The 55,650-nt window shown below is 42.0% G+C and carries 66 protein-coding genes and 4 tRNA genes (2 of these 70 running past the window's edge); 8 read left to right on the top strand and 62 right to left on the bottom strand.

What is annotated here, in order from left to right:
• Positions 1-72: the end of an Ldh family oxidoreductase gene (locus FPL27_RS04980; RefSeq protein WP_143960037.1), read on the top strand. It extends 999 nt beyond the left edge of the window; 72 of the gene's 1,071 nt are visible here — the last part of the coding sequence; its start codon lies beyond the left edge, outside the window; the stop codon is at positions 70-72.
• A gap of 40 nt (positions 73-112) precedes the next feature.
• On the opposite strand, the gene cysM is transcribed toward FPL27_RS04980, so the two are convergent.
• The 54 genes from cysM to FPL27_RS04710 all read right to left on the bottom strand — a co-directional run bounded on the left by cysM (position 113) and on the right by FPL27_RS04710 (position 39,513).
• Positions 113-991 (bottom strand): cysteine synthase CysM, encoded by an 879-nt coding sequence (cysM, locus tag FPL27_RS04975; protein WP_143960036.1) that lies wholly within the window; start codon positions 989-991, stop codon positions 113-115.
• 11 nt (positions 992-1,002) lie between these two features.
• Positions 1,003-1,836 (bottom strand): serine O-acetyltransferase EpsC, encoded by an 834-nt coding sequence (epsC, locus tag FPL27_RS04970; protein WP_143960035.1) that lies wholly within the window; start codon positions 1,834-1,836, stop codon positions 1,003-1,005.
• Positions 1,837-1,848: 12 nt separating this feature from the next.
• On the bottom strand, positions 1,849-2,397 hold the full coding sequence (locus tag FPL27_RS04965; RefSeq protein WP_143960034.1) for a hypothetical protein: 549 nt from the start codon (positions 2,395-2,397) through the stop codon (positions 1,849-1,851).
• Positions 2,378-2,665 carry an FtsB family cell division protein gene (locus FPL27_RS04960; protein WP_143960033.1) on the bottom strand — a complete coding sequence of 96 codons (288 nt, stop codon included), beginning with the start codon at positions 2,663-2,665 and terminating at the stop codon, positions 2,378-2,380. Before FPL27_RS04960 ends, FPL27_RS04965 begins: the two co-directional genes overlap by 20 nt.
• Positions 2,666-2,782: 117 nt before the next feature.
• Positions 2,783-4,060, bottom strand: coding sequence for a phosphopyruvate hydratase (eno, locus tag FPL27_RS04955; RefSeq protein ID WP_143960032.1), 1,278 nt, complete (start codon positions 4,058-4,060; stop codon positions 2,783-2,785).
• Between the two features lie 24 nt (positions 4,061-4,084).
• The gene (gene carA / locus FPL27_RS04950; protein ID WP_143960031.1) at positions 4,085-5,176 is read right to left on the bottom strand and encodes a glutamine-hydrolyzing carbamoyl-phosphate synthase small subunit; all 1,092 of its coding nucleotides are present in this window, start codon (positions 5,174-5,176) and stop codon (positions 4,085-4,087) included.
• A gap of 134 nt (positions 5,177-5,310) precedes the next feature.
• On the bottom strand, positions 5,311-5,820 hold the full coding sequence (rplQ, locus tag FPL27_RS04945; protein ID WP_143960030.1) for a 50S ribosomal protein L17: 510 nt from the start codon (positions 5,818-5,820) through the stop codon (positions 5,311-5,313).
• A 6-nt stretch (positions 5,821-5,826) separates the two neighbouring features.
• Positions 5,827-6,816 carry a DNA-directed RNA polymerase subunit alpha gene (locus tag FPL27_RS04940; RefSeq protein WP_143960029.1) on the bottom strand — a complete coding sequence of 330 codons (990 nt, stop codon included), beginning with the start codon at positions 6,814-6,816 and terminating at the stop codon, positions 5,827-5,829.
• A gap of 33 nt (positions 6,817-6,849) precedes the next feature.
• A complete protein-coding gene (gene rpsD / locus FPL27_RS04935; RefSeq protein ID WP_143960028.1) occupies positions 6,850-7,455 on the bottom strand; it encodes a 30S ribosomal protein S4 in 606 nt (201 codons plus the stop codon).
• Between the two features lie 18 nt (positions 7,456-7,473).
• Positions 7,474-7,872, bottom strand: a complete 399-nt coding sequence (gene rpsK, locus FPL27_RS04930) for a 30S ribosomal protein S11 (protein WP_143960027.1) — start codon at positions 7,870-7,872, stop codon at positions 7,474-7,476.
• Between the two features lie 15 nt (positions 7,873-7,887).
• Positions 7,888-8,265, bottom strand: a complete 378-nt coding sequence (gene rpsM, locus FPL27_RS04925) for a 30S ribosomal protein S13 (RefSeq protein WP_143960026.1) — start codon at positions 8,263-8,265, stop codon at positions 7,888-7,890.
• Between the two features lie 4 nt (positions 8,266-8,269).
• Complete coding sequence (gene rpmJ, locus FPL27_RS04920) at positions 8,270-8,386, bottom strand: 50S ribosomal protein L36 (RefSeq protein ID WP_009034194.1); 117 nt, start codon at positions 8,384-8,386, stop codon at positions 8,270-8,272.
• 59 nt (positions 8,387-8,445) lie between these two features.
• A complete protein-coding gene (infA, locus tag FPL27_RS04915; RefSeq protein WP_143960025.1) occupies positions 8,446-8,664 on the bottom strand; it encodes a translation initiation factor IF-1 in 219 nt (72 codons plus the stop codon).
• A 2-nt stretch (positions 8,665-8,666) separates the two neighbouring features.
• Complete coding sequence (map, locus tag FPL27_RS04910) at positions 8,667-9,440, bottom strand: type I methionyl aminopeptidase (protein WP_143960024.1); 774 nt, start codon at positions 9,438-9,440, stop codon at positions 8,667-8,669.
• Between the two features lie 3 nt (positions 9,441-9,443).
• Positions 9,444-10,760: a preprotein translocase subunit SecY gene (gene secY, locus FPL27_RS04905; RefSeq protein WP_143960023.1), complete on the bottom strand. Its 1,317-nt coding sequence runs from the start codon at positions 10,758-10,760 to the stop codon at positions 9,444-9,446.
• Positions 10,761-10,762: 2 nt separating this feature from the next.
• A complete protein-coding gene (gene rplO, locus FPL27_RS04900; protein WP_143960022.1) occupies positions 10,763-11,209 on the bottom strand; it encodes a 50S ribosomal protein L15 in 447 nt (148 codons plus the stop codon).
• A 2-nt stretch (positions 11,210-11,211) separates the two neighbouring features.
• Complete coding sequence (rpmD, locus tag FPL27_RS04895; protein WP_221936581.1) at positions 11,212-11,391, bottom strand: 50S ribosomal protein L30; 180 nt, start codon at positions 11,389-11,391, stop codon at positions 11,212-11,214.
• Between the two features lie 4 nt (positions 11,392-11,395).
• A complete protein-coding gene (gene rpsE, locus FPL27_RS04890) occupies positions 11,396-11,914 on the bottom strand; it encodes a 30S ribosomal protein S5 (RefSeq protein ID WP_143960020.1) in 519 nt (172 codons plus the stop codon).
• Between the two features lie 8 nt (positions 11,915-11,922).
• The gene (gene rplR / locus FPL27_RS04885; protein ID WP_143960019.1) at positions 11,923-12,276 is read right to left on the bottom strand and encodes a 50S ribosomal protein L18; all 354 of its coding nucleotides are present in this window, start codon (positions 12,274-12,276) and stop codon (positions 11,923-11,925) included.
• A 7-nt stretch (positions 12,277-12,283) separates the two neighbouring features.
• Positions 12,284-12,841, bottom strand: coding sequence for a 50S ribosomal protein L6 (gene rplF, locus FPL27_RS04880; protein ID WP_143960018.1), 558 nt, complete (start codon positions 12,839-12,841; stop codon positions 12,284-12,286).
• A 9-nt stretch (positions 12,842-12,850) separates the two neighbouring features.
• Positions 12,851-13,246: a 30S ribosomal protein S8 gene (gene rpsH, locus FPL27_RS04875; RefSeq protein WP_143960017.1), complete on the bottom strand. Its 396-nt coding sequence runs from the start codon at positions 13,244-13,246 to the stop codon at positions 12,851-12,853.
• An 82-nt stretch (positions 13,247-13,328) separates the two neighbouring features.
• Complete coding sequence (rpsN, locus tag FPL27_RS04870; RefSeq protein ID WP_143960016.1) at positions 13,329-13,598, bottom strand: 30S ribosomal protein S14; 270 nt, start codon at positions 13,596-13,598, stop codon at positions 13,329-13,331.
• A gap of 2 nt (positions 13,599-13,600) precedes the next feature.
• Complete coding sequence (gene rplE / locus FPL27_RS04865; RefSeq protein WP_143960015.1) at positions 13,601-14,161, bottom strand: 50S ribosomal protein L5; 561 nt, start codon at positions 14,159-14,161, stop codon at positions 13,601-13,603.
• On the bottom strand, positions 14,154-14,498 hold the full coding sequence (gene rplX / locus FPL27_RS04860; RefSeq protein ID WP_143960014.1) for a 50S ribosomal protein L24: 345 nt from the start codon (positions 14,496-14,498) through the stop codon (positions 14,154-14,156). Before rplX ends, rplE begins: the two co-directional genes overlap by 8 nt.
• A 2-nt stretch (positions 14,499-14,500) precedes the next feature.
• Entirely contained in the window at positions 14,501-14,869 is a 369-nt protein-coding gene (gene rplN / locus FPL27_RS04855) for a 50S ribosomal protein L14 (protein ID WP_009183371.1), read from the bottom strand.
• Between the two features lie 2 nt (positions 14,870-14,871).
• Positions 14,872-15,135 carry a 30S ribosomal protein S17 gene (rpsQ, locus tag FPL27_RS04850; protein WP_143960013.1) on the bottom strand — a complete coding sequence of 88 codons (264 nt, stop codon included), beginning with the start codon at positions 15,133-15,135 and terminating at the stop codon, positions 14,872-14,874.
• A 7-nt stretch (positions 15,136-15,142) separates the two neighbouring features.
• On the bottom strand, positions 15,143-15,337 hold the full coding sequence (gene rpmC / locus FPL27_RS04845; protein ID WP_143960012.1) for a 50S ribosomal protein L29: 195 nt from the start codon (positions 15,335-15,337) through the stop codon (positions 15,143-15,145).
• 9 nt (positions 15,338-15,346) lie between these two features.
• Positions 15,347-15,766, bottom strand: a complete 420-nt coding sequence (gene rplP, locus FPL27_RS04840; RefSeq protein ID WP_143960011.1) for a 50S ribosomal protein L16 — start codon at positions 15,764-15,766, stop codon at positions 15,347-15,349.
• Positions 15,767-15,789: 23 nt separating this feature from the next.
• Positions 15,790-16,524 carry a 30S ribosomal protein S3 gene (gene rpsC / locus FPL27_RS04835; RefSeq protein WP_143960010.1) on the bottom strand — a complete coding sequence of 245 codons (735 nt, stop codon included), beginning with the start codon at positions 16,522-16,524 and terminating at the stop codon, positions 15,790-15,792.
• 9 nt (positions 16,525-16,533) lie between these two features.
• Positions 16,534-16,923, bottom strand: a complete 390-nt coding sequence (gene rplV / locus FPL27_RS04830) for a 50S ribosomal protein L22 (protein ID WP_143960009.1) — start codon at positions 16,921-16,923, stop codon at positions 16,534-16,536.
• A 2-nt stretch (positions 16,924-16,925) separates the two neighbouring features.
• Positions 16,926-17,204 (bottom strand): 30S ribosomal protein S19, encoded by a 279-nt coding sequence (rpsS, locus tag FPL27_RS04825; protein ID WP_008203028.1) that lies wholly within the window; start codon positions 17,202-17,204, stop codon positions 16,926-16,928.
• A 2-nt stretch (positions 17,205-17,206) separates the two neighbouring features.
• Positions 17,207-18,031, bottom strand: a complete 825-nt coding sequence (gene rplB / locus FPL27_RS04820) for a 50S ribosomal protein L2 (protein ID WP_143960008.1) — start codon at positions 18,029-18,031, stop codon at positions 17,207-17,209.
• Positions 18,032-18,043: 12 nt separating this feature from the next.
• Entirely contained in the window at positions 18,044-18,331 is a 288-nt protein-coding gene (gene rplW / locus FPL27_RS04815; protein ID WP_143960007.1) for a 50S ribosomal protein L23, read from the bottom strand.
• 4 nt (positions 18,332-18,335) lie between these two features.
• A complete protein-coding gene (gene rplD, locus FPL27_RS04810) occupies positions 18,336-18,965 on the bottom strand; it encodes a 50S ribosomal protein L4 (RefSeq protein ID WP_143960006.1) in 630 nt (209 codons plus the stop codon).
• A 4-nt stretch (positions 18,966-18,969) separates the two neighbouring features.
• Positions 18,970-19,602: a 50S ribosomal protein L3 gene (gene rplC, locus FPL27_RS04805; protein ID WP_143960005.1), complete on the bottom strand. Its 633-nt coding sequence runs from the start codon at positions 19,600-19,602 to the stop codon at positions 18,970-18,972.
• A 254-nt stretch (positions 19,603-19,856) separates the two neighbouring features.
• Entirely contained in the window at positions 19,857-20,162 is a 306-nt protein-coding gene (gene rpsJ / locus FPL27_RS04800; RefSeq protein ID WP_014020620.1) for a 30S ribosomal protein S10, read from the bottom strand.
• A 12-nt stretch (positions 20,163-20,174) separates the two neighbouring features.
• Complete coding sequence (gene fusA, locus FPL27_RS04795) at positions 20,175-22,292, bottom strand: elongation factor G (protein ID WP_143960004.1); 2,118 nt, start codon at positions 22,290-22,292, stop codon at positions 20,175-20,177.
• Positions 22,293-22,300: 8 nt separating this feature from the next.
• On the bottom strand, positions 22,301-22,768 hold the full coding sequence (gene rpsG, locus FPL27_RS04790; protein ID WP_143960003.1) for a 30S ribosomal protein S7: 468 nt from the start codon (positions 22,766-22,768) through the stop codon (positions 22,301-22,303).
• 24 nt (positions 22,769-22,792) lie between these two features.
• Positions 22,793-23,176: a 30S ribosomal protein S12 gene (gene rpsL, locus FPL27_RS04785; protein ID WP_143960002.1), complete on the bottom strand. Its 384-nt coding sequence runs from the start codon at positions 23,174-23,176 to the stop codon at positions 22,793-22,795.
• Between the two features lie 143 nt (positions 23,177-23,319).
• On the bottom strand, positions 23,320-23,643 hold the full coding sequence (locus FPL27_RS04780) for a DUF3467 domain-containing protein (RefSeq protein ID WP_143960001.1): 324 nt from the start codon (positions 23,641-23,643) through the stop codon (positions 23,320-23,322).
• 58 nt (positions 23,644-23,701) lie between these two features.
• Complete coding sequence (gene rpoC / locus FPL27_RS04775) at positions 23,702-28,012, bottom strand: DNA-directed RNA polymerase subunit beta' (RefSeq protein WP_143960000.1); 4,311 nt, start codon at positions 28,010-28,012, stop codon at positions 23,702-23,704.
• 47 nt (positions 28,013-28,059) lie between these two features.
• Positions 28,060-31,935 carry a DNA-directed RNA polymerase subunit beta gene (gene rpoB, locus FPL27_RS04770; RefSeq protein ID WP_143959999.1) on the bottom strand — a complete coding sequence of 1,292 codons (3,876 nt, stop codon included), beginning with the start codon at positions 31,933-31,935 and terminating at the stop codon, positions 28,060-28,062.
• Positions 31,936-32,091: 156 nt separating this feature from the next.
• Positions 32,092-32,469 (bottom strand): 50S ribosomal protein L7/L12, encoded by a 378-nt coding sequence (rplL, locus tag FPL27_RS04765; protein WP_143959998.1) that lies wholly within the window; start codon positions 32,467-32,469, stop codon positions 32,092-32,094.
• A gap of 51 nt (positions 32,470-32,520) precedes the next feature.
• Entirely contained in the window at positions 32,521-33,060 is a 540-nt protein-coding gene (gene rplJ, locus FPL27_RS04760; RefSeq protein ID WP_143959997.1) for a 50S ribosomal protein L10, read from the bottom strand.
• Positions 33,061-33,062: 2 nt separating this feature from the next.
• Positions 33,063-33,761: a 50S ribosomal protein L1 gene (rplA, locus tag FPL27_RS04755; protein WP_143959996.1), complete on the bottom strand. Its 699-nt coding sequence runs from the start codon at positions 33,759-33,761 to the stop codon at positions 33,063-33,065.
• A gap of 10 nt (positions 33,762-33,771) precedes the next feature.
• Positions 33,772-34,215 (bottom strand): 50S ribosomal protein L11, encoded by a 444-nt coding sequence (rplK, locus tag FPL27_RS04750; protein ID WP_143959995.1) that lies wholly within the window; start codon positions 34,213-34,215, stop codon positions 33,772-33,774.
• Between the two features lie 3 nt (positions 34,216-34,218).
• On the bottom strand, positions 34,219-34,776 hold the full coding sequence (gene nusG / locus FPL27_RS04745; protein ID WP_143959994.1) for a transcription termination/antitermination protein NusG: 558 nt from the start codon (positions 34,774-34,776) through the stop codon (positions 34,219-34,221).
• A gap of 19 nt (positions 34,777-34,795) precedes the next feature.
• Positions 34,796-34,984 (bottom strand): preprotein translocase subunit SecE, encoded by a 189-nt coding sequence (gene secE, locus FPL27_RS04740; RefSeq protein WP_143959993.1) that lies wholly within the window; start codon positions 34,982-34,984, stop codon positions 34,796-34,798.
• 15 nt (positions 34,985-34,999) lie between these two features.
• Positions 35,000-35,073 (bottom strand) — tRNA-Trp (locus tag FPL27_RS04735).
• 116 nt (positions 35,074-35,189) lie between these two features.
• Positions 35,190-36,377, bottom strand: coding sequence for an elongation factor Tu (tuf, locus tag FPL27_RS04730; protein WP_143959992.1), 1,188 nt, complete (start codon positions 36,375-36,377; stop codon positions 35,190-35,192).
• 60 nt (positions 36,378-36,437) lie between these two features.
• Positions 36,438-36,509 (bottom strand) — tRNA-Thr (locus FPL27_RS04725).
• Positions 36,510-36,543: 34 nt separating this feature from the next.
• Positions 36,544-36,616, bottom strand: a tRNA-Gly gene (locus FPL27_RS04720).
• A 49-nt stretch (positions 36,617-36,665) separates the two neighbouring features.
• A tRNA-Tyr gene (locus FPL27_RS04715) sits at positions 36,666-36,748 on the bottom strand.
• A 185-nt stretch (positions 36,749-36,933) separates the two neighbouring features.
• Positions 36,934-39,513 carry a M1 family metallopeptidase gene (locus FPL27_RS04710; protein ID WP_143959991.1) on the bottom strand — a complete coding sequence of 860 codons (2,580 nt, stop codon included), beginning with the start codon at positions 39,511-39,513 and terminating at the stop codon, positions 36,934-36,936.
• A gap of 169 nt (positions 39,514-39,682) precedes the next feature.
• Here FPL27_RS04710 and FPL27_RS04705 point away from each other — a divergent pair, with 169 nt between their 5' ends.
• From FPL27_RS04705 to frr, 4 genes are all read left to right on the top strand, one after another.
• Positions 39,683-39,892 (top strand): hypothetical protein, encoded by a 210-nt coding sequence (locus tag FPL27_RS04705; RefSeq protein ID WP_143959990.1) that lies wholly within the window; start codon positions 39,683-39,685, stop codon positions 39,890-39,892.
• A gap of 395 nt (positions 39,893-40,287) precedes the next feature.
• Positions 40,288-40,782, top strand: coding sequence for an acetyl-CoA carboxylase biotin carboxyl carrier protein subunit (locus FPL27_RS04700; protein WP_143959989.1), 495 nt, complete (start codon positions 40,288-40,290; stop codon positions 40,780-40,782).
• A gap of 107 nt (positions 40,783-40,889) precedes the next feature.
• Positions 40,890-41,600 carry a UMP kinase gene (pyrH, locus tag FPL27_RS04695; protein WP_143959988.1) on the top strand — a complete coding sequence of 237 codons (711 nt, stop codon included), beginning with the start codon at positions 40,890-40,892 and terminating at the stop codon, positions 41,598-41,600.
• A gap of 15 nt (positions 41,601-41,615) precedes the next feature.
• The gene (gene frr / locus FPL27_RS04690) at positions 41,616-42,176 is read left to right on the top strand and encodes a ribosome recycling factor (protein WP_143959987.1); all 561 of its coding nucleotides are present in this window, start codon (positions 41,616-41,618) and stop codon (positions 42,174-42,176) included.
• Positions 42,177-42,204: 28 nt separating this feature from the next.
• Here the strand turns inward: frr and FPL27_RS04685 are convergent, their stop codons facing one another.
• From FPL27_RS04685 to FPL27_RS04675, 3 genes are all read right to left on the bottom strand, one after another.
• Positions 42,205-42,843: an NAD(P)-dependent oxidoreductase gene (locus FPL27_RS04685; RefSeq protein ID WP_185974300.1), complete on the bottom strand. Its 639-nt coding sequence runs from the start codon at positions 42,841-42,843 to the stop codon at positions 42,205-42,207.
• A gap of 146 nt (positions 42,844-42,989) precedes the next feature.
• Positions 42,990-43,496, bottom strand: coding sequence for a YcxB family protein (locus FPL27_RS04680; RefSeq protein ID WP_143959985.1), 507 nt, complete (start codon positions 43,494-43,496; stop codon positions 42,990-42,992).
• 136 nt (positions 43,497-43,632) lie between these two features.
• The gene (locus FPL27_RS04675) at positions 43,633-45,477 is read right to left on the bottom strand and encodes a PLP-dependent aminotransferase family protein (protein ID WP_143959984.1); all 1,845 of its coding nucleotides are present in this window, start codon (positions 45,475-45,477) and stop codon (positions 43,633-43,635) included.
• Positions 45,478-45,720: 243 nt separating this feature from the next.
• On the opposite strand from FPL27_RS04675, the gene FPL27_RS04670 reads away from it, so the two are divergent.
• A complete protein-coding gene (locus FPL27_RS04670) occupies positions 45,721-46,746 on the top strand; it encodes a glycoside hydrolase family 43 protein (RefSeq protein WP_143959983.1) in 1,026 nt (341 codons plus the stop codon).
• Here the strand turns inward: FPL27_RS04670 and FPL27_RS04665 are convergent.
• Together FPL27_RS04665 and FPL27_RS20105 are read right to left on the bottom strand one after the other, a co-directional pair.
• Positions 46,691-47,482 (bottom strand): metal-dependent hydrolase family protein, encoded by a 792-nt coding sequence (locus tag FPL27_RS04665; protein WP_262712068.1) that lies wholly within the window; start codon positions 47,480-47,482, stop codon positions 46,691-46,693. The genes FPL27_RS04670 and FPL27_RS04665 overlap by 56 nt on opposite strands.
• A complete protein-coding gene (locus tag FPL27_RS20105; RefSeq protein ID WP_262712067.1) occupies positions 47,470-48,054 on the bottom strand; it encodes an amidohydrolase family protein in 585 nt (194 codons plus the stop codon). The genes FPL27_RS04665 and FPL27_RS20105 overlap by 13 nt, the downstream gene beginning before the upstream one ends.
• A gap of 428 nt (positions 48,055-48,482) precedes the next feature.
• On the opposite strand from FPL27_RS20105, the gene FPL27_RS04660 reads away from it, so the two are divergent.
• Both FPL27_RS04660 and FPL27_RS04655 read left to right on the top strand, forming a co-directional pair.
• Positions 48,483-49,136 (top strand): DUF6266 family protein, encoded by a 654-nt coding sequence (locus FPL27_RS04660; RefSeq protein WP_143959982.1) that lies wholly within the window; start codon positions 48,483-48,485, stop codon positions 49,134-49,136.
• A 139-nt stretch (positions 49,137-49,275) separates the two neighbouring features.
• Positions 49,276-50,031 (top strand): hypothetical protein, encoded by a 756-nt coding sequence (locus FPL27_RS04655; RefSeq protein ID WP_143959981.1) that lies wholly within the window; start codon positions 49,276-49,278, stop codon positions 50,029-50,031.
• Positions 50,032-50,085: 54 nt separating this feature from the next.
• Here FPL27_RS04655 and FPL27_RS04650 read toward each other — a convergent pair whose 3' ends face one another.
• The 3 genes from FPL27_RS04650 to FPL27_RS04640 form a co-directional block, all read right to left on the bottom strand.
• Complete coding sequence (locus tag FPL27_RS04650; RefSeq protein ID WP_143959980.1) at positions 50,086-51,447, bottom strand: fibrobacter succinogenes major paralogous domain-containing protein; 1,362 nt, start codon at positions 51,445-51,447, stop codon at positions 50,086-50,088.
• 3 nt (positions 51,448-51,450) lie between these two features.
• Entirely contained in the window at positions 51,451-52,863 is a 1,413-nt protein-coding gene (locus FPL27_RS04645; protein ID WP_143959979.1) for a fibrobacter succinogenes major paralogous domain-containing protein, read from the bottom strand.
• Positions 52,864-53,332: 469 nt separating this feature from the next.
• Positions 53,333-55,650 carry the 3' portion of a DUF5686 and carboxypeptidase regulatory-like domain-containing protein gene (locus FPL27_RS04640; protein ID WP_143959978.1) on the bottom strand. The gene runs 313 nt beyond the window's last position, so the window shows 2,318 of its 2,631 coding nt (coding positions 314-2,631); its start codon lies off the right edge, out of view; its stop codon occupies positions 53,333-53,335.

Raw genomic sequence — 55,650 nt, 5'->3', positions numbered from 1 at the left:
GGAATTCCATTGCTGCCTTCGGTCGTGGACGATCTAAAAGCACTAGGAGAAAAATTTGAAGTAGAATTTTAAAAATTAGGCTTGACAATTACATGTGTCAAGCCTAATTTTTTTATTTAAAAAGATCAGAACTCAGATATCGATCTCCTCTGTCGCAGGTAATACAGACAATAACTCCTATATCAATTTCAGATGCAACTTTAAGGGCTGCGTGCAATGCTCCACCACTACTCATTCCTGCCAAAATCCCCTCTTCTTTAGCCATTCTTCTAGTCATAACTGTAGCCTCTTGCTGACTGACATCAATGACCCTGTCTACTCTTTCTGGCTCGAATATTTTAGGTAAAAACTCTTTTGACCATCTTCTTATCCCTGGAATACTGGACCCATCCGTTGGTTGGGTCCCCACAATTTGAATGTTAGGGTTTCTTTCTTTCAGATATCTGGATACTCCCATAATTGTCCCTGTGGTGCCCATGGCGGATACAAAATGGGTAACTTCCCCATTGGTATCTTTCCAAATTTCAGGCCCTGTACCAGTATAGTGAGCTTTGTAATTGTCTGGATTGCCAAATTGATTCAAAATAAAATACCCTTCCTTTTCTGTCATCTCTTCAGCAAGCGTCCTTGAGTACTCGATAGTCTTGGCTGCTGGCGTCAATATAACTTTGGCACCATAGGCCTCCATGGAGAGGATTCTCTCCTTAGTGGAGTTATCAGGCATCACCAATGTCATGTGTACCCCGAGAAGATTAGCAACCATAGCTAATGCTATTCCGGTATTACCGGAGGTGGCCTCAACCAACTTGTCGCCTGCTTTGATGTCGCCTCGCTCTAAAGCCGACTTAATCATATTATAAGCCGCTCGGTCTTTTACACTGCCGCCTGGGTTTTGTCCTTCCAGTTTTGCGAAAATCTTAACATTTGGATTTTGGGGTATTACAGAAAGCTCCACCATGGGAGTATTTCCAATTAATTCAAATAAACGCATGGGCTAAAAATTTAAGAACCGCTTTTTACTATAAAGACGTCCGTATTGTCAGTGTTTTCTTGGTACATTTTTGCTTGGTAATAAATCTTGGAGTCTGGCGGTAAACTTTTGGTAAGCCAGACATTTCCACCAATAATGCTATTGGCCCCTATCACCGTTTCACCTCCCAGAATAGTAGCACCAGCATAAATCACCACAGCATCTTCAATGGTTGGATGACGTTTTTTATCAGCCATTACTTTCTCTACGCTCAAAGCACCTAAGGTTACCCCTTGATAAACCTTCACATTATCACCTATCACGGTGGTCTCCCCTATCACCACACCCGTGCCATGATCAATACAAAAGCGTCTGCCGATCTTTGCACCTGGGTGAATGTCTATACCTGTTTTCCCGTGCGCATACTCAGTCATCATCCGCGGAATGAGCATCACCTCCTGCTGATATAAGATATGTGCAATGCGGTAGGCAGCAATCGCTAAAAACCCTGGGTAACTTCTGATGATTTCAGTTTTGCTCTTCGCGGCAGGATCGCCTTCAAACATGGCTTCAACATCATCCAAAATCAAATCATAAACCCCATCCAGCTTTTGAAAAAACAAAGTGGTGAGATAACCGACATCCTGTTTATGCAACTGTGGATTCATTCGAAGAAGTGAATCCAGATCAATTTTCAATTTGTTATAATGGAATTCTACTTCCTCTCTGGAAAGCAAAGACTTTGGTGCATATTCGGGAAAAAGAAAGCCCAGAATTTCCTCCAAGAAATCATGTATAGTCTTTCTTGAAGGGCATTTTGGGCAGGCAACATGGGCGCTATGTATTTTGCTGATAAAGTTTTTCATATCCGTGGTTTACTAAAAAAGAAAACCTGCCCGTATTACATAAGGTTCAGCATAAGGCGATCTTAAATTATCATACATCAAATTGTATAAAATGGAAATATTGATACCCCCACGAGGACCAAATGGAGAAAAATAACCGCCCCCTACGAAAAGTCCCGGAACCCAATCCCTTTGAAGCCTATCTTGATAATCCACATATTGAGCATTTAAAGTTTCAAATTCTCCATGGACAAAAAAGTTGGGAAGGACATTGAACCTATTGAAAACCCTTCCTCCAAAAACACTGGAACCTGGAGTGTTCAGCCACCGGAAATTCATATACTGATAAGTGGCCCCCACACCTGCTGAGTATCTTTCCGTAATCATCACCCCAGCCAATGGAGACACATCGATAAAGGTCACCGAGCCAAACTGCAGACTGAAATTACCCCCATAGTACATTCTGTCTTTCAAAGGAGGCTTATCATCAAGGTAAATTTCCCGTTGAGCAAAAGATTCAAAGGATAGTGCAAAGCATAGGAAAAGGAATAAAAAGACAAGTTTACTCTTCAACAATGACATAAAGATCTTCGGATTTGCGTTTCATTAAATATCTTTCACGGGCAAACTTCTCCAAAAGTTCGAAATTACTCATCAATTCTTCCCTTTCAGCATGGATTTTAGCCTTTCTCTCTTGGTAAAACTCCTTTTGTTTTTCTAAATCCCTAAGCTTAGCCCTTAATTTGAATTGGCTCCTTATATCATTGGTATCAATGAAAATCATCCAACCAATAAATAGAACTGTAAAAATAAAATAGAAGTTTTTGGTGTACTTAAGGTATTTGGCCATTGCTGCAGATCTTTAACTCAAGCAAATATAAAAATAAATCAATACAAACTGCCCAAACTATACCAGAGGGGGATTAAAACAGAAAAGGTAACCTACTGGTTACCTTTTCTTTAGAAATTAAAATTTCTTTCCAGGGAAATAAGCGGACTCCCCAAGTTGCTCTTCGATTCTCAATAGCTGGTTGTATTTGGCCATTCTATCGGATCTTGAAGCAGAACCTGTTTTAATTTGTCCTGTATTTAAGGCAACTGCCAGGTCGGCAATTGTAGAATCTTCAGTTTCACCAGAACGGTGAGACATCACAGACTTGTACCTGTTTCTATGACAAAGGTCAACTGCTTTAATTGTTTCAGTCAAAGAGCCGATTTGGTTTACCTTAACCAAAAGAGAGTTGGCAATCTTCTCGTCAATTCCTCTTTGTAGCCTTTCTACATTTGTTACAAACAAATCATCACCAACAATTTGGATTTTATCTCCAACTGCATCGGTCATCATTTTCCATCCACTCCAGTCATCTTCATGCATACCGTCTTCAATGGAAATAATTGGGTACTTATTAACCCAGTCAGCCCAGTAGTCAACCATTTGCTGTGAAGTCAATTCGTCACCAGTTGACTTCTTGAAAATATAAAGACCTTTCTCTTCATCATAAAACTCAGAAGAAGCAGAATCCATAGCAATAAATACATCTTCACCCGGTCTGAAGCCAGCTTTCTCGATAGCCTGCAACACAACTTCAATGGCTTCAACATTTGAACGAAGGTTTGGTGCAAAACCACCTTCGTCACCTACGTTGGTTGAAAGCCCTTTCGACTTCAATACTGATTTTAAGTGATGGAAAATCTGAGTTCCCATTTGCAAGGCTTCAGAGAAAGTCTCTGCTCCTGTGGGCATCACCATGAACTCTTGGAAGTCAATAGCATTATCAGCATGTGAACCGCCATTAAGGATGTTCATCATAGGAACTGGAAGCGTGTTGGCACTTACACCACCGATGTATCTGTACAATGGCTGTCCGGACTCCATAGCAGCGGCTTTAGCAACTGCAAGGGAAACACCCAAAATAGCATTCGCCCCAAGGTTAGATTTGTTCTTAGACCCATCCAAGTCAATCATGATTTGATCAATCATGTTTTGCTCGAAGATGTCAAAACCAGCTAATTCAGGACCTATTTTATCATTCACATTGGAAACAGCTTTCAACACGCCTTTGCCCATGTAAACATCTTTATCATCATCTCTCAGCTCTACAGCCTCATGAACACCTGTGGATGCTCCACTTGGAACAGCAGCTCTACCGAAAGCTCCACTATCGGTCACCACATCTACTTCTACAGTTGGATTTCCTCTAGAGTCAAGAATTTGTCTTGCGTGAATTTGTTGTATTAAACTCATATTTATAAAAGGTTATAGGTTGATTTAATTATTGATTAAAGCCAAAAAGTCATCAAAAAGGTATCTTGAATCATGTGGACCCGGAGAAGATTCTGGGTGATACTGTACCGAGAAAGCCGGCTTGGAAGTATGCTTGATACCTGCAATGGTACCGTCATTTAAGTGTACGTGAGTAATCTCCACATTAGGATTGTTAGAGATATCTTCCTTGGTTATGTTAAAGCCATGGTTTTGGGACGTGATTTCACTTTTCCCCGTATTCACATTTTTAATTGGGTGATTCAACCCCCTATGGCCATGGTGCATCTTATAAGTACCCACCCCACAAGCTCTGGCTAGCAATTGATGACCTAAGCAAATTCCGAATAAAGGCTTATTCAATTCCAGCAATTCTTTCGTGGTTTCGACCGCATAATCCATTACCGCCGGATCACCTGGACCGTTGGAAAGGAAATAAGCATTGGGTGCCCATTCCTCCATTTCAGCAACACTGGTTTTAGCAGGGAACACTTTGCAATACACTCCTCGGTCGGCCAGATTACGCAAGATATTTAGCTTGATTCCATAGTCAATACAGGCAACTTTAATTTCTGCATTTTCATCCCCAAAGAAAAACGCTTCTTTGGTGGAAACCTTTGAAGAAAGTTCCAAACCTTTCATACTTGGAACTTTATCCAATTCAGCTTGGAGATCTTCCAAGTTGTCATATTCAGAACTAATAATAGCATTCATGGCTCCTTGAGACCGTAGATGTCTTACAAGTTTCCTTGTATCCACGTCTGCTATACCTGTCACTCCATGCTCTTCCAAATAGGCTTGCAAGCTTTTCGTTGCATCCACCCTGCTGTGTACGTCAGAAAAGTGACTAACCACTATCCCTGCAATAAGAGGGTGGGATGATTCGACTTCAGTGTCAATGGTGCCATAATTACCGATATGGGGAGTAGTATTGACGATTATTTGACCCGTATAAGAAGGGTCTGTATATATTTCTTGATAGCCGGTCATACCAGTATTGAAACATATCTCTCCGCCATTGGTGCCATCTTTGCCTACTAGAGTTCCGTAAAACACGGTTCCGTCCGCTAAGAGTAAAGTTGCTTTTTTTCTGTTCATTCTTAGGAATTAGATTCGTTGGTCAAATTTAATGAAAATATTAAGAACTGAGGAATCTCCATTTCTTAAAGGATATAAAAAAAGGGACTGAACCAAAGCCCAATCCCTTTTTAATATTATGAAGACAACATATCTTATTCAGATTTGTTTTCGTCTTTAGAATCTTCAGCATCAGAAGACTTCGCTTCAGTAGAAGCATTGCTATCTTCAGCCTTGGAAGCACCAGAACCTCTTCTACTTCTTCTAGTAGTTTTCTTGGCTGGCTTAGCTTCTTTCAACATCAATTCGTTGAAATCTACCAATTCAATGATACACATTTCAGCATTATCACCTAGACGAAATCCAGTTTTGATAATTCTAGTGTACCCACCTGGTCTTGATCCTACTTTCTCAGAAATTTCGCCGAAAAGAGCTTTGATAGCTTCTTTGCTTTGAAGGAAAGAGAAAGCGATTCTTCTATTGTGAGTTGTGTCCTCTTTAGCTCTTGTCACTAGAGGCTCAACATGTTTCTTCAATTCTTTAGCCTTGGCAAGCGTGGTTGATATACGCTTGTGAAGAATTAAGGAAGTAGCCATGTTCGAAAGCATTGCTTTCCGATGCGAGGCTGTCCTGCCAAGGTGGTTAAATTTCTTACCGTGTCTCATCGTTTATTATTCTTCATCAAGTTTATACTTAGACAAATCCATCCCGAAGGTCAATCCTTTATCTTGGATCAACTGCTCCAATTCAGCTAGAGATTTCTTACCGAAATTTCTAAACTTCATCATGTCGGAGATTTCAAGTTTGGCAAGGTCACCCAAAGTTTTCACATCCGCAGCTTTCAAGCAATTGAATGCTCTTACAGAAAGGTCCAAATCGCCAAGAGAAGTCTTCAACAATTTTCTCATATGTAGGAATTCCTCATCAATAGGCTCAGCCTGGTTCATGGTAACATCCTCAAGTACCATTGTCTGGTCAGAGAATAGCATAAAGTGCTGAATCAAGATCTTTGCAGACTCCTGAAGTGCTTTCTCTGGGTGAATAGAACCGTCAGTCGACACTTCAAGAATCAATTTCTCAAAGTCAGTTTTCTGCTCTACCCTTGTGTTTTCTACGCTGTATTTCACATTTTTGATAGGCGTGAAGATAGCATCGATAGGAATCACACCAAATACTTGCTCTTTTGGCTTGGACTCTTCAGCTGGAAGGTAACCTCTACCTTTTTCAACTGTTATTTCAATTTCAAAACTTTTCGTATCATCCAAGTGGCAAATAACCAACTCTGGATTTAAGACCTCAAATGAAGAGGTGAACTTAGCGATATCTCCGGCAGTAAATACATCCTGATTTTTGATCTCGATGGTAATTTTACCATCTATAGAGTCATGGATCTTCTTAAGTCTTACTTGTTTAAGATTAAGAATGATATCAGTAACGTCTTCGACCACCCCTTCAATGGTAGAAAACTCATGCACTACTCCAGGAAGTTTCACTGAAGTGATGGCATAACCTTCTAGGGAAGAAAGCAAAATTCTTCTCAACGCATTACCAATTGTTACCCCGTAACCTTTTTCAAGTGGTTTGAAGGTAAATAGGCCGTGAAAATCATCAGCTTTTTCCATTACCACTTTTTCGGGCATCTGAAATGCTAGTATGGACATATCTATAGTTCTTTTAAGTCAGAAGTTATTATATTACTTAGAGTAAAGTTCAACGATAAGCTGCTCCTTGATATTCTCAGGGATATCATCTCTTGTAGGGATGCTGACAAACTTACCAGAATAAGAACTGTTATCCCACTCTAACCAAGGATAACGGTTTTGTGCTTTACCCGCAAGACTTTCAGTAATAGCTTCAAGAGACTTAGAACGCTCTCTAACCGCTACAACATCACCAGGCTTAAGGGTATAAGAAGGGATATTAACGATTTCGCCATTTACTAAGATATGCTTGTGAGACACCAACTGTCTGGCCGCTCTTCTAGTAGGGGCAATACCAAGTCTGAAGACGGTATTGTCTAATCTACCTTCCAATAGCTGAAGTAGGTTTTCACCTGTGATACCTTGCTTTCTAGAAGCGATATCAAACATTTTGGCGAATTGTCTTTCCAACACACCGTAGATGTACTTCGCTTTTTGCTTTTCCATCAACTGAATTGCATATTCAGACTGCTTTTTTCTTCTACCTCTACCGTGCATGCCCGGAGGGTAGTTTTTCTTTTGAAGTGCTTTGCTTTGTCCTTCGATTGGTTCACCGAACTTTCTAGCAATTTTTGCTTTAGGACCTCTATATCTAGCCATTCTCTTTATCCGTTAATATTAAACTCTTCTACGTTTTGGAGGACGACATCCGTTGTGCGGAAGTGGCGTCACATCTGTAATCGTAGTTACATCAAGACCTACATTTTGCAAAGTTCTGATGGCAGACTCTCTACCTGAACCAGGACCTTTAACAAAAACCTCAATTTTTCTTAATCCTAAGTCATAAGCAACCTGTCCACAGTTCTGTGCGGCCATTTGTGCTGCGTAAGGAGTATTCTTCTTGGAACCTCTGAAACCCATTTTACCGGCAGAAGCCCATGAAATCACCTGACCAGAGTTATTGGTAATGGAGATGATGATGTTGTTAAATGAAGCTCTGATGTGGGCTTGCCCTACTGCTTCTACTTTAACAACCCTTTTTTTACCTTTAGCTTTATCGTTTCTTTTCTGAGCCATAATCTAAATCAAGATTTATTTAGTTGCTTTTTTCTTGTTAGCAACAGTCTTTCTCTTACCCTTTCTAGTTCTAGCGTTGTTTTTAGTCTTTTGACCTCTCAAAGGAAGACCTTTTCTATGTCTAAGACCTCTGTAACAACCAATGTCCATCAATCTCTTGATGTTTAGCTGAACTTCAGACTTAAGTACACCTTCAGTTCTGAATTCTTCAGCTATAATATTTCTAATAGCGGTAGACTCCTCATCATCCCACTCACCTGCTTTCTTATCCTCAGATATACCTGCTTTTTTCAAAATAGCTACGGCTGAACTTCTTCCTATACCGAAGATGTATGTTAAGCCGATTACGCCGCGCTTGTTGTCTGGAATGTCAACACCTGCAATTCTTGCCATAATATTAACCTTGTCTTTGTTTAAACTTAGGGTTTTTCTTGTTGATCACGTAAAGCTTCCCTTTTCTTCTGATTACTTTACAGTCGACACTTCTCTTTTTAATAGATGCCTTTACTTTCATGTCTGTGTTATTTAATGGTCTACTAATATGAAGCTATCTTAGAGACCCTTCATGATAGTTTATTTATAACGATATACAATTCTGCCTTTGGAAAGGTCGTATGGAGACATCTCCAATTTCACCCTGTCTCCAGGAAGAATCTTGATATAGTTCATTCTCATTTTACCGGAAATGTGGGCAATCAACTGATGACCATTTTCCAATTCTACTTTGAACATTGCGTTGGACAATGCTTCGATTATAGTACCATCTTGCTCTATAGAGGTCTGTTTCGCCATTTTTAGAATTTAAAATTTTCTTCTATATACTTATGTGTAGTCAATATCTCCGTTCTGTCTTCAAATACCGCAATGGTATGCTCAAAGTGGGCCGAGGGCTTCCGATCAGAAGTTCTGATCGTCCAGCCGTCCCGTTCTTGAACCAAATTCCTCGAACCCAAGTTCACCATGGGCTCGATAGCTATTACCAATCCATCCATCAGTTTCTGTCCACTACCCTTTTTACCATAGTTTGGCACTTCAGGAGACTCGTGAAGACTTTGGCCTAAACCATGTCCAACAAGCTCTCGGACTACTGTGTAGCCCTTAGATTCAACAAACTTCTGGATCGCGTGGCCAATATCACCGATGCGATTTCCGAAAACAGCTTTCTCAATACCGAGATATAAAGATTCTTTGGTCGTTTTTAAAAGTGACACTACAGATGGGGAAACTTCACCGACAGGGTAAGTATAAGCGCAATCGCTATGAAAACCTTGGTGAAAGACTCCACAATCTATTGAGATTATATCGCCATCTTTCAAAACATACTCTCCTGGAAAACCATGTACAACAACTTCGTTGACTGATATACACAAGGAGGATGGAAATCCATTATATCCTTTAAACGAAGGCACACCCTGGTGATCCCGAATGTACTCCTCCGCTATTTTATCTAAGAAGGAAGTCTTTACTCCCTCTTTCACATATTTGGCAACTTCTCCGTGAGCTCTGCCTAGAATTTCAGCACTATCTTTTATTAACTGGACTTCTTCAGAAGTCTTGTAATGTATCATATTTTATGCGACAGCGTAATTAGAAGGATTGTTTTTCATGTTACCACTCTTCATCATTCCTTCATAGTGTCGCATCAAAAGATAGCTTTCTATCTGACGCAAGGTATCCATGATCACCCCTACCATAATCAATAGAGAAGTACCACCATAGAACTGGGCAAACTCACCACCTACACCAGCCATCATGGCAAATGCTGGCATGATCGCTACCAAGGCCAATAGAATGGAACCCGGTAATGTAATTCTTGATATAATATTATCAATGAAATCTGCAGTAGGCGCACCTGGTTTGATACCCGGTACAAAACCGCCATTTCTTTTCATATCTTCAGCTATCTGCTCAGGATTGACCGTGATCGCAGTATAGAAGAATGTAAAGAGGATAATCATTATTGCAAATACTAAGTTGTACTGCCAAGAGGTAAAGTCACTGAATGTACTTCCGATATAGTTAGCTATATCACTGTCTTCAGCCCAAATCTGAGCAACAAGAGCAGGAAGGAACATCAAAGACTGAGCAAAGATAATTGGCATTACACCAGAGGCATTCACCTTGATAGGGATATATTGTCTCTGACCGCCGTACACTTTACCACCAACCACTTGTTTGGCATACTGCACAGGTATTCTTCTGGTAGCTTCTGTCAACGCCACAACACCAACAACTACAAAGAACAGGACAGCAGCTTCAATGATCAATAACAACATACCGCTGGTACCTCTAGAAAGAGTTTCTGCGATAATTGCTCCAGGGAACCTGGATATAATACCGATCATAATCAACATGGAAATACCGTTGCCTATGCCTTTCTCCGTGATTTTCTCACCTAACCACATACAGAACATGGTACCGGCTGATAACAACACAAGAGAAGAGAACATGAATAAAGGCTTACTTACCATAATGGCTTCATTTGGAATGGTAGCGGTAACATAACCAATACCCTGGGCTACTGTGATCAAGATCGTCAATACCCTAGTAATTTGATTAATACGTTTCCTACCCGACTCCCCTTCTTTCTGAAGCTTTTGGAAATATGGTACTCCAACAGTTAACAATTGCAATACAATGGATGCCGAGATGTATGGCATAATACCTAACCCGAAAATGGAGGCATTGCTAAATGCTCCACCTAGAAAGGTATCAATTAGGCCAAATATACCTTCAGACGATCCTGTAAGCTTACTTGGGTCAACACCTGGCAATACGATAAAAGAACCTAATCTGAATACAATCAGAAAACCGACTGTATTCAGAATACGGATTCTTAAATCTTCAATAGAAAAGATGTTCTTAACTGTTGAGATAAACTTTTTCATTCTTAAATCTTGTTAACAGATCCGCCAGCTTTTTCAATAGCTTCAACAGCGGACGCTGAGAAATGGTGAGCACTTACGTTTAATTTCGCCGTAAGTTCGCCTCTTCCAAGGACTTTTACAACATCTTTTTTCGCAGCAAGACCATTTTCTACTAAAGTATCGAATGTAATCTCTTGAGTATTGAGCTTATCAGCTAATTCCTGAAGGGTATTAAGGTTGACAGGCTTACACTCAATTCTGTTAAGGCTTTTAAATCCAAATTTAGGAACCCTTCTTTGAAGAGGCATTTGACCACCTTCAAAACCTAATTTAGATTTATAACCAGACCTTGACTTGGCACCTTTGTGACCTCTTGTTGAGGTCCCACCTCTACCAGAACCCTGGCCACGGCCGATTCTCTTGCGAGACTTTACGGAACCTTCGGCAGGTTGTAATGTATGTAATTTCATAATTAAGCTTCCTCCACTTTTACAAGGTGACTTACTTTTCTTATCATTCCAGCAATCTGAGGAGTGTTTTCCACTTCTACAGTTCTGTTCATCTTGCCTAGACCTAGAGCGGTGATAGTCGCTTTCTGATCTACAGGCTTACCGATTATGCTTCTAACTTGCGTTACTTTTACCTTAACCATGTTCTTAACCGTTAAATACTTTAGATAATTTAACTCCACGCTGCTGGGAAACAGTGATCGCATCTCTAAGTTGAGAAAGAGCATCAATAGTAGCTTTCACCACATTGTGAGGGTTAGAAGAACCTTTGGACTTAGCCAATACATCTTTCACACCAGCACTTTCCAACACAGCACGCATCGCACCACCGGCGATAACACCAGTACCTGGAGCTGCAGGCTTGATCAAAACCAATCCTCCTCCATATTTACCAATCTGCTCATGAGGGATGGTACCTTTCAACACAGGAACCTTTACAAGGCTCTTCTTAGCATCTTCTATACCTTTGGTAATTGCGTCTGTTACCTCATTAGCCTTTCCAAGACCATATCCAACAACACCGTTACCATCACCGACTACTACAATGGCAGAGAAGGAGAACCTTCTACCACCTTTTACTACCTTAGCAACACGGTTGATAGCTACAACTTTTTCTTTAAGATCAGTATCTGTTGCCCTAATGGGTTTCTTTTTAACTTGGGACATAATTTCTATTAAAATTTAAGGCCACCTTCTCTTGCACCTTCGGCAAGAGCTTTAACATTACCATGATATAAATATCCACTTCTGTCGAAAACAACACCAGTGATACCATTTGCTACTGCTCTTTCAGCAAGCTTTTTGCCCACTTCTTTAGATACCTCTACATTAGCATTTTTCTTGCTAGCGTCTAGTTCCTTGGAAGAAGCCTGAGCTAAGGTGTGACCTTTCAGATCATCTACTAATTGCGCGTATATACCAGTATTGCTTTTAAATACTGACAAACGAGGTCTTGAATCAGTACCAGAGATCTTTCTCCTAATACTTTTCTTGATTCTAAGTCTTCTTGAATTCTTATTAAAAGCCATCTTTTAATTATTTTTTAGCAGCAGTTTTACCAGCTTTACGTCTAATCACTTCGCCTACGAAGCGAACACCTTTACCTTTGTAAGGTTCTACTTTACGTAGAGACTTGATTTTAGCGGCTACTTGTCCAATTAATTCTTTATCAATACTCTCTAGTGTAACAATTGGGTTCTTACCTTTTGGCGTTTCGGTTTTCACCGCTACGCTATCTGGAAGAGCGAAGTATATACTGTGCGAGTAACCAAGGGCTAATTCAAGAACCTGGCCTTGGTTGGTGGCTTTGTAACCTACACCTACTAGTTCTAACTCCTTCTTGTAACCATCAGTAACACCAACAACCATGTTGCTGATCAATGAACGGTACAATCCGTGAAGAGACTTGTGTCTCTTAGATTCAGTAGGACGAGTTACTACAACCTGGTTGTCTTCCACCTGCATGGTGATATCGGGATTCACATCCTGAGTCAGCGTACCTTTGGGACCTTTAACAGTGACAACGTTATGCGCTGACACGTCTACAGTAACACCCGCCGGTATATTTATTGGTTTTTTACCTATTCTAGACATAACGGTTTATTAATATACGTAACAAAGTACTTCTCCACCTATCCCCTCTGTACGAGCTTCTTTGTCGGTCATTACACCTTTGCTGGTGGAAACGATGGCAATACCCAAGCCGTTGATTACTCGTGGCATTTCATCATTCTTAACATATTTTCTCAAACCTGGCTTACTTACTCTCGATAGGTTTACAATTGCGTTTTGCTTAGTAGTAGGATTATACTTCAAAGCTATTTTGATAGAACCCTGAGGGCCATTTTCTTCAAATTTATAGTTTTGAATATACCCTTTGTCAAAAAGCACTTTTGTAATTTCCTTCTTGATGTTGGAAGCAGGTATCTCTACGATTCGATGAGAAGCCTTAATGGCATTTCTCAACCTGGTTAGATAATCAGCTATTGGATCAGTCATATTTATATAAGTCTAACTGCATGCCCTTACGGGCGTGCAAAGTTACACAATGATTCTTAGAATAAAAACTTTTGTCTGATTTTTACCAGCTCGCTTTAGTTACACCAGGGATCTTACCCGCAGAAGCCATTTCTCTAAAGGTAACTCTGTTGATACCGAATTTTCTCATGTAACCTTTAGGACGGCCAGTCAATTTACATCTGTTGTGCAATCTGACAGGAGAAGCGTTCTTAGGAAGCTTATCCAAAGCTTCATAATCACCAGCAGCTTTAAGTTCTGCTCTCTTCTTGGCGAACTTGGCTACAAGACGTTCTCTTTTTCTCTCACGAGCTTTTATTGACTCTCTTGCCATAATTATTCTTCTTTATTTTTGTTTACGAAAGGCATTCCGAAAGCTCTCAATAGAGCCAAGCTCTCTTCGTCAGTAGCAGCAGTGGTCACAAAAGTGATGTCCATACCAGTAATGCGGTTAACTTTCTCAATGCTGATTTCAGGGAAAATAATCTGCTCAGTTACACCCAAAGTGTAGTTTCCTCTTCCGTCGAAGCCTTTGTCAGAAATCCCTTTGAAGTCTCTTACCCTTGGAAGGGCTACAGAAATCAAACGGTCCAAGAATTCGTACATTTTATTACCACGCAAAGTAACTTTGGCGCCAATTGGCATGCCTTCTCTCAACTTAAAGTTGGAGATTGAAACTTTAGCGATGGTTGGTACAGCCTTCTGGCCAGTGATCAAAGAAAGTTCTTCAACTCCTTGATCTACCAATTTCTTGTCGGCAACTGCTGCACCGATACCTTTGTTGAGCACAATTTTGGTCAACTTAGGAACCTGCATTGCGGACTTATATTGGAATTTCTCCTTCAAAGCTGGAGCAATTTCCTTTACGTATTTATCTTTTACTCTAGGATTAGCCATTGATCACCTCCCCGGTTTTCTTAGAATACCTTACTAATTTACCATTTTCACCCGCTTTTCTTCCAGTTCTGGTGGCATCACCAGTTTTAGGATCTACAAGCATCAGGTTACTGATGTGAATGCCGGCTTCTTTCTTTTCGATGCCGCCTTGAGGATTGGTCGCTGATGGTTTGATATGTTTGGTTACCATATTCAATCCCTCTACAATCGCTCTTTTCTTCTCGCGGTTAACAGAAAGTACTTTACCAGTTTTACCTTTATCATCTCCGGCCAATACCTTTACGGTATCGCCAGTTCTGATATGCAATTTTGGTTGCTTATTAAATTTTCTTTCCATGATTACAATACTTCTGGTGCCAAGGATACGATCTTCATAAATTGCTTCTCTCTCAATTCTCTAGCTACTGGGCCAAAGATACGAGTGCCTCTTGGCTCGTCGTTGTTATTTAGAAGAACTGCTGCGTTATCCTCAAAACGGATATAAGAACCGTCTTTTCTTCTGATTTCTTTCTTTGTTCTAACAATCACCGCTTTGGATACGGTACCTTTTTTCATGTTGCTGGAAGAAAGAGCAGACTTTACAGTTACCACAACCTTGTCACCAATGCTAGCATATCTTTTCTTGGTGCCTCCAAGTACACGGATTACAAGCACTTCTTTAGCACCTGAATTGTCCGCTACGCCTAATCTGGATTCTTGTTGTATCATGATTATTTAGCCTTTTCTATAATTTCTACTAATCTCCAACGCTTATTTTTACTCAGCGGACGAGTTTCACTTATTTTTACAAGGTCGCCTGAGCCACACTCGTTGTTCTCGTCATGAACCATAAATTTGGTAGTTTTAGCAACAAACTTACCGTAGATAGGGTGCTTCACCTTTCTCTCAACGGCAACTGTTATGGACTTGTCCATTTTGTTGCTTACTACTTTTCCTATTCTTTCTTTACGTAGATTTCTCTCAGTAGTAGCCATCGATTTCTTATTTAGCTAGTTGTTTTGCTCTCAAAGAAGTCTTTAGTCTGGCTATCAACTTCTTGGTTTCTCTTATTTTATTCGGATTCTCTATTGGAGAAATGGCATGAGCGAAGCGCAATTTTGTCAAATTTTCTTGCTCAGCTGCAATACGCTCAGTGATTTCACTCTCGGAGAGTGCTTGGATTTCAGAGTTTTTCATAGTTGTGAATTATCCTACGTAATCTCTACGTACTACAAATTTTGTACTCACTGGAAGTTTCTGTTGTGCTAGACGAAGCGCCTCTTGAGCTACTTCTAAGCTTACACCGGTTGCTTCGAAAAGAATTGTTCCTGGCTTGATAACGGCTACCCAATACTCAGGTGCACCTTTACCTTTACCCATACGAACCTCTGCAGGTTTCTTCGTGATAGGCTTGTCAGGGAAAATTCTGATCCATACTTGACCTTCTCTCTTCATGGCTCTTGTCATAGCGATACGCGCCGCTTCAATCTGACGAGAAGTAATCCATCCTGGCTCTAGGGATTTGATGCCAAAGTTCCCGAAAGAAAGCGTATGCCCTCTTTGCGCGATGCCTTTGACACGGCCCTTTTGCATTTTTCTATATTTAGTTCTTCTTGGCTGTAACATGATTTCTCACTTATCGGTGAAAATTAGTTATTTCTCTTTCTTCTCTTAGGTCCGCCTTCTCTTCTACGGCCGGCATCTCTTCTTCCGCCTTTACCTTCATTGGCTACTCCGGCATTTGGAGAAAGATCTCTCTTTCCGTATACCTCACCTTTAAAGATCCAAACTTTGATTCCGATGATTCCGTAGACAGTTGCAGCTTCTGATAATGCATAATCGATATCTGCTCTCAATGTATGCAAAGGAATTCTTCCTTCTTTGTACATCTCAGATCTCGCCATCTCAGCACCGCCCAAACGTCCAGAAAGTTTGATTTTGATTCCTTCGGCTCCTACTCTCATGGTAGCGGCAATAGATTGCTTCATCGCTCTTCTGAAAGATATACGGGCTTGAAGTTGTTGAGCTATAGATTCCCCTACCAACTTTGCATCAAGTTCAGGACGCTTGATCTCAAAAATATTGATCTGCACATCCTTGTCGGTAAGTTTTTTCAGCTCTTCTTTTAATTTATCGACTTCTGCGCCTCCTTTACCGATCACCACACCTGGACGAGCTGTATGGATAGTCAGGGTGATTCTCTTAAGGGTTCTTTCGATAATTACCTTTGATATGCCGCCTTTAGGGATACGGGCATATACATATTTTCTTATTTTTTGGTCTTCATATAGCTTGTCGGCAAAGTCTCTGCCGCCGTACCAGTTAGAATCCCAACCTTTAACGATACCAAGTCTAAAACCTATCGGGTTTACTTTTTGTCCCATAGTCTGATCTTAATTAGAATTATCTTTAGTTTCTACTTCACCAGCGGTCTCCACAGTGTTGATCGCATCAACTACCAAGGTTACATGGTTTGATCTTTTACGAATCCTGTGGGCCCTTCCCTGAGGAGCAGGTCTTAGTCGCTTCAACATACGACCGCTGTCTACCATGATAGTCTTGATCACTAGATCTGCATCTTCCAATTTGGTATCAGGGTTTTTGGCTTGCCAGTTGGCTATAGCAGAAAGTAGAAGTTTCTCTAATCGAATAGCACCATGGTTAGGTGTAAACTTCAATATGCTTAGTGCCTGTCCCACTCTCTTGCCTCTAACTAGGTCAGCTACTAGACGCATTTTTCTAGGTGAGGTAGGAACATTATTTAATCTTGCTACTGCTTCCATGATTATCTCTTTCCTTTATCTTTTTTGGCAATGTGACCTCTAAAGTTTCTTGTAGGGGCAAATTCACCAAGCTTGTGACCTACCATGTTGTCGGTTACAAATACTGGAATGAATTTATTACCGTTATGCACAGCAAAGGTATGGCCTACAAAATCCGGAGAGATCATCGATCTTCTGGACCAGGTCTTGATTACAGACTTCTTTCCAGACTCGTTCATCACGTCTACCTTCTTGAGGAGGTGATGCTCGATATAAGGACCTTTTTTTAATGAACGTGCCATAGTTATTTAGATCTTTTACTGATAATAAACTTATTTGAATACTTTTTAGGAGACCTGGTCTTTTTACCTTTAGCAAGCAAACCAGTTCTTGAACGTGGGTGTCCACCTGATGAACGACCTTCACCACCACCCATTGGGTGATCCACAGGGTTCATCGCTACACCTCTTGTTCTAGGACGTCTTCCCAACCAGCGGTTTCTACCAGCTTTTCCTAACACTACGTTCATGTGGTCAGAATTTGAAACAGTACCTACTGTTGCCAAGCATACACCTAGTACCAATCTCATTTCGCCAGATGGCAATTTGATAGTCACATATTTACCCTCACGGGCTACAATCTGAGCATAGCTACCAGCTGATCTAGCCATCGCTCCACCTTTACCAGGCTTAAGCTCAATGTTGTGAACTATGGTACCCAATGGAATATTTGTCAGTTGCATGGTGTTTCCTACTTCTGGGGCAACACTCTCTCCGGAAATCACTGTTTGTCCAACTTGCAAACCTTCCGGAGCAATAATGTAAGCCTTAGCACCGTCTACGTAGTATAGCAAAGCCAAACGAGCTGTCCTGTTTGGATCATACTCAATAGCTTTTACTACTGCCGGTATACCGAATTTGGTACGCTTAAAATCTACGACTCTAAGTCTTCTCTTGTGACCACCACCCATATAGCGGGCTGTCATCTTACCTACATTATTTCTACCACCTGATTTTTTCAACGGAGCCAATAGAGATTTCTCTGGCGTCGACTTGGTAATCTCGTCAAACGCTGGAGCTACTCTGAATCTGGTTCCAGGAGTTACAGGTCTTAATTTTTTAACTGCCATGATTTAATTCAATTAAACTTCTCCGTAAAAATCAATTACTTCTCCTTCGGCTACTTGTACAATCGCCTTCTTGAAGGCATTGGTGTAACCGGATACGATCTTCGACTTGGTGTATCTTGTCTTATGCTTCGCAGCATATCGCATAGTCCTTACATCGACTACCTTTACACCAAACATTTTCTCTACGGCTTTTTTGATTTCTGGCTTCTTAGCAGTTTTCTCCACGATGAACCCGTATACACCACGTTCATTCATAGCAGAAATCTTTTCCGTAATCAAAGGCTTCTTTAGTATATCCATTGTATTACTTCGATAAAATGTTTTCTAACTTACTTACAGCGTCTTCACAGAAAACAACAACGTCAGCGTGTAGCAGCTCGTAAGTATTTACGTCATCTACTGTGATCACCTTTGTCTTAGGCAGGTTTCTGCTTGATAAGTATACATTCTTGTTGCCTTCAGGAAGGACTACAAGTGATTTCTTATCTGTCAAAGATAGGCTAGAGAGTAAAGAGATAAAGCTCTTTGTCTTTGGAGCGTCAAATGACAAGTTCTCCAAAACAGAAAGATTGTTCTCCTGAGCTTTGTAAGAAAGCGCAGACTTTCTAGCTAACTGCTTCAATTTTTTATTCAATTTGAAAGAGTAGTTTCTTGGTCTTGGACCGAAGATTCTACCACCTCCTCTAAACACAGGCGATTTGATGGATCCTGCTCTGGCGCCACCTGTACCTTTTTGCTTTTTGATCTTTCTTGTTGATCCGGCTATCTCAGCTCTTTCTTTGGATTTGTGCGTTCCCTGTCTTTGGTTAGCCAAATACTGCTTAACATCCAAGTAGATCGCATGATCGTTTGGCTTGATGCCAAAAATATCATCCGAAAGGCTTACCTTTCTACCTGTGTCTTCACCGTTATGTTTTAATACTACTAATTCCATTTTCTTACTTCTCTAGAATAACGAAAGAATTTTTTGGACCAGGGACAGAGCCGCTTACCAGGATCAAGTTCTTTTCAGGATAGATTTTAAGTACTTTAAGGTTTACTACCTTCACTCTGTCTCCACCTGTTCTACCGGCCATTCTCATACCCTTGAATACTCTCGAAGGCCATGAACATGCACCAATTGAACCAGGGTGTCTTGCTCTGTTGTGCTGACCGTGAGTCTGCCCACCAACACCGGCAAAACCATGACGTTTTACAACACCTTGGAAACCTTTACCTTTTGAAGTACCGATAGCATCCACGAAGTCACCCTCGATGAATACTTGTTCTGTTTTTACAGTTTTTCCAAGATCAACTTGACCTTCAAACTCTACCCTGAAATCTCTGAATTCAACAACTTTCTGCTTTGGCGTAGTGCCGGCCTTTTTAAAGTGCCCCACTAGTGGCTTAGGAGTGTTTTTCTCCTTACGCTCACCGAATGCCAACTGAACAGCGTTGTACCCGTCTGTTTCAACATTTTTTACTTGCGTCACTACGCAAGGACCAGCTTCTATTAGCGTGCATGCGACGTTACGCCCATCGGCACTAAAAATGCTAGTCATTCCTACTTTTTTACCTATTATTCCAGACATCTTCTGTTATATAATATAATATTTCCACAAGTATCCACACACTTGTGCCCTAAGGGACTGCAAAGTTAGTAATTTAAAACCAGCCAGCAAATTACAACTCAAATATTTTCAAACATTTACGCAATATTCCCGTATATATAAACTTGAGCCTATTCGTTTGGGGTAGAAGTAATTATTTCAGGCTGCTCAAAATAAAAGAAAAAACCCACCCGCCGAGGCGGATAGGTTTTAAAGTTCATTTCGTATCAGGAGGATCAAACTTTGATCTCTACATCCACTCCACTTGGCAATTCGATTTTCATCAAGGCATCTACAGTTTTTGAGCTGTTGGAATAGATATCCACCAATCTCTTGTAGGTGCAAAGCTGAAACTGCTCACGCGCTTTCTTGTTAACGTGTGGAGACTTAAGAACAGTGAATTTTTCTTTCTTAGTAGGCAATGGAATTGGACCTACCACTACTGCTCCTGTAGATTTTACAGCTTTCACGATCTTCTCTGATGACTTGTCCACCAGGCTGTGATCGTAAGACTTAAGTTTTATTCTTATTTTCTGATTCATGTTCTAATTAGTTTAGGCTTTCTCTCCTTTTACTTTAGCAATAACTGCTTCTGCAATGTTATTTGGAACCGGCTCATAATGAGAGAAGGTCAAAGAAGCAGTTGCTCTACCTGAAGTAATTGTTCTAAGGTCAGTGATGTAACCGAACAATTCTGACAAAGGCACAGAAGCTTTGATTACAGAGGAAGTACCTTTGGTATCCATACCTTTCATCAAACCTCTTCTTCTGTTCAAGTCACCTGTGATAGGGCCTGTATATTCGTCAGGAGACACTACGTCTACAGCCATGATTGGTTCCAAAAGTTGTGGCTTGGCTTTCTTGGCAGCTTCTTTGAAACCGATTCTTGCAGCTAGTTCAAAAGAAAGAGCATCTGAATCGACATCGTGGAAAGATCCATGGAACAGTCTTACTTTCATACTTTCAACAGGGTAACCTGCCAAAGGACCGTTTTTCATTGATTCAGCAAAACCTTTCTGGATAGCAGGAATGAATTCTTTAGGAATCACACCACCTACGATACCATTCACAAAGTCAAGTCCTGGCTTGATTTCTCCTGTTTCAGGATCTGGATCTTTAGGTCCAAGTTCAAATACGATATCGGCAAATTTACCTTTACCACCTGATTGCTTTTTATAAACCTCTTTGTGTTCAACATTACCATACAAAGCTTCTTTGTATGCCACTTGAGGAGCACCTTGGTTGATCTCAACCTTAAATTCTCTCTTCAAACGGTCAATGATGATATCAAGGTGAAGCTCACCCATACCTCGAAGGATAGTCTGACCAGTTTCGTGATCAGTGTTAACCTGTAGAGTAGGATCTTCTTCTACTAGCTTGGCGATAGCCATACCTAGCTTGTCCACATCAGCCTGAGTTTTAGGCTCGATAGCGTATCCGATTACCGGCTCAGGGAAAATCATGGATTCCATTACCACTTTACGCTTTTCGTCGCAAAGGGTATCACCCGTTTTGATATCTTTGAAACCTACTACAGCACCAATATCACCAGCTTCCAATCTGTCGATTTGATTCTGCTTATTAGCGTGCATTTGGAACACTCTAGAGATACGCTCCTTATTTCCTGACCGTGTATTGTATATATACGAACCGGAATCTAATTTACCTGAATACGCTCTTACAAAGCAAAGACGACCTACGAATGGATCGGTTGCAATCTTGAACGCCAAGCCAGTGAAAGGCTCATTTACATCCGGCTTTATCAATACTTTCTCTTCTGAATCTAGTTCAGTGGCATAAAGATCAGTCTTTTCCATTGGAGATGGTAACAATTCCATCACCAAGTCAAGCATCGTCTGAACACCTTTATTTTTGAAAGAAGATCCACATACCATTGGCACAATTTTCATGTCAATAGTAGCCGCTCTAAGGGCAGCAAGGATTTCTTCTTCTGTAATTGAATTTGGATCTTCGAAGAATTTCTCCATTAAAGACTCATCATAATCGGCTACCGCCTCTAATAGATGCTCTCTCCACTGGGCAACTTCTTCCTTCATATCCTCTGGAATAGGAACTTGCTCGAAAGTCATCCCAAAGTCCTCTTCATTCCAAATGATAGCTCTGTTATTGATCAAATCAACAACACCTCTAAATTTGTCTTCAGAACCGATAGGAAGCTGCAAAGGAACTGCATAGCTACCTAACATTTCTTTTACTTGCTTACAAACTTCAAGGAAGTTTGCACCTGCACGGTCCATTTTGTTAACGAAACCGATACGGGCAACTTTATAGTTATCAGCCAAACGCCAGTTAGTCTCAGACTGTGGCTCTACGCCGTCCACTGCACTGAAAAGAAAAACCAACCCATCAAGAACTCTCAATGATCTATTTACCTCTACGGTAAAATCTACGTGACCTGGAGTATCGATTACGTTGATCTGGTATTTTTTATCTCTATAATCCCAAAAAACAGTAGTCGCAGCTGAAGTAATTGTAATTCCTCTTTCTTGCTCCTGTGCCATCCAGTCCATGGTAGCCGCACCATCGTGCACCTCACCAAGTTTATGACTCACACCTGTGTAGAAAAGGATACGCTCTGTCGTAGTAGTTTTACCGGCATCAATGTGCGCAGCAATACCAATGTTTCTAGTGTATTTTAAGTCTCTAGCCATTTTGTATATTAGAATCTAAAGTGTGAGAATGCTTTGTTGGCTTCTGCCATTCTATGCGTGTCATCTTTCTTCTTCACAGCAGCGCCTTCGCCTTTGGAAGCAGCCATGATCTCACCGGCAAGCCTATCCATCATTGTCTTCTCACCTCTTTTTCTGGAATAAGTGATCATCCACTTGATTCCTAGTGAAGTCTTCCTTTCAGGTCTCACTTCCATGGGCACCTGGAAAGTAGCTCCCCCAACTCTACGACTCTTCACCTCTACAGCTGGAGTTATATTGTTAAGCGCTTTCTTCCAAAGCTCAAGACCGTTCTCACCTGTTTTGTCTTCTACTTTCGCTACTGCGTCGTAGAAGATTTTGTAAGCAATACTCTTCTTCCCGTCTACCATAAGGCAGTTCACAAATTTTGTCACCAAAGTATCATTAAACTTCGGATCAGGAAGAATATATCTCTTTTTTGGTTTCGCTTTTCTCATTATTACGTAATGTTAAAATATGAATTATTTTTTAGCGGCCTTAGGACGCTTAGCACCGTACTTAGAGCGACCTTGCTTACGGTCTTTAACTCCTGAAGTATCCAATGCACCTCGAATGATGTGATAACGCACACCTGGAAGATCCTTCACACGACCACCTCTGATCAACACGATAGAGTGCTCTTGCAAATTGTGACCTTCACCTGGAATATAAGCGTTAACTTCTTTTCCATTCGTCAACCTAACCCTAGCCACCTTTCTCATCGCTGAGTTTGGTTTCTTTGGAGTAGTAGTGTACACTCTTGTACACACACCCCTACGCTGAGGGCACGCATCCAAAGCTCTCGACTTGGATTTGGTCTCAAGGGTATTTCTACCTTTTCTTACTAACTGCTGTATAGTAGGCATTAACTGATTAAATTTAGTTTTTCCTTACTTTTTTAAACTGATTTTTGGACTGCAAAGGTAATCAAATCGTTAAAACTAACAAAATTAAAGAGTTATATTTTATTTGTCTTAACTAACTACTCCCCTCATCCTTACTAATTGTATTAGGCCTCCCCTGCGGTGCCGCCAAAATTCATCGGAAAGGAAGGAGCTTCATTTCCGGAATCTATCTTGCCAAAAGAGGCTTCGTATTTTTCAATATTTTCCCGCAAAGCAGTCAAAAGCCTCTTGGCATGGTCAGGAGTCATGATGATCCTGGATTTGACCTTAGCTTTTGGAACCCCCGGCATCAACCTGATGAAATCAACTACAAACTCCGAATTGGAGTGAGCAATCATGGCCAAATTAGCATATATTCCTTCCGCCACTTCTTCCGGAAGTTCTACGTTGATCTGCTGATCTTGGGGCAATTTTTCGTCTGAATCCATATTTACATAATTAAAAAAGGCCTGTTGTGAGACAGGCCTTTTAAGTTTTAGATTGCTATTACTTTATAGTCTCTTTGGATTTTCTGGTAGACTTCTCCTTTTCAGTAGAAAGTCTTTCGTAATCCTCTTGAGAACCTACAATTACATCTTTGAATCTTCGCTGGCCGGTACCTGCTGGGATCAAGTGACCCACGATCACGTTTTCTTTCAAGCCCAAAAGCTCGTCACGCTTGCCTCGTATGGCCGCTTCACTCAATACCTTGGTAGTTTCCTGGAAGGATGCTGCAGAAATAAAGCTTTCCGTACCCAAAGAAGAGGCAGTGATACCTTGTAGAGTAGGCTTAGAAACTGCTGTTTCAGCATCTCTTACCTGTACAAGTTTCAAGTCTTTTCTCTTCAAGCTTGAATTCTCATCTCTAAGCCTTCTTGTAGTGATAATCATACCAGGCTTCAAGCTACTGCTATCACCAGCTTCCATTACCACCTTCTTATCCAAGATGTTATCATTTTCTTCTCTGAAAGCCCACTTGTCCACAATCTGACCTTGTAGGAAACCAGTATCTCCAGCATCAAGAATTTCAACTTTCTGCATCATCTGGCTAACAATCACCTCAATGTGCTTATCGTTGATTTTCACACCCTGAAGACGGTATACCTCCTGGATTTCATTCACAAGGTACTCCTGTACTGCAGTAGGCCCTTTGATAGAAAGGATATCATTTGGAGTGATGGCACCATCTGACAACGGCTCACCAGCTCTGATAAAGTCATTCTCCTGAACAAGGATGTGCTTGGATAGAGACACCATGTATCTCTTCTTAACGCCATCTTTGGACTCAATGAAGATTTCTCTATTACCACGCTTGATCCCACCATAAGTTACCACACCGTCGATTTCAGAAACTACAGCCGGGTTGGATGGGTTTCTTGCCTCAAACAATTCAGTAACTCTTGGAAGACCACCGGTGATATCTCTTGTTTTACCAACAGACCTAGGAATCTTCACAAGGATTTGACCAGCCTTCACTTTTTCACCTTCTTCTACAGATAAGTGAGCGCCCACTGGAATATTGTAAGACTTCGTCTCATCACCATAGTTTACCACTACAGCTGGGTTCTTCGTCTTATCCTTTGTTTCTATAATTACTTTTTCTCTATAACCAGTCTGCTCATCGGAAACTTCCTTATAAGTTACCCCCTCAATGATGGCGTCAAAGGCAACCTCACCGTCAAACTCAGAAAGTATCACGGCATTGTATGGATCCCAAGTACATAGAGAATCTCCTTTAGAGATCTTCTGCCCCTCTACTACGTTCAAGAGAGCACCATAAGGTACGTGGTTAGTCACCAATGTTTTGCCAGTCTTGACATCATTGATCTTAACCTCACCGGATCTACCCATTACAATATTAACAGATTCACCGTCTTTGTTGGTAGTATTGATCCATCTCAACTCTTCCTCAAATTCGATGATACCATCAAACTTAGCAGGGATGCTTGCCTCAACAGAGATGTTGGAAGCAGTACCACCCACGTGGAAGGTTCTCAAAGTAAGCTGTGTACCTGGTTCACCGATCGACTGGGCAGCAATTACACCAACAGACTCACCTGTTTGTACAATATTGCCAGAAGTCAAGTTTCTACCATAACACTTGGTACATACACCTCTTCTAGTCTCACAAGTCAATACAGACCTGATCTCCACCTCTTCGATAGCTGATTCGTCAACTCTTTTAGCAAGTTCATCAGAGATTTCCTCACCACCAGTCAATACCAACTCATCTGATAGTGGATCATACACATCGTGTACAGATACTCTACCTACAATTCTTTCAGATAATGGTTCAACGATCTCGTCATTGTCTTTCAAGGCTTCAACCACTAGACCTCTCAAGGTACCGCAATCCTCTTCGGATACGATCATGTCCTGAGCCACATCCACAAGACGACGGGTCAAGTAACCCGCATCAGCAGTTTTCAAGGCTGTATCGGCAAGACCCTTACGGGCACCGTGAGTAGAGATAAAGTACTCCAATACATCTAGACCTTCCTTAAAGTTGGAAAGAATCGGGTTTTCGATGATTTCACCTACTGACCCTTGAAGGTTTTTCTGCGGCTTAGCCATCAGCCCCCTCATACCACCCAACTGTCTAATCTGCTCTCTAGAACCTCTGGCTCCAGAGTGCATCATCATGTAAATAGCGTTGAATCCTTGCTTATCCTCTTCCATTTGCTTCATCAAGATGTTAGTCAAATGGGAGTTGGTTCTCGTCCAGATATCAATTACCTGGTTATATCTTTCATTATCGGTAATAAGACCCATCAAGTAGTTGTTCCATACTTGGTCAACTTCCTCTTTGGCTTTCGTAATCAACGGTTCTTTTTCATCTGGGATAATAACATCGTTAAGACCCATTGATAGACCACCTTGATAAGCCATTTGGAAACCTAGGTGCTTGATATCATCAAGGAATTGGGCACTTCGTGCAATACCACAAATCTTCACAACTTCACCGATAATCTGTTGAAGTTTTTTCTTAGTCAATAGTTCATTAACAAAACCTACCTGCTCAGGCACAAATTGGTTGAAAATCAACCTACCCGCAACAGTTTCAATGATCTTATTTTCAAGTTCACCGGCTTCGTTTCTGGTGCTTACCTTACATTTGATGAAAGCATGCTGAGAAATTTTGCCCTCATTCAAGGCAATGATCACATCCTCCTCACCGTAGAAGGTCATCCCTTCACCGGCAACAACTTCCTCTTCCGTAGAGCGCTTACCTTTGGTTACATAATACAGACCCAAAACCATATCTTGAGAAGGTACAGTAATAGGAGCACCGTTAGCCGGGTTAAGGATATTATGGGAAGCCAACATCAAAGTAGATGCTTCCAAAATAGCTTCATGCCCTAGTGGGACGTGAACAGCCATCTGGTCACCGTCAAAATCGGCGTTGAATGCTGTACATACCAATGGGTGAAGCTGGATCGCCTTACCTTCGATAAGTTTAGGCTGGAAGGCCTGGATACCCAATCTGTGAAGTGTAGGAGCACGGTTTAGCAGTACAGGGTGTCCTTTCAATACGTTTTCAAGAATATCCCATACTACAGGATCTTTTCTGTCTACAATCTTCTTAGCGGATTTTACAGTCTTTACAATACCTCTTTCGATCAGTTTTCTGATGATAAACGGCTTGAAAAGCTCTGCTGCCATGTTCTTAGGCAGACCGCACTCATGAAGCTTCAATTCAGGACCTACTACGATAACCGAACGACCGGAGTAGTCGACCCGCTTACCCAACAGGTTTTGACGGAAACGTCCTTGCTTACCTTTCAACATGTCGGAAAGGGACTTCAACGCTCTGTTTCCATCAGATCTCACTGCATTGACTTTTCTTGAGTTATCGAAAAGTGAATCCACAGCTTCCTGAAGCATTCTTTTTTCGTTTCTCAAAATCACCTCAGGAGCTTTGATATCGATTAGTCTTTTAAGACGGTTATTTCTGATGATCACCCTTCTGTAAAGATCATTCAAATCAGATGTGGCAAATCTACCACCGTCCAAAGGAACCAAAGGCCTCAATTCTGGTGGGATTACCGGCACCATTCTCACCACCATCCACTCAGGACGGTTTTCGATTCTGGTTCTGGCATCTCTGAACGCTTCCACTACTTTCAGCCTTTTCAAAGCTTCCGCTTTTCTTTGCTGAGAGGTATCGGTAGCCGCCTGGTGTCTCAAGCTATAGGAAAGATCATCAAGATCAAGTCTTGCCAATAACATTTCGATAGCTTCAGCACCCATTCTGGCGATGAATTTATTTGGATCATGATCATCGAGTTGCTGATTTTCTTTCGGCAACTTGTCCATGATATCCAAGTATTCGTCCTCAGTCAAAAAGTCTAAATACTGCAATCCGTCTTCGGCTTTCACACCTGGCTGGATTACGGCATATCTTTCATAATAAACAATCTGGTCCAATTTCTTGGTTGGAAGACCAAGAAGGTAACCTATTTTGTTAGGCAGGGATTTGAAGTACCAAATATGTGCAACTGGAACCACCAACTCTATGTGGCCCATTCTTTCCCTTCTTACCTTCTTCTCAGTAACTTCCACACCACAACGGTCACAGATGATACCTTTATATCTTATGCGCTTATATTTACCACAATGACATTCCCAGTCTTTCACAGGACCGAAAATACGCTCACAGAACAACCCGCCCATTTCAGGCTTATAGGTTCTATAGTTGATCGTTTCCGGCTGGGTCACTTCACCATGCGAGCTATCCAAAATGGATTCTGGAGAAGCTAAACTAATAGTGACTCTGGAAAAGTCGTTGTTTAGTTTTTTATTTTTTCTGAAAGCCATAATTTATTTGTGAGTATGTTAAGGGCCTCGCGGCCCGTTTTTTCAAATTAATCCAAGGTGATTTCTAGAGCAAGACCTCTAAGCTCGTGAACCAATACGTTGAAGGATTCCGGAATATTTGGTTTCGGAAGGTTTTCCCCTTTAACAATTGCTTCGTAAGCCTTGGCCCTACCGATTACATCATCGGATTTCACGGTCAGAATTTCTTGAAGTACATGAGAAGCACCAAAGGCTTCCAATGCCCACACTTCCATCTCCCCGAATCTCTGGCCACCAAACTGGGCTTTACCACCCAATGGCTGCTGAGTAATCAATGAGTATGGCCCAATAGATCTGGCGTGCATCTTATCATCCACCAAGTGACCTAATTTCAACATATAGGCGACCCCTACAGTTACTGGCTGATCAAACTTCTTACCTGATAAACCATCATATAGGTATGTTCTACCGAAGGATGGCAAACCTGCCGCATCTAGTTCAGTAGCCACTTCCTCCATGGTAGCCCCATCAAAGATTGGAGTCGCATACTTCTTATTAAGCTTCTTACCAGCCCATGCCAATACTGTTTCGAAGATCTGACCTATGTTCATCCTAGATGGAACACCTAGTGGGTTCAATACGATATCCATCGGAGTACCGTCTTCCAAGAATGGCATGTCCTCATCTCTTACGATTTTAGCCACGATACCTTTGTTACCGTGACGGCCGGCCATCTTATCACCTACTTTTAGTTTTCTTTTCTTGGCAACATATACCTTGGCCAATTGAACGATTCCTGCTGGAAGCTCATCCCCTACCTCATGAGTGAACTTGTCACGCTTGAAAATACCGGAGATTTCATTTCTTGTGTTGGTGTAGTTTTTCACCAACTGCTGAATCAACGAATTGGTGTGCGCATCATCAGTCCAATCATCAAGAATGATATCAGAAATCAAGTTAGCTTCCTCAGGAACATTGTAGTTAGACTCATCCCTGTAAGGATTCTTAGCAGGGAATAAGTTTTGATCAATGTTCTTATGGTTGAACTTAACCCCTTTACTGATAATCTCATCACCAAACTTATGCTTAACTCCCTGAGAAGTCTTTCCTTCAAGAAGCGTAACCAATTTATTGATCATCTTGGCTCTTACTCCAAGAAGATCTTTAGAATATTGGTTTTTAAGCTTTTCAACTTCAGCTTTAGATTTGGCTCTTAAGTCTTTATCTTTCTTAGGTCTGCTGAACAATTTGGTATCGATTACCACACCATTCAATGATGGAGAGGCTTTCAATGAAGCATCTTTAACATCACCAGCTTTATCCCCAAAGATCGCTCTAAGAAGCTTCTCTTCAGGAGTCGGATCAGTTTCACCTTTAGGAGTGATCTTACCAATGATGATATCCCCTTCTTTTAGCTCAGCACCGATTCTGATAATCCCGTTTTCATCAAGGTTTTTAACCGCCTCTTCTGATACGTTTGGAATCTCAGAAGTCAATTCCTCTTCACCCCTCTTCGTGTCTCTAACTTCTAACTGGAATTCTTCGACGTGAATGGAAGTAAAGATATCTTCTCTTACAACTCTTTCGGAAATTACAATGGCATCCTCAAAGTTGTAACCTTGCCATGGCATGTAAGCCACTTGTAGGTTTTTACCCAAAGCAAGTTCTCCTTGATTGGTTGAATAACCTTCCACCAACACTTGACCTTTCACTACCTTTTGGCCTTTCAGAACCAAAGGAGTCAAATTGATTGTCGTGTCCTGGTTGGTTCTTCTGAACTTGATCAGGTCGTATGTTTTATATTCGTCACTGAAGTTGACCATAAGCTCATCTTCAGTTAATTCATATTTAATGATGATTTGTCTTGCATCAACATAGTCAACCACACCGTCAGCCTCTGCAATGACCAAAGATCTAGAGTCAACAGCAGCTTTTGCTTCAAGGCCGGTACCTACGATAGGCGATTCAGCTTTCAACAATGGTACTGCTTGACGTTGCATGTTTGATCCCATCAAGGCACGGTTGGCATCATCATGCTCCAAGAATGGAATCAAGGATGCAGCCACTGATACAATCTGGTTTGGTGCAACGTCCATGTAGCTGATTTCATTTGGCTCCAACACTGGGAAGTCACCTTCAAATCTAGCTTTTACTCTCTCGTTGATAAAGTTTCCAGAATCATCAAGTGGAGCGTTCGCTTGTGCAATGTTGTTGTCATCTTCTTCTTCAGCAGTCAAGAATACAATATCTTCTGCATTCATGGAAACCTTCCCTTCCTTCACCTTTCTATAAGGAGTCTCAAGGAAGCCCATGGAGTTCACTTTAGCATGAACACATAGTGAGGAAATCAAACCAATGTTTGGACCTTCAGGTGTTTCAATAGTACAAAGACGACCGTAGTGAGTGTAGTGAACATCACGAACCTCAAAACCGGCTCTTTCCCTTGAAAGACCACCTGGACCCAATGCAGACAACCTTCTCTTATGGGTCAACTCCGCTAGCGGGTTGGTCTGATCCATAAACTGAGAAAGCTGGTTGGTCCCAAAGAATGAATTAATAACTGAAGATAGCGTTCTAGCGTTGATCAAATCAACCGGCTTGAAATCTTCGTTATCTCTTACGTTCATTCTTTCACGGATAGTTCTAGCCATTCTGGCAAGACCTACACCGAACTGGCTATACAATTGTTCACCTACGGTTCTAACTCTCCTGTTACTCAAGTGATCAATATCATCGACTACAGCTTTAGAGTTGATTAGACCGATTAGATATTTCACAATGTTGATGATATCTTCGGTGGTCAACACAATCTTGTCTGAAGCGATGTCCAGTCCAAGTTTCTTGTTGATTCTATATCGTCCCACTTCTCCCAAGTCATAACGCTTGTCAGAGAAGAAAAGACCATGAATAACCTCACGGGCAGTAGCCTCATCAGGTGCTTCAGTATTTCTTAGTTGTCTATAGATAACTTCTACCGCTTCTTTTTCAGAGTTGGAGTTATCTTTCTGCAGGGTATTGTAGATGATGGAATAATCAGCCACGTTCACATCTTCTCTATGAAGGATGATGCTCTTCGCGCCAGATTCCAAGATCAATTCTATATCCTCGTCAGTAAGGATGGAATCTCTCTCTAACAATACCTCATTTCTGTCGATTGAAACTACCTCACCAGTATCCTCATCCACAAAATCTTCCACCCAGGTTCTCAATACACGGGCAGCCAACTTTCTACCGCTTACCTTTTTCAAGGCCGCTTTAGTAGAAGGCACTTCTTCAGAAAGACCGAACAAGTCCAAGATTTGCTTATCAGAGCCGTATCCGATTGCTCTCAACAATGTCGTAACCGGGAATTTCTTCTTACGGTCAATGTAAGCATACATCACATTATTGATGTCGGTAGCAAATTCAATCCAAGACCCTTTGAATGGTATGATTCTGGCTGAATATAGTTTGGTACCGTTGGTATGTTTACTTTGAGCGAAGAATACGCCTGGAGACCTATGCAATTGGGATACAATTACACGCTCGGCACCGTTAATAACAAAGGAGCCTTTTTCGGTCATGTAAGGAAGGTTTCCTAAGAACACTTCTTGTTCGATTGTTTCAAAATCCTCGTTGTCCTCATCAGAGCACAATAGACGAAGTTTTGCTTTCAACGGAACAGAATATGTAAGCCCTCTATCAATACTTTCGGAGACGTTGTATTTTGGAGGATCTACCGCATAGTCAATAAATTCAAGGGTGAAATTTTCTCTAGAATCACTAATAGGGAAATTCTCAGAAAACACCTTGAAAAGACCGTCCTGTCTTCTTTTTTCAGCTGGAGTATCTAGCTGAAAGAAATCTTTGAAAGATTGAAGCTGGATATCTAGGAAATCCGGATAGTCTTTGACTACCTTAATAGATGAGAAACTTTTCCTTTCGGGTTGGTTCTGGATAGCCAAGGCAGTATATGTTTATAGTGATAATTTATAACCAAATGCGACAATTATCGCTTAGAATAGTGCAATTTTCAAACTGCGCACAAACAGGAAAAGACCTGACTATACAGTCAGGTCTAACTTTTTAACCTTTACCTCTTGGGTGAAAGGTCAATAAGATTATTTAAGCTCAACTTCAGCTCCAGCTTCTTCTAGTTGCTTTTTAAGCGCCTCAGCTTCGTCTTTAGTAACACCTTCTTTAACAGCTTTAGGTGCGCTATCAACTACTTCTTTAGCCTCTTTAAGACCAAGACCAGTCAATTCTTTAACAAGCTTAACTACAGCAAGTTTTTGTCCACCAGCAGCTTTCAAGACTACGTCAAAAGAAGTTTTTTCTTCTTCTCCAGCACCTTCACCAGCTCCACCACCAGCTACCATCATTGGAGCAGCAGCAGCAGGTTCGATACCATACTCGTCCTTCAAAATAGTGGCTAATTCACTTACTTCTTTAACAGTCAAGTTAACTAACTGCTCAGCGAATGCTTTAAGATCTGCCATTGTATTATTATTTTAATTGATTGTTTTTAAACTAATTGATTTGATGATATTTTAAGATTCTCTTTCAGAAAGAGTTTTAACAAGTCCTGCAAGTTTATCCTGACCGCTCTTAAGCGCAGAGATAACGTTTTTGGCAGGTGATTGAAGCAAGCCAATAACTTCTCCAAGTAGCTCCTCCTTAGATTTAAGGGTTGACAACATTTCAAGGTTTTGTTCACCTATGAAAACATCGCTGTCAATGGAAGCACCTTTGAATACAGGTCTTGTTTCTTTCTTACCTAATTTCTTTCTGAAATCCTTAATGATTCTTGCAGGAAGATTTGAAGTCTCAGTAGAGAACATGATTCCTGAAAAACCTTTAAGCGTTTGTGCCGAGAAATCGGTGTAGTCAGTGTCAAGGTTTTCCAACGCCTTATTGATAAGCGTATTTTTATAAACCCTGTATTCTACTCCTTTTTCAAAACACATTCTTCTGAAAGCATTTACCTGAGCTACACTGAAACCTGATGCATCTGTAATATAGAAATGCGGAGTTTCTTTTAATTTCTCGGTAAGACTTTCGATTACTACTTGTTTTTCCTCTCTAGTCATAATTATATACCTTGAATACTCCCTTTATCTATATCAATACCAGGAGACATTGTGCTAGACAAATGTATACTCTTGAAATATGTACCTTTAGAAGACGCAGGCTTTAACTTAGAAATGGTAGCAATAAGTTCCCTTACGTTGTCCTGAATTTGCTCAGGTCCGAAGGATACCTTACCCACGCTTGCGTGAATGATACCAAATTTGTCTACTTTAAAGTCGATCTTACCGGCCTTAACTTCTTTTACTGCTTGCCCTACATTGAGAGTCACAGTACCTGATTTAGGGTTAGGCATCAAACCTCTTGGTCCTAAGACTCTACCTAACCTACCTACTTTCGCCATTACGTTAGGCATAGTGATGATGACATCTACGTCAGTCCATCCGCCTTCGATTTTAGCAATATAGTCATCCAGTCCAACATAGTCCGCTCCAGCTTCTTTAGCTTCCTCTTCCTTTTCAGGAGTACAAAGCACAAGAACTTTAACGTCCTTGCCTGTACCGTGAGGTAACGCCACTACTCCTCTTACCATCTGATCTGCTTTACGTGGATCAACACCCAAACGGATGTCAAGATCTACTGAAGCATCAAACTTGGTAGTAGTGATGTCCTTCACAATTGAAGAAGCGTCAGCCAGGGAGTACTGTTGGCTTGGGTCGTATTTAGAAAGAGCTTCTTTTTGCTTTTTTGTTAACTTAGCCATTTTTTAAAATTTATTCCTCCCAAGGAGCTTTCCCTGAAACTGTGATTCCCATACTTCTGGCAGTACCTGCGATCATTTTCATGGCAGATTCTACTTTGAAAGCATTCAAGTCAGGCATTTTCACCTCGGCAATTTCCTTAACTTGATCCCAGGTAACTGAGCCCACTTTCTTCCTGTTTGGCTCTGATGAACCACTCTTGATCTTAGCCGCCTCGATCAGCAGGTTAGCTGCTGGAGGAGTTTTTACGACAAAGTCAAAAGACTTATCCGAATAAATCGTGATAAGAACCGGAACAACTTGACCCATTTTTTCCTGAGTTCTAGCATTGAACTGCTTACAGAACTCCATGATGTTCAAACCCTTGGAACCAAGGGCCGGACCAACCGGAGGAGATGGATTTGCCTGGCCACCTTTAACCTGTAATTTCAGATAACCAGTAATTTCCTTAGCCATTTCCTAGTCTAGTTTTTCTACTTGCATAAAGTTTAATTCGACAGGTGTGTTCCGACCGAAGATCTTGACCATAACATTCAATTTCTTCTTGTCTTCAAACACCTCTTCTATTGTACCCTGGAACCCACTGAAAGGACCATCCATTACTTTTATGGTCTCTCCAACTATATATGGGGTATCCAATTTCTCGGCAAACTCATCCACGTCCTCAACACGACCTAAGATCCTGTTGATTTCTGTCTGGCGTAATGGTTCAGGGGTTTTGGAAGCTCCCCCTGCGTTTGACCCTAAGAAACCGATAACTCCCGGAATACTTGTAATTACGTGATTAGCTTCACCATTGGTAATATCCGCATGGACCAAAACGTAACCCGGGAAATAATTCCTCTCCCTTACTCGCTTCTTACCATTGCGCATTTCGTAAACTTTCTCAGAAGGTATCAAAACCTCAGGAATAAATTCCTCAAGTTTCTGCCTGGCAATCTCGTTGTCTAAATATGTTTTAGCTTTCTTCTCTTGCCCTGCTACCACTCTAAGTACGTACCATTTATGTTCAGCCATCCGTAACTTTTATTCTCAATTAAAATAAATCGTAAAACCATGTCATGAGATTCTCGAAGCTCAGATCAATCACACCGATTACCAGTGCAAAAATCAAAGACGCTACAAGAACCAATACAGCACTATTCTGCAATGAAGAGTATGTAGGCCAAGTAACCTTGTTCTTCATCTCGTCTATTGACTCAACTACAAAATTCTTAACATTCATGATTTAATGATTTAGTGGCACGGGCAGAGAGATTCGAACTCCCATCAACGGTTTTGGAGACCGCTATTCTACCATTGAACTATGCCCGTGTATTTGAATTGCTACTCCAAACGGAACGCAAAACTAGATAATATTCCTTAAAGAAACAAATGCGATTCCGAAAAATTTCAGAATCGCATTTGAATTTTATCTTAATCAATAATGATTAGTCTAGGATTTCAGTAACCTGTCCAGCACCTACTGTTCTACCACCCTCACGGATAGCGAATCTAAGGCCTTTCTCAAGAGCAACTGGGCTCAAAAGGTTAACTTCGATAGTAACGTTATCACCTGGCATTACCATTTCAACGTTCTCAGGAAGTTTGATCTCTCCAGTTACGTCTGTAGTTCTCAAGTAGAACTGAGGACGGTATTTGTTAAAGAATGGAGTGTGACGTCCACCTTCTTCTTTTGAAAGTACGTAAACTTCAGCCTTGAAGTGAGCGTGTGGCTTCACAGAACCTGGCTTACAGATAATCATACCTCTCTTGATTTGAGATTTCTCAATACCTCTAAGAAGTAGACCTACGTTGTCACCAGCTTCACCTCTGTCTAGGATCTTACGGAACATCTCAACACCAGTTACGGTAGACTTAAGACCTTCAGCACCCATACCGATGATATCTACTGGATCACCAGAGTTGATTACACCTCTTTCGATTCTACCAGTAGCTACAGTACCACGACCTGTGATCGAGAATACGTCTTCTACAGGCATCAAGAAGTCTTTATCGATAAGACGCTCAGGAAGAGGAATGTGATCATCTACAGCGTTCATCAATTCCATGATTTGGTCTACCCACTTCTCGTCGCCATTAAGGCCACCAAGTGCAGAACCTGAAATCACAGGAATGTTGTCTCCGTCGAAGTCATAGAAAGAAAGAAGTTCTCTAACTTCCATTTCTACTAGCTCCAACAATTCTGGATCATCTACTAAGTCAACTTTGTTCAAGAAAACTACTAGAGCCGGTACACCTACCTGACGAGCAAGAAGGATGTGCTCTCTAGTTTGAGGCATTGGTCCGTCAGTGGCAGCAACTACAAGAATTGCACCGTCCATCTGAGCAGCACCAGTTACCATGTTCTTCACATAATCCGCGTGACCTGGACAGTCAACGTGCGCATAGTGACGCTTCTCTGTCTGGTATTCTACGTGTGAAGTATTGATAGTGATACCTCTTTCTTTTTCTTCTGGAGCGTTGTCGATAGAAGAGAAATCTCTTAATTCAGAAAGACCCTTGTTAGCCAATACGGTCGTAATGGCAGCTGTCAAGGTAGTCTTACCATGATCTACGTGACCAATAGTACCGATATTAACGTGCGGTTTGGAACGGTCAAAGGTTGCTTTTGCCATGCGTGAAAATCCTCTGTTTAGTTAAAGATATGAATTAGTTATTTTTTCCAAATGTCTCTGAGCCAACGACGGGATTTGAACCCGTGACCTCTTCCTTACCAAGGAAGCACTCTACCCCTGAGCTACGTCGGCTGATAACAGTTTGTATGCCTATAAACAAGCATAGAGCGGGAGACGAGGCTCGAACCCGCGACCTGCAGCTTGGAAGGCTGCCGCTCTACCAACTGAGCTACTCCCGCTTGTTTTTCTTACACTGTGCAAAACTACAAAAGTTTTGCGGATTAATTGTGGGGGAAACAGGATTCGAACCTGTGAAGACATAAGTCAACGGATTTACAGTCCGTCCCAGTTGGCCGCTTTGGTATTCCCCCAACTGATCCGCTAAGCCATATTCAAAACCTTTGTTTGTTTTTGTATGTCTTAACGGATGGCAAAATTATAGGCTTTTGTGTAACTATCAAAATATTGTCCGAAAAAATCTCATATTTTTTTACACTTTACGCTTAAGCGTTTCGACATCAACCAATTAATTTTATCGATATATTCCTATAATGATCTACTCCCCGTAATTTTGCAGGTAAAACCCCTGATACTGCTTCACCATGCTGTCAGTCTCCTCCTCATTGAGTCGCTGCAATTTTTCCCTTACACCATCTTCGTCGTAAAAACCGAACAAGCTTTGAAACGCACCCAATCTAATATAATTAGCAGGATTCTCGGCCGCTATATCATACAGCTTATCGATGGCAACCTTCCTTTCCTCCTCTTCTAACCTGGCAAAGAAATCCCCATAATAACCCAAGAAATAAAACAAGGATTCTCCACCAAGCTTGTCAAGCTTGTCGTGAAACCATTCCGAATATTTACTATCCGCCTGCTCAGAGAAATAATTGGCTAATGCCACCACAACCCGGATGTTCCGCTGATCTTTATATTTCTCAGCTATTTCCTGCCGGTCCTCATTACCCTCATGTCCAAGGTATGCAGCCAAAGCAGCTCCGGCCACATAGAGCGAAGGCTCTTCCAGTTGACCTTTAAAAAACTCCTGATACTTATCCGGATTGTTTTGCGCCAGCACTTCAATAGCAGCTGCTCTCACACTGTTTTTTTCATCTTCCTGTGCCAGACGGTAAACCAAGTCTTCTACAAACTGAAAATTCACCTCACTGGAACTCAACCTATCTAGCGCCAACTCTCTTAAAGACCCAAATTCATCTTCCATCCCTGAGCGGTAAATTCCACCGAGCTCTTGCCGCGTATAATGGCTTGTCAAACTATCTAGGGCCTCATATCGAGCAATCCCTTCCTGGGAATTTTCAAACTGGGCCACCAATCGATCAAAGCCTCTATAAGTTTGTTTTTTAGCCAACAGCTCCATGCCTTCATCAAAAACCACCAAGTCAACAATGTTACCATTTTCCAAAGCAAAAAACTGCTCCCCTTCTTCCAACACAAATTCCCGCTCATACTTCACCCCATCCAAATAATACTGAACCTTAAATGGGATTTTATATAGCGGGGTTTGTCCCAATGGCTGCTGCTGCCTTACGGTGAGCAAGATATTCCCAGGCACACTTTCATCAATTTTCACATCCAGTTCCGGATGCCCTGAATCTAAAAACCACTGGTTGAAAAACCAGTTTAGATCCTTCCCGCTCACTTTCTCAAAGGCAAGTCTTAAATCATGAACCTCTACGCTGCTCAAGGTGTGCTTTTCCAGATAGTGGTTGAGAGAAGCAAAGAAGGCTTCATCTCCTAGGTATTTTCGTAACATATGCAGGATTCTTCCCCCCTTTGCGTAGGAGTGACTATCAAACATATCCTCATCATTATCATAGTAAAATCTAATCAGGTCTACCTGCTTACCTTCTGCCTCAGAAAAATACTGCTCCATTTCTCCTACATGAGAAAGGTCAGCAGCATCCTTACCATGTTTGTATTCCTCCCACAAGTATTCTGAGTAATTTGCAAATGCCTCATTCAATGGCAAGTTAGACCAAGACTCCGTGGTCACGTAGTCCCCAAACCACTGATGAAAAAGCTCATGCGCTATGATGCCATCCCATTCACTATCTATTGCCTCCCTCTCATCCAAATTCAAGGCTTCCATAAAAATGGAAAGGGTTGTGTTCTCCATAGCTCCGGAGACAAAATCCCTCACCACCACTTGGTCATACTTCTGCCAAGGGAACCTTACTCCAAGCAGTTCCGAGAAAAACCCAATCATCTCTGGGGTATTTTCAAATACTTTCGCCGCGCCATCTTTATAACCCTTCTCCACGATGTACCGCAAAGGCACATCCTCCCATTGGTCCTCCACCACTTCAAAATCCCCAACAACTACTGCGGCTAAGTATGGTGCATGCGGCCTATTCATTTCCCAGTGATCGGTACGGGTTCCGTCACCATTATCTTGTTTACTCAAGAGTTCACCATTACTGAAAGTCTGATATTCTTCAGGTACTGTCAGTTTAAAATCATGTGTTGCCCGCTCATTTGGGGCATCGATGGTGGGAAACCATTTGGAATTGTGTTCGGTCTCCCCTTGCGTCCATATTTGTATGGGTTTGCCTTCCTCTTCCCCCGTAGGATTGATGAAATACATACCCTTATCATCGGTGATGGCTGCGCTTCCGCCACTTCCACCCTCATACGGCATGGCAGTGTATCTGATATCAAGCTCCAAAGTGTCGGAAGAAGACACCTTACCAGGAAGGTATATCAAAAGTTTTTTCCCATCATACTTGAAAGCCAAAGGAACATTCTCATCCTCCCCCAATTTGGTCACATCCCAAACTTCAAAATCCTTAGCATCAAGCTCCAGCTCTTTCTGATCATAAAAAAATGGCTTCAGCCTGAGCCTAGCCTTTCCCAGCACATGCTTCTTTCCAAAATCAAAGGAAAGATCAAGGGAGGTGTGTAAAAGATCAAAATGACGCTCCCGAGTAGCTCGGTATTCACGGATTTCGTATTCCTTTTGTCTTAATTGTCCTTTCTGCTCCTGGGTGGCCTCAAACCTTTCTTCCACTTCAGCAGGGACATCTTCTTTTTCCTGTGGTGCTTGGGTTACTTCGGTTTGGGTTTTACAGCCCAGTAAGAGGGCCAATATCAGCACACTGGTACTTTTTAATTTCATACAATCCGATTGGTTTGAAAATTATAACGTCCTAAGTTAAGATATTTTTTGGGGAAAGGTTTCAATTTTTGGCTGGCAAATTATGGACTTCCCACGGCCTATGAAGCGGATAAAAATTTTGCGCACTCTTTTTGATATAATAATATTTTAACCAAACACACTACATTTTATGAAAATAGCTGGAATGATTTTACTAATTCTGGGTGTTGTTGGCACCTTGATCTTTGGTATCCAGGCCATACAGGACTCGGAAAGCTTCACTTTTCTGGGCATGGATATCGCCGTTAGCACGGCCAACTGGACACCCGTGATCGTCAGCGTAGTCCTTATGGTCATTGGAGGCATCATGATGGGCGCCGGTAGCAAAAAGCTGACTTAAGAATTTACCTCCAATATGATTTTTTGTTCAAAAGACGGCAACATGTAGTTGTCGTTTTTTTTTTATTATCCCCCCTTCCGCCGTTATTAATTGTACTAGGTACTATGTACTAAGTATTTCAAGATTTTGCCTTGGCTTTACATCCCTCTAAACCCACGACACATCCCCCTTAAACCCCTAAACAGTCCCCGGTAGCGCATAAAGCGAAGCTATGCGCTACCGGGACGTAAACCTCTTAACCACTTCGTACTTTGGATACCTATTAAATGGCACCTCATACTTGTGACCCTTTTCCTCCACCGCGATTCGCTCAATAAATTGTACTTAGTACCGAGTACAACCTTTTCTTGTCCTTTCCCCCACATTTACTATCTTTAGCCACCAAATTAGCTATCATGTATTCAGTAACTATCAATAAAGACAAATTTGAGGTCAACAAGGAGAAAGACGGCTTTCAGGTCAATAAGAGCCTGATCGAATGGGACATCACCAAACTTGAGGACCGCCGCTACCACATTCTGGCCAAACACCAGTCTTACAATCTGGAACTCATCGAGCACAACGCCGAAGAGAAAACTTTAAAAGTCAAACTAAATAACAAAACAGTTACCCTTTCCATCAAGGACAGATACGACCTGCTTTTGGAAAAACTCGGCATGAACAACACGGCCGGTTCAAAGGCCAAGGACATCAAAGCGCCTATGCCTGGTTTAATTTTTGACATCAAGGTCAAAGTCGGCGACGAAGTCCAAAAGGGCGACCACGTGCTGGTACTGGAAGCCATGAAGATGGAAAACATCATCAAATCCCCCGGTGACGGAGTGGTCAAGGAGATCAAGGTCAGCAAAGGAGCAAGCGTGGAAAAAAACCAGGTTTTAATTCAATTTTAAGGAATTGATTTAGTTTTATAAGCTTAACAAATTATATTTGTCGAGTTTAAATATTGGATAAAAATCATTTCAACATTAAATACCTTTCTCTTAAAGGCCATCAGAGCATGAAGTACAAAAGAATCCTCCTTAAGCTTAGCGGCGAAGCCCTCATGGGCGACAAAAACTACGGCATAGACCCCAAAAGACTAGAGCAATATGCCATGGAAATCCGAAAAGTGGTGGATATGGGCGTAGAAGTAGCACTTGTAATCGGAGGAGGCAATATTTTCAGAGGCGTGCAGTCCGAGAAAATCGGCATTGACCGCGTTCAGGGTGACTACATGGGCATGCTGGCCACATTGATCAACGCCATGGCTTTGCAGAGCGCGTTGGAGCAAAACGGCATGTACACCCGTCTCATGTCTGGCATCAAGATCGAAAGTGTATGTGAGCCGTTTATTCGCCGTAGAGCTATCCGCCACTTAGAAAAAGGTAGAGTGGTAATCTTTGGAGCCGGAATAGGCAACCCATATTTTACTACTGACTCCACGGCAAGTTTGAGAGCCATCGAGATAGAGGCAGAAGTAGTATTGAAAGGTACCCGTGTAGACGGAGTCTATACAGCAGATCCAGAAAAAGACAGTAGTGCAACTCGTTACGATACTATTTCTTTTCAGGAGGTCTATGAAAAAAACCTGAACGTGATGGATATGACTGCTTTTACTCTTTGCCAGGAAAATAACCTCCCTATCATCGTCTTTGACATGAATAAGGATGGAAACCTTGAAAACCTGATCAAGGGTGAAGACGTTGGTACTTTAATTATGACAAAATAAGCTTTTAACTATATCATGGAAGAGATTCAATTAGAACTTGACAATGCGAAAGAGCTCATGCAGAAGGCCGTTGACCACACGGCTGCTGAGTTGGTAAAAACAAGAGCTGGTAAGGCCATGCCCAATTTGCTTGACGGGATCATGGTCAGCTATTACGGCGCCCCTACCCCATTGCAGCAGGTGGCCTCTGTGACCACTCCTGATGCCAGAACCCTTACTATCAAACCTTGGGAAAGAAACCTGATCAGCGAAATTGAAAAAGCCATCGTCAATTCTGATTTAGGTCTTGCCCCTCAGAACAACGGTGAAATCATCATCCTGACCATCCCACCACTTACGGAGGAAAGAAGAAAAGGCTTGGTTAAACAAGTGAAACAAGAGTGTGAAAACGGTAAAATCTCCATCAGAACCGTAAGAAAAGACACCAATGATTCCTTAAGAAAGCTTCAAAAAGATGGCGCTTCCGAAGATGAAGTTAAAAGAGCGGAGGACACTGTCCAGAAACTAACTGATAAATATTCTTCAAAAATCGACGAGCTTTTTGATAAGAAAGAAGCCGAGATTATGAAAGTATAATGAAATCCCTCTAGCGAGGGATTTTTTTTTATCTAGAAGCAACAAATGGCGCCTTATTTACCCATTGCTTAGAAATAATTTGCTCCACCAGAAACTTACCCAAATCATCAAGCTTAATAGCCATTCCAGGCATTTGTTTATCATCTGCCAAAACATTCCCAACACCCTCTTTTTTGGAAATCATGGCAGCTCGCACTATTGTCCAGTCGATATTTTTATTGGAAAGAATAATCGGCAGGATTGCCTCTTGGGACTGTTTCATTTCTTTAAAAAGAAAACCTACAAACACCTTCATAATCTTCCTTTTCAAATCTAGGTTTTCTTCAGGAAGCGTCATGACTGCACCGGAAATATTAATTAACCTTTTAATCCCTAACTCATTCATTTTTCCCGTCAATAAGGTTCCTATACGTTGAAATTTTGCATATTGGTCAGGTTCCTTGACGCCACCAGCTGTATTTATCACCACATTACTGCCTTCAAGCGCACGTTCCATTGAAGAGCTATCAAGAAGATTGCCCTCTACCACAGTCACTTTTTCTTTTAACTCACCAAGCTTTTCAGGAGATCTTACCAAGACTTTAACCTGATAACCTTTATTTAAAGCTTCTCTTAGCGTTGCATTTCCAACCATTCCGGTCGCCCCTAAAATTGATACCTGCATCATATGGAGATTTAATGTTGTGAGCATAAATCAATTACCCTTCAAAAAATCGATAGCATAAAGCATCGAACCGAAAAGCTAAACCACTTTAATTAAGCGACTTATAAAGTTACCATAAATTATAGTCATATCAAATATTTGCAACTCACTTACCACTTTCTCCTCACTCCGGGATGCTTGGTGGCTATGTCCTTCAAAGTCTGAATTTGCCCTTCAGAAACATCCCTTTTCGGAATCAACAAGGCCATTTGTGCATTCTGCCACAGCAGCACCCAGTTGTGGGAAACCTCAAACATATACAACTTCTTCCATGAAAAAGTAGTATCGAATGACTCCCCTATGACTTGTATTTTCTCCCGGTCGAGCTTATAAGTAAACTTCCCCCTCAGCCGGGCATCTCCAAAATAGTTCTTTTTGGAAGAACGGAGTAGGGATAACGGAGGGAGCAGCACCATCGCCAATCCCAAGGCTACGGGCAACACGGGAAATTGGACATAAAAATCAGGTTCCATTACATGATGTACCAGTGAACCCAATACCAGAATCAACCCCAAAACCAGTAACGCGGTGGTCATCTTCCTGCGGTAAAGCAAAAAGAAATTAGCCCTCCGGAAATCTTCAAAACTCAACCCTGTATTGATCACTACTTCTGCCATAGAGGGGAAGATAATTCATTGCAGGTTATATTCCAAAGTGAAGGAGGGTAGGGTAAAAGCTATATTGAAGAATTATTTTTTAGGTTGCCCAGACTCACCCACTGCGACCTCCGAGCCTCTGGGGTAAAAACCCAGTTTAAATTTCCCCTACAAAATCCAAAAAGACCTTTTTATGGCGTTCAAGGTCCATATCATGGGAAAGTGCCACTCGGGCAATGTAATCTTTATCGGCTTCTTTAGTCGTCCCTTGGGTTGAAGTGGCAGGTATGGTCCAATAACATCCCTTTAACTGCCCATAACTCACGCAGTATTTACTTTCATTAGGGATCTCAGTAATCATTAGGTTGATCAACTTATTATTCAATGCCCTTTTATAAGATTCTCTTTCAGCAAAAGTTTCTCCTTTGGTGGGAAGATCCAATGAAAACACAGATGGAGTAAATCCTTCCTTCGCCAATTCCTCTGAAACAAAATTGATTTTTGCCTCTGGCAGAGCATCTTTAATGAAGTTTACAAATTCCCGCGTATTTTTATATGCGTCAATTATCCTTTGATTCATGGAAGGTAATTGATTTGCCAATATTTCAACTTGAAGATCTGTAGCCTCATTATCGCAAAGTATAAGATGCTTTTCTATTTTTTCCAATAAATCTTCCGCCTCATTATTTGCCACACAATAGCCCGCAGTACATTTTCCTCCACTAGGGAATTTCGAACCACTAACATAGGATATGCTCCTGATCGTAGAAAGTATTCCACCCTCAGCCAGGAATTGCACATTGGGACAAAATGTTTGGTCTAAAATAAACACTGGATCGATAGCGGCTTTTCCTGCATCCGTTTTACGGACTGCACTCAACACCTCTTTTAATTTTATAAGATCCGGAACTTCGACTCTTGGGTTAGTTGGAATTTCAGCGATGATAAAAGGGACGGCATCTTCTTTGGCAACTTTATCCAAAACGGCATCAATACTTTGAACCATATTGTTGTCACCATCGACAAGTAGATCCAAAACTTCCACGTTGTCCACACAAGCAGCTACCCGTCTGGCCTGGTCGTTTGTACCACCATAACAGTTAGGAGGAACAATGATTTTGATGGCTTTGCCTGGATGCTTTTCCAATGCCGCATCAACTAGCCCCATCATGATGGCATATTGAATTGATAGGCCACTGGAACCAAGTAGCGCCTTTGTATTTGTACCGGTAATTTCTTTAATCGAATCCAAGACAAGCGCTCTGTTTGTCTCATAATCACTTTTCACATCATCAGAAGGGGACTTTCCAATTAATTGCTGCAAGGCCGAAAAGCAATTCACAGGCGTCATAGCAATGGTCTCTCTTCTGCGGACATGCTGGATTTCGGAGATATAACTTCTATTTAGCTCACCATTTACCATTAGGATACTTCCAAATTCAGGGTGAATACTGATTATGAAATCTACATTAGGAGAAAATTCAAAACTGCCAATTTCCTCATTTTGTGAAATGAAAACTGTGCTGCCGTTAAACCTGGAAATATCTTCGACTCCATTAACTTGCTTTAAATCGAAACTATAACCGTATACTTGCTTTAGTACTTCGGTATCAAAAAGTGCCGGCAATTCCCCAGTATAGCAGATTTGAGTATTCTCATTATTCAATAAATTTTTCCTGAGAATAGCCAAAATAGGAACCGTCCTCGATGAAAAACTTATTACACTTTCCGGTTTATTGTCATATAGTTTAGCAATTGTCCATTCCAGCACTGATGATAAAGGATGACCTAGCCGGATATAATCATAAGCCGTAGGCAATTGACTGAGTGCTGATGTTTCAGAGCTATGGTTTTTAAATAAGTCCTCAAACTCATCTAAAAATTGTGTTTTAGCCAACTCTTCAATGTAAATGTCTAGTCGATGGGTTGTTAACTTCAGCCATTCAGCTGGCATGTTCTCCAATACATCTTCAATATATTTAAACACTCTATTTTCTGTCATAAAATTTACTTTTAGATAGGCCGTAATTTTTCATAACCCTTAATTTTCGCCTAAAATTCCCCCGAATTAACGCAAACCCTCACCAATTTCCAAAAACCACCCCTCATCGGACATCCGACATCCGTCATCCGTCACCCGTCACCCGTCATCCGTCATCCAAACATCCTCAATCTAAACCGTTAAACCAGCCCACTTTGCTAAGCTCATTCTTATTTAATATTTTAGATAAAACCTTTTAAACCTATGGAATCTCATCTTAACAGTATTTCTCTATTTCTCCTTATTTCCCTATTTTATTTTTCAACAAGCTGCTCCCCAAAAGAGACCCTAACCGAGGAGCCCCGATATTCCGGCAATCCTGTCATTGAAGGCTGGTATGCAGACCCGGAGGGTATCATCTATGGGGACACCTACTGGATTTACCCAACCTATTCCGACGCCTACCACCGACAGGTCCACATGGACGCATTTTCCTCCAAAGATCTGGTAAACTGGGATAAACATGAACGAATCATTGATACTGCAGCAGTGGCTTGGGCCGACAGTGCCATGTGGGCTCCTTCAGTGATTGAAAATAAGGGGAAATACTACCTCTTTTTTGGAGCCAATGATATTCAGCATGAGGATGCCTTAGGAGGCATCGGTGTGGCCATAGCCGACCAACCGGAAGGACCTTTTAAAGACCTCATCGGCAAACCTTTGATCAATGAAATTGTCAACGGGGCCCAGCCCATCGACCAGTTTGTCTTCCGCGATGCCGATGGGACTCATTATATGTATTACGGGGGCTGGGGCCATTGCAACGTGGTCAAGCTAAATGAGGATTTTACTGGTCTCGAGCCTTTCGATGACGGTGAACTGTACAAGGAAGTAACCCCTGAGGATTATGTGGAAGGCCCGTTCATGTTTATGCGTGAAGGAAAGTATTACTTCATGTGGTCAGAGGGAGGCTGGGGCGGGCCCAATTATAGGGTAGCCTATGCCATTTCCGACAGCCCCTTCGGCCCGTTTGAGCGGGAGGCTACAGTTCTCCAGCAGGACCCTGACATCGCCACTGGCGCCGGTCACCACTCGGTCATGCAGATACCGGGAGAGGATGAATACTACATCGTCTACCACCGCAGGCCTCTCGAAGAAACCCACCACAACCACCGCGTGGTCTGCATCGACAAAATGGAATTTAACGAGCAGGGAAAAATAAAACCGGTTCAGATTACTTTTGACGGGGTGAAGGAGAGAATGATTCCTTTACCACAACCCCATCCTTAATTATTACATTAAAGTTCTGTTCAGGATCTACAATGAGCTGAATATCCTCCAGCGGATTGCCGTCCACGATGATCAGGTCCGCATATGCTCCCTCAGAGATTTCTCCCAACTTACCATCCTGATAAGGATTTCGCGGACCACTCATGTATAGAAGCTGGGCATTGTCAAAGGTAGCCATTTTCAAGACCTCGTAAGGCGAAAACCATTTGGTCATCTTGGCTAACTGCTTCCCCTGCTTTAGGGCAAGCTCTGGGTTGAAAAGACAATCTGTCCCCCAGGCAATTTTAATGTTGTATTTTTTGGCCAACCTATAGGCGTTGTCTGTCCCTGCTGAGACTTCCATCTGCTTTCGCTTATTTGCTGAACCTTCTGGGAATTGGTTGGAATCCTCATCTCCCAAAAAAGGCTGCAAACTCCACCATATCCCATTCTCGGCCATTAATTTCACTGTCTCCTCATCAGCCAACTGCCCATGGTCTATGCATTTCACTCCGGCATTGATGGCCGTCTTGATCGCTCGAGGAGTATAGGCATGCACCGTGACATAGGTTCCCCAGTTTTCGGCAGCAGACACAGCTGACCTGAACTCCGCTTCGGTATACTGGGCCACATCCAAGGGGTCATAATTTGAGGACACACCACCTCCGGCCATCAGCTTCAGTTGTGTAGCGCCTTGACGCAGCTGTTCCCTGCTGCGCAATAACACTTGCTCCTCCCCATCGGCTATAGCAGCCATTCGTTTCTCTCCACATAGGACATTTCGCCCTGCCTCCGAGGCACATCGGTAGGCAAACCAAAATCCCCATGTCCACCTGTCTGGGAAATAAATGCTCCGCTGGCAAAAACCCTCGGTCCTACAATCAACCCCTGATCAATTGCCTTTGCCAAGGTCAACGCTCCCCCACCCAAATCGCGCACACTTGTAAACCCTCTCAGGAGTTGCTTTTCTGCAGCCTTTGCGGCATAAAGATTCAAATAGGCATAATCCGACATCATCGCCAGCATTTGGGGAATTGACTCAAACAACAAGTGCGTATGCGCATCTATCAATCCCGGCATCACAAACCTTCCGCCTCCTTCTATAATTTTATAGTCTTGCCCATCATCAATTGAAATGGGTTCTGTTGAAATCCTGGTTATAAATTTCCCCTCAATTAGAATATGCCCACGAGTGACTTGTTCATCCTTCCCCGTAAAAATGTTCACATCGGAAATCAAAATTGGGGAAGGACGATCAGATGTTTGCCCCATTAAACTTATTTGTAAACCAAACATCACTAAACCAAATAAATACACTACTTTATTCATAAACCACAGAATTATTGAACCTGCAAAACCCTCTGTATAAGATTATTGTTTAGGTGCAAATTACACTTCACCAAGAGCACCTTTACCTCTAAATTCCTACTTTCAAACTATTCTGAAAACCATTAAAAACTCATTGTAAATCCATATAATCTTCTGACCATATTCTGACCATCTCCCGACTTCCTTCTAATCAAGTTCTAATAGCGCCAAGTAAAATCAGAATATTCTTTGTTTACAAACTAACGATACCTAAAAAATAATCCGGCGATTTATTTGCATATAAACTTTTATTTATTATTTTCGTTTGGCTTTTGGCTCAAGAGGGTGATTAGGCGTTTTTTAATCTAGAGGGTGTTTGCCATACTAATGGGCAGAGCGTAAAGCTGAGATTCCATAATTTTTCATTCACACTTTTAACAACATCCATCATGGCAAAAGCATCCGGCATTCACCAGGGCCTCAAAGGCAAAATTGGCGGTTTTATTTATTACGAGATTAACGGGGTCACTTACGTGAGAGCCGCCCCCGAAAAGAAGGACAGAAAGGATAAACTCCCCTCCACTCCCGCTCAGGAATTACAGCAGACAAAGTTCCGGCTGGCCCGGCATTTTCTCGAACCTATACGCCAGCTGATGTATTTCAGCCACCAAATAGGTATACGCGGAGCCAGAAACGGCTACCACGAGGGCTCAGCTTTACTTATGAATCTGGCAATGGTCCACCATGACACAGGCTTAGCTTTGGCCCCCAATCTGGCACTCATCAGCTCGGGCAACCTTACCGGAGCTAAGGCAGGTGCCGCTAGCTGGAAGGACGATGATCATGTAGAGGTTACCTGGAAAAACAACACCGGATCGGGTAACGCCAAGGGCCGGGACAAGGCCCTGATCCTGCTCTATAATCTGGAGGAATCAACCCCCATTTATATACAGGAAGGCGCTGCCCGGTCAGCAGAAAGTCAGCTCATCCCCATTCCCGACCCAGACGAACACCGTGGCCGCCTCCATGCCTACCTAGCTTTCAGCTCCCCCTTAGCCAAAGGGCATAGTCTGTCGGATAGCGTTTATCTTGGATTAGTGTAAGAGTAATTTTTAAGGACAAGAAAGAGTACAAAGAGTACTGGCAATAGGGTTATTTATAGAGCTAAGTCAAAAGAGCAAAACCAAGCGCCAATTACTAACATGATGACACATCGTACGCTTAATACATAGTACAATAATTATGGCACGACAAAAAGGTTTTATCAAGCTCACCGGCAAGATCGGTCATGTGAGTTTTTACAAGAACAAGGACGGTTATTTCGCCAAGGAAACTGGTGGAGTGAGCAAGGAGCGTATTCTTACCGATTCCAATTATGAACTTACTCGGCAAAACAACGAGGAATTTGGTAGCGCTTCCAATATGGTGGGTATGCTGAAAGGAGCCATCTGGCTGGCCCTGAAGCGGACAACCCCTACCAAACTACATGGCCGCTTGGTAAAAGTGGCCAACAGTATCCTCCGTTCCGACCCTAAAAACGCTCGCGGAGAAAGACGCATTGAAGAAGGGGATTGGAACATGCTCCATGGTTTTGACCTCAACGAAAACGCCAAATTCTCCAATGTGGTCAAAAGCAAATATCAACTTGAGAGAAAAGAAGACCTGTGGGAACTTCATTTCGAAGACCTTCACATAGGAAGAGATATCAGGGTTCCCAAAGCAGCCACCCATGTTCGCCTGTATTTTATTACCGGAGCCTTTGGACCTGGCGAGAAGCTGTTTCCTTACGGTTTTCATCTTACCGAAACCGATCCCCTGCCCATAGAAAGTGGCCCCAAGGAAATTACCATGACAGCCCCGCATCCGGTTGGTAATTATGATTACCACGTAGTGACTCTGGGTATGGAGTTTCTTATCCTCTCCGGCAGCCATATCATGGATGTCGGCAGGCTTAAATTAAACCCATGTCGGATTGTTAAAGCGGGCGCCAAGCCATGATAATAGCAAATTCAAGAGATTTTTGAAAAATCAGAAAAATTCGAACTACTATTTCTACTCCCTAATACACCTCACTGACCTTAGGAAAATATTGTCCGGGGAATCCGTCCCTGAATCATAAAAAGTTTGCTGGAGCCATACCGAATGAACAATATCATAAGGAAACCATGGTTCGTCTCTTTCTTCCACGGTGCTAGTCCACCAAGTAGTCATTTCATTAAACCGACCAAAATAGCTGGGGAAGTTATAACCAAATAGATCCAACCAGACAACCCCTGCTCCCAATGCATTAAATTGGCTTTCATTTGTTGCCGTTTGATGTAGCTCTTCAATCCAATATCTCGGATCTGTGCTGCGCATTTTAATGGCAGCCTCTTCATTACCACCAAGGTATTCTCGAAGTTCTCTCCAGTCTTCCAAGCTCGGGATTTTATACCCGCAAGGGCAAATATTCCTTTCGTCCACTGCAGCCCTATTGTTATAAAGCTTGCCATACGGAACATCATATTCCGGCTGATTGTCAAATGACCACGATCCAGGGATATCATTGCCATACTCCCATTCCCAATTGGGCTGACCAGCTTCTTCCAAGGGATCTCCATTGCAAAAAGTAGAAGTACGGAGATTCTCCGCCATCCAATATTGATTGCCTATTTTGACTACCTTATATACATTCCCTTCTGCATCCCTGACCACTCCCTCTACTACTGGACTTGTGGGAAGTGATTCCACTAGCAGTTCAAATTCTGCCAAGACCAGCTGAAAATTCGCATTCCCCTGGTCGGGCAGGTCCAAGTAAAAATGGAAGTGGTTGTATGCCTCCATAGTAAATTCGGAAGTAATGACCTCTTGATCAAAATACTCTGTAATCTCCAAAACCACATCTCTTCCTCCCTCCACATATTGATAAAAATGGTTTCTATCCGATGAGCGTTTCAGTTCTTTGGTCTCACCACCCGCAGAAATTTCGGCGTTTTCAAGGTATTCGTTTTTGATGGTCACCAAACCATATTCAGTAAATGCCTCCAAAACTATATTAACCGGATTGCCATCAACTACAAATGCACCGTTGGACTCAAAAGACAAATAATCCTCAAATATCCCAGCTTCAACATTACAGCTAAAAGTATATTCACCGAAAGGCAGTTCCACCCCATAAGGAGTACTGAAATCGCTTGGATCAAATGGAAGGAGATATTCATTTCCGGTATTTGTGTTGACAATTGTAATTTCGGCAAAGTCTGGAAGCACATGAACCCAGTCAGAGTTTTGGTTTTGACGAGCGTTGGGTGATTGGGAGGAAAAATCCATTACCTCCAAACCTGAAAACTGCAAGTTCCCAACAGGCCTCATTTCATCTTCAGGGGCACAAGCCAACATCAAAAGCCCAATCACTATGTGTAATAATTTTCTCATGGCTTAGGGATTTTCTTTAATACATCTGATGGACATTCCTTCATTTTTGTACCCATCGTGAGGCCTAGGATTGACATCCCCCACACTATTAAATCTTTGCTCCATTACATAAAGGGTATTAAACCTATAGCCTGGAGGCTCCGGTTCAGTAGAATACCACCAAAAGCTGTATTCGACCTCCGTCTGGGTCCACCAACCCCCTACCAGATGCAACCAATTGTAATCAAATCTTAAAGGAAAGGGATAATACCATCTATTCTCTTCCCTATCGCGTTGAGGGGTTTGCCTGAGCAACATTCCTCCGCCTCTCATGGTCATACCGGTTTCATTGCTTGCCCCCGTATTCGGTGATTTCCAATGCTCAAATCCGGTGTCCTTCAATTTATCTGGCCCAGTGTAGTCTTGATCTAAGTATTGGGCAAGTTCTTGAAAATCTTCTTGAGTGGGCACCCTCCAGTCGCACGGACAAATATTTCGTTCATCCGTGGCTGCATAGCCGTTGTAAAGCTTGCCATAAGCTTGCCCATACTCTTCCCTGTCTTCATAATAAGTCCACAATCCCTCCTCCACATCATCCCATCCCTCCGGATTCGGTTCACGAGTGACCGGGTCACCGTTACAGTAGGAGGATGTCCGGAGGTTTTCAGCCATCCAGACCTGGTTCCCGACTCTTACCGTTCTGTAGCGGTTTCCGTCCACATCGTATACTATATTATTGATATCCTCCAGGGCTATGCCTTCTTGCACGTAGGTAAATTCCCCTAAAACCAAATCTACGACACCGGAATTGGGTTCTCCTGAGGCGTCCAGATAAAAATGATAATGCTGCAATGCCCCAACTTCAATATCTCTTGTCAATAATTCCTCGGTATCCAAAGGATTGACCTGAAGGGCCACTAAAGTACCTTGTCGGATATACATGTAAAAAAACTCTTCATTATCAGTCAGGGTTAGGTCCTCTCCATTTAGGTTTACGCTTTCCACACCTGTATTTTCCACTGTCACTAAGCCGTATTCACTTTGCCCATCGATTATGACATTGGCATTAGGTCCTTGGACGTCAAAAGTCCCACTGCCTGCAATGGGCATATACGCCTCCATCTCCTCTCCCTCAGCAGTTATTTCATACACATAACTTCCATATGGTAAAATGAGGGTCTGGGGCAAAGATTCTCCCGAGGCAAAAGAAAGCACTTCAGAATAACCGCCATCGGCTTGAGTAATGTGGATTTCCACCTCGGGGGCAAGGATATGCTCCCATCCAGATATGGCTGTTTGGCGGGCATTGATATCCACATTTCCGAATTGGGGTAGGTTTGTTAAGGAAAAGCTGACCATACAGTCAGACACCTGCTCTTCATAAGATTGGCAAGCCAAAATATTTAGCAAAAACAAAAAAGTCAACCATCTACGCATCTCAACACTTCTTTAATAAAAATACTGGACTCTAATCTTATTGGAAATAATAAAACAGGGCTTTGCAACAAATTGTTGAAGCAATGAAAAGCTTTTATCCTCCAGGAGAAGTCTTACAGAATGGGTGCCAAGAAGTTGATTTTGAGATAAAGATTTTGTGCCCGAGTTAAAGTTCGACTGGAAGGGCTTTTAAAAAATAGAACTGGATATAAACAAAAAAAGGCTTCAAAGAAGCCCAGACTCTAAAGAAATGGCCATCATTGACAACCAGTTCTTTCCATTATTAAACCTTACAGCCTTCAATTTACCACAAAGGCTCGCAATTTCCAAAAAAGGGTAGGCTAATTTTATTTTTAAACTATTTTAGAAAGAAATACGCTACGCGAAATTTAGAAAAAAATACGCTAGGCGAAATCATGAAATATTGAAATACTTTTACTTGCGAATGCAGTAACCTCTCCCATATTTCCTAATTAATATTAATAAAAGAAGCCACCCCAAACCTCACCCCAGAGGTACTGTATCTGCCATTTTCAAACCCCGCACCCACTTCCAGTCGGAAGATGCGGAATAGCTGGTCAAGTGAATAGCCTACTTCTATGTAGTGCGGAGAGTTGGCCGTTTTGAGGTAATTGAAGAAAAGGTTCTCCCTCAAACCAGAATAGCGCAGCATGGGTAGCTGGGTAAACAGGAATTTCCGAAACTGATAATGCACGATTGAGCTAATAAAATCTGATTGGGTACTGAATCTGTAATAGTCCAAAAATCTGTAATTGGACGCCACACCCATATTGCTGAAGATAGTTCTGTTACCTCCAAAATGTTTGTAATCCATAAAGTACATTCTATCATTATTCAAGAAAGTACCCACGTTGACATTGAAATCCAGTCGTCCGCTAACCCCGAATACAAAGCTATGCTCTAATCCAGCTTCCAGGAGATCAAAATCAGTTGATGTCATCCCTCTGAAATTGGGAATACCCTTGGTATAACTGAAATTAAATTCCGGTGCACGGTCATAAATCGCATAGCGCCTTCCGTTTCTCACTCCATATTTAACCCCCGGCCTCCATCGTGCCGAAGCATTTACAATGAGAGCTTGATGGTTTTGAAAGTTGGTTGGATTTGATTCCAAACTAGCTGGTCTATTTGGGGTAAAGTCCCGAGTCTCTTCATAGAAAAAACTACCATCCGATTGGTTGAAGAGCTCCCTTCTTTCTGCCCACTTCACACTGCCTGAATAAGAAAAAGTCTCATTCAAGCGTCTGCTGTGGTACAATTCGAGAAAATCCTGCTCATACAATTTCATAAAATTTTGCCGCATGATTAGCGTATAGAGTGTATTGACAAACTCGCTGATTGGCTCATCCCCATTAAACTGCTCGATATACCTTCCACCTCTTACACCAATTCTGGAATTGGTAGCTCCTGCTTTCACATTTCGGTAAAGGTCTCCTTTTAGATAAGGTTGATTACTGGCAAACCCATACCTAAAGGTCGGTCTGAGCAGGTATTCAGTAGTTTTTTTCTGATCCGTCACTCCTACAGTATCTACCTTCGCATAGCGCAAGTATCCAGAAAAGCCAAACTTCCACCCCTCCACGGTATTGAAACCTGTTTTGAATAGATTCTCATCAAAGCCAGCCGACTTTCCTCCCCCAAAACTGTAGCTGCCACCCATGATGACAGACAAGGGGTCAAACTTTTTGCTCACCTTCTTTCTAGCCGTAGTATCCTTTTTGTCCATCTTGGCTGCCTCTACTACAGCCAAACTATCATCACGTTGATAGCCCTTGAGTTCCTCCGCAGTTAGCTTTACTGGCCTGATGCTGTCCCAATAGCTGAGTCCCCGCTTTGTTGCCAGACTGTCCACCTTATAATCTCTTTCCCGGATTACTTCTGCATCGTCTCGCTGACGCAAAGCTTCTTTTTCGTATTCGTTGACCATTTTGCGGAATTCCTTTCGGGTCAACTTATCTCCTTCTTCCAGCTTTTGAAGGGAAGTGGACTTCTTGTCAAATCTGACAATATCCTGAGGTACCTCCTGGATTTTCTCATCAATAATCTCCGGTTCAACTACCAAATCGGGGTTCAGAACAATGTCATAATCACGGATAGAAGCCAAATACTTATATTCTCCAGCAAACCCGAATATCTTTCCTCCGAAAACATATGTATGACTTATAGGCATCCAGACCTGGTCTTTAACTGGGGCGTAGATTTGGTTAACATTGACCTGAAATCCCATGAGGGAGGTTTTCAGGTCTAGGCTATGGATAGCCCAAAGATCCTCAATTATGTATATAAAGCCTTCAAACACATTTTCACCTCTCGACCTCGGAGTCACCTTCACCTTGTTGATCAATATTCCGTCCTCCATAAATGAGCCCATGAGCGTAAACTTATAATAGGCGAAAGCACTGCGGGATAGCGGGGAAATGGCGCCGTTAATTTTCTCATTGTAGAAGCTGGTACCGATATAGGGGGCCGGGGAAGTAGCATTGTCATCTCCACTCGAGCGAATACTGATTACTTTTTCCTCAATTTTATCAGGCTGGGAAAACCTTACCTCCGAAACGGACTCTGAGGTGTAGGCTTCGTTTAAGTTCAGTCCTTCTTCCTTAAGTTTTTTCTTAAGAAAAAAGGGTGCATTAGTCAGTTTGCCTGTACCCTTTAGGTAGACCTGCATGGAATATTCCTGCACCTGAAGTCGGTGAAATTTAGCTTTTGAAATCGCCTTTCGCATCACTGTAAGTGCGGGATCTTCTTGCCCGCTCCGAACCACAA

Source organism: Litoribacter populi (assembly GCF_007483685.1).
In the GTDB taxonomy this organism is placed as follows: Bacteria; Bacteroidota; Bacteroidia; order Cytophagales; family Cyclobacteriaceae; genus Litoribacter; species Litoribacter populi.
Note: the sequence above shows the minus strand (reverse complement) of the source record. Positions and strands in the feature narration are given on the sequence as shown.

What these genes read in the sequence shown, in the direction of transcription:
- cysM (WP_143960036.1), bottom strand. Translation starts at nt 991, where the DNA reads ATGCGTTTATTTGAATTAATTGGAAATACTCCCATGGTGGAGCTTTCT.
- rplA (WP_143959996.1), bottom strand. Translation starts at nt 33,761, where the DNA reads ATGGCTAAGTTAACAAAAAAGCAAAAAGAAGCTCTTTCTAAATACGAC.
- rpsM (WP_143960026.1), bottom strand. Translation starts at nt 8,265, where the DNA reads ATGGCAAGAATTGCAGGTGTTGACATTCCAGACAACAAGCGCGGCGTA.
- map (WP_143960024.1), bottom strand. Translation starts at nt 9,440, where the DNA reads ATGATACATTACAAGACTTCTGAAGAAGTCCAGTTAATAAAAGATAGT.
- FPL27_RS04670 (WP_143959983.1), top strand. Translation starts at nt 45,721, where the DNA reads ATGGAATCTCATCTTAACAGTATTTCTCTATTTCTCCTTATTTCCCTA.
- FPL27_RS04650 (WP_143959980.1), bottom strand. Translation starts at nt 51,447, where the DNA reads ATGAGAAAATTATTACACATAGTGATTGGGCTTTTGATGTTGGCTTGT.
- rpsH (WP_143960017.1), bottom strand. Translation starts at nt 13,246, where the DNA reads ATGACTGATCCAATAGCTGATTATCTAACCAGGTTGAGAAATGCCATT.
- rpmC (WP_143960012.1), bottom strand. Translation starts at nt 15,337, where the DNA reads ATGAAAAACTCTGAAATCCAAGCACTCTCCGAGAGTGAAATCACTGAG.
- rplE (WP_143960015.1), bottom strand. Translation starts at nt 14,161, where the DNA reads ATGGCTAATCCTAGAGTAAAAGATAAATACGTAAAGGAAATTGCTCCA.
- rpsK (WP_143960027.1), bottom strand. Translation starts at nt 7,872, where the DNA reads ATGGCTCAGAAAAGAAACGATAAAGCTAAAGGTAAAAAAAGGGTTGTT.
- FPL27_RS04965 (WP_143960034.1), bottom strand. Translation starts at nt 2,397, where the DNA reads ATGTCATTGTTGAAGAGTAAACTTGTCTTTTTATTCCTTTTCCTATGC.
- carA (WP_143960031.1), bottom strand. Translation starts at nt 5,176, where the DNA reads ATGAACAGAAAAAAAGCAACTTTACTCTTAGCGGACGGAACCGTGTTT.
- FPL27_RS04685 (WP_185974300.1), bottom strand. Translation starts at nt 42,843, where the DNA reads ATGATGCAGGTATCAATTTTAGGGGCGACCGGAATGGTTGGAAATGCA.
- FPL27_RS04705 (WP_143959990.1), top strand. Translation starts at nt 39,683, where the DNA reads ATGAAAATAGCTGGAATGATTTTACTAATTCTGGGTGTTGTTGGCACC.
- rplX (WP_143960014.1), bottom strand. Translation starts at nt 14,498, where the DNA reads ATGGAAAGAAAATTTAATAAGCAACCAAAATTGCATATCAGAACTGGC.
- rpsG (WP_143960003.1), bottom strand. Translation starts at nt 22,768, where the DNA reads ATGAGAAAAGCGAAACCAAAAAAGAGATATATTCTTCCTGATCCGAAG.
- rpsL (WP_143960002.1), bottom strand. Translation starts at nt 23,176, where the DNA reads ATGCCTACTATACAGCAGTTAGTAAGAAAAGGTAGAAATACCCTTGAG.
- rplV (WP_143960009.1), bottom strand. Translation starts at nt 16,923, where the DNA reads ATGGAAGCAGTAGCAAGATTAAATAATGTTCCTACCTCACCTAGAAAA.
- rpmJ (WP_009034194.1), bottom strand. Translation starts at nt 8,386, where the DNA reads ATGAAAGTAAAGGCATCTATTAAAAAGAGAAGTGTCGACTGTAAAGTA.
- FPL27_RS04960 (WP_143960033.1), bottom strand. Translation starts at nt 2,665, where the DNA reads ATGGCCAAATACCTTAAGTACACCAAAAACTTCTATTTTATTTTTACA.
- epsC (WP_143960035.1), bottom strand. Translation starts at nt 1,836, where the DNA reads ATGAAAAACTTTATCAGCAAAATACATAGCGCCCATGTTGCCTGCCCA.
- rpsC (WP_143960010.1), bottom strand. Translation starts at nt 16,524, where the DNA reads ATGGGACAAAAAGTAAACCCGATAGGTTTTAGACTTGGTATCGTTAAA.
- rpsQ (WP_143960013.1), bottom strand. Translation starts at nt 15,135, where the DNA reads ATGGCTACTACTGAGAGAAATCTACGTAAAGAAAGAATAGGAAAAGTA.
- rplF (WP_143960018.1), bottom strand. Translation starts at nt 12,841, where the DNA reads ATGTCTAGAATAGGTAAAAAACCAATAAATATACCGGCGGGTGTTACT.
- FPL27_RS04675 (WP_143959984.1), bottom strand. Translation starts at nt 45,477, where the DNA reads ATGACAGAAAATAGAGTGTTTAAATATATTGAAGATGTATTGGAGAAC.
- rpsD (WP_143960028.1), bottom strand. Translation starts at nt 7,455, where the DNA reads ATGGCTAGATATAGAGGTCCTAAAGCAAAAATTGCTAGAAAGTTCGGT.
- nusG (WP_143959994.1), bottom strand. Translation starts at nt 34,776, where the DNA reads ATGGCTGAACATAAATGGTACGTACTTAGAGTGGTAGCAGGGCAAGAG.
- rplR (WP_143960019.1), bottom strand. Translation starts at nt 12,276, where the DNA reads ATGGCTTTTAATAAGAATTCAAGAAGACTTAGAATCAAGAAAAGTATT.
- FPL27_RS04780 (WP_143960001.1), bottom strand. Translation starts at nt 23,643, where the DNA reads ATGGATTCAGACGAAAAATTGCCCCAAGATCAGCAGATCAACGTAGAA.
- FPL27_RS04710 (WP_143959991.1), bottom strand. Translation starts at nt 39,513, where the DNA reads ATGAAATTAAAAAGTACCAGTGTGCTGATATTGGCCCTCTTACTGGGC.
- eno (WP_143960032.1), bottom strand. Translation starts at nt 4,060, where the DNA reads ATGAGTTTAATACAACAAATTCACGCAAGACAAATTCTTGACTCTAGA.
- tuf (WP_143959992.1), bottom strand. Translation starts at nt 36,377, where the DNA reads ATGGCAAAAGCAACCTTTGACCGTTCCAAACCGCACGTTAATATCGGT.
- fusA (WP_143960004.1), bottom strand. Translation starts at nt 22,292, where the DNA reads ATGGCTAGAGACTTAAAATACACTAGAAACATTGGTATTGCTGCGCAC.
- secY (WP_143960023.1), bottom strand. Translation starts at nt 10,760, where the DNA reads ATGAAAAAGTTTATCTCAACAGTTAAGAACATCTTTTCTATTGAAGAT.
- FPL27_RS20105 (WP_262712067.1), bottom strand. Translation starts at nt 48,054, where the DNA reads ATGAATAAAGTAGTGTATTTATTTGGTTTAGTGATGTTTGGTTTACAA.
- rplJ (WP_143959997.1), bottom strand. Translation starts at nt 33,060, where the DNA reads ATGACTAGAGAGGAAAAACAAGTAGTAATCGAAAGTCTTACCGAGAAA.
- rplW (WP_143960007.1), bottom strand. Translation starts at nt 18,331, where the DNA reads ATGGATATACTAAAGAAGCCTTTGATTACGGAAAAGATTTCTGCTATG.
- rplD (WP_143960006.1), bottom strand. Translation starts at nt 18,965, where the DNA reads ATGGAATTAGTAGTATTAAAACATAACGGTGAAGACACAGGTAGAAAG.
- rplP (WP_143960011.1), bottom strand. Translation starts at nt 15,766, where the DNA reads ATGTTACAGCCAAGAAGAACTAAATATAGAAAAATGCAAAAGGGCCGT.
- FPL27_RS04700 (WP_143959989.1), top strand. Translation starts at nt 40,288, where the DNA reads ATGTATTCAGTAACTATCAATAAAGACAAATTTGAGGTCAACAAGGAG.
- FPL27_RS04660 (WP_143959982.1), top strand. Translation starts at nt 48,483, where the DNA reads ATGGCAAAAGCATCCGGCATTCACCAGGGCCTCAAAGGCAAAATTGGC.
- rpsN (WP_143960016.1), bottom strand. Translation starts at nt 13,598, where the DNA reads ATGGCAAGAGAGTCAATAAAAGCTCGTGAGAGAAAAAGAGAACGTCTT.
- FPL27_RS04940 (WP_143960029.1), bottom strand. Translation starts at nt 6,816, where the DNA reads ATGTCCATACTAGCATTTCAGATGCCCGAAAAAGTGGTAATGGAAAAA.
- rpoC (WP_143960000.1), bottom strand. Translation starts at nt 28,012, where the DNA reads ATGGCTTTCAGAAAAAATAAAAAACTAAACAACGACTTTTCCAGAGTC.
- FPL27_RS04665 (WP_262712068.1), bottom strand. Translation starts at nt 47,482, where the DNA reads ATGGCTGCTATAGCCGATGGGGAGGAGCAAGTGTTATTGCGCAGCAGG.
- rplL (WP_143959998.1), bottom strand. Translation starts at nt 32,469, where the DNA reads ATGGCAGATCTTAAAGCATTCGCTGAGCAGTTAGTTAACTTGACTGTT.
- rpmD (WP_221936581.1), bottom strand. Translation starts at nt 11,391, where the DNA reads ATGGTTAAGGTAAAAGTAACGCAAGTTAGAAGCATAATCGGTAAGCCT.
- rplB (WP_143960008.1), bottom strand. Translation starts at nt 18,031, where the DNA reads ATGGCAGTTAAAAAATTAAGACCTGTAACTCCTGGAACCAGATTCAGA.
- rpsJ (WP_014020620.1), bottom strand. Translation starts at nt 20,162, where the DNA reads ATGAATCAGAAAATAAGAATAAAACTTAAGTCTTACGATCACAGCCTG.
- rplO (WP_143960022.1), bottom strand. Translation starts at nt 11,209, where the DNA reads ATGAAATTACATACATTACAACCTGCCGAAGGTTCCGTAAAGTCTCGC.
- infA (WP_143960025.1), bottom strand. Translation starts at nt 8,664, where the DNA reads ATGGCGAAACAGACCTCTATAGAGCAAGATGGTACTATAATCGAAGCA.
- FPL27_RS04680 (WP_143959985.1), bottom strand. Translation starts at nt 43,496, where the DNA reads ATGGCAGAAGTAGTGATCAATACAGGGTTGAGTTTTGAAGATTTCCGG.
- rplQ (WP_143960030.1), bottom strand. Translation starts at nt 5,820, where the DNA reads ATGAGACACGGTAAGAAATTTAACCACCTTGGCAGGACAGCCTCGCAT.
- rpsS (WP_008203028.1), bottom strand. Translation starts at nt 17,204, where the DNA reads ATGGCACGTTCATTAAAAAAAGGTCCTTATATCGAGCATCACCTCCTC.
- rplN (WP_009183371.1), bottom strand. Translation starts at nt 14,869, where the DNA reads ATGATACAACAAGAATCCAGATTAGGCGTAGCGGACAATTCAGGTGCT.
- FPL27_RS04645 (WP_143959979.1), bottom strand. Translation starts at nt 52,863, where the DNA reads ATGCGTAGATGGTTGACTTTTTTGTTTTTGCTAAATATTTTGGCTTGC.
- pyrH (WP_143959988.1), top strand. Translation starts at nt 40,890, where the DNA reads ATGAAGTACAAAAGAATCCTCCTTAAGCTTAGCGGCGAAGCCCTCATG.
- FPL27_RS04655 (WP_143959981.1), top strand. Translation starts at nt 49,276, where the DNA reads ATGGCACGACAAAAAGGTTTTATCAAGCTCACCGGCAAGATCGGTCAT.
- rpsE (WP_143960020.1), bottom strand. Translation starts at nt 11,914, where the DNA reads ATGTCCCAAGTTAAAAAGAAACCCATTAGGGCAACAGATACTGATCTT.
- rplK (WP_143959995.1), bottom strand. Translation starts at nt 34,215, where the DNA reads ATGGCTAAGGAAATTACTGGTTATCTGAAATTACAGGTTAAAGGTGGC.
- rplC (WP_143960005.1), bottom strand. Translation starts at nt 19,602, where the DNA reads ATGTCTGGAATAATAGGTAAAAAAGTAGGAATGACTAGCATTTTTAGT.
- frr (WP_143959987.1), top strand. Translation starts at nt 41,616, where the DNA reads ATGGAAGAGATTCAATTAGAACTTGACAATGCGAAAGAGCTCATGCAG.
- secE (WP_143959993.1), bottom strand. Translation starts at nt 34,984, where the DNA reads ATGAATGTTAAGAATTTTGTAGTTGAGTCAATAGACGAGATGAAGAAC.